Source organism: Janthinobacterium sp. EB271-G4-3-2, from assembly GCF_020858035.1.
GTDB classification, from domain to species: Bacteria; Pseudomonadota; Gammaproteobacteria; order Burkholderiales; family Burkholderiaceae_D; genus Janthinobacterium; species Janthinobacterium aestuarii.
On the sequence record NZ_JACYMG010000006.1, the window covers coordinates 189,719 to 247,389 of the forward strand.

General features: G+C 63.9%; 52 protein-coding genes and 1 tRNA gene (1 of these 53 cut by a window edge). 19 read left to right on the forward strand and 34 right to left on the reverse strand.

Annotation, left to right across the window (positions count from 1 at the left end; all coding sequences use genetic code 11):
- Position 1 precedes the first annotated feature (1 nt).
- Positions 2-78 (reverse strand) — tRNA-Arg (locus tag IGS55_RS14860).
- A gap of 425 nt (positions 79-503) precedes the next feature.
- On the opposite strand from IGS55_RS14860, the gene IGS55_RS14865 reads away from it, so the two are divergent.
- On the forward strand, positions 504-3,011 hold the full coding sequence (locus tag IGS55_RS14865; RefSeq protein ID WP_230516288.1) for a hybrid sensor histidine kinase/response regulator: 2,508 nt from the start codon (positions 504-506) through the stop codon (positions 3,009-3,011).
- Between the two features lie 305 nt (positions 3,012-3,316).
- Positions 3,317-4,306 carry a GGDEF domain-containing response regulator gene (locus IGS55_RS14870; RefSeq protein WP_230516289.1) on the forward strand — a complete coding sequence of 330 codons (990 nt, stop codon included), beginning with the start codon at positions 3,317-3,319 and terminating at the stop codon, positions 4,304-4,306.
- 73 nt (positions 4,307-4,379) lie between these two features.
- On the opposite strand, the gene IGS55_RS14875 is transcribed toward IGS55_RS14870, so the two are convergent.
- Positions 4,380-4,775, reverse strand: coding sequence for a hypothetical protein (locus IGS55_RS14875; protein ID WP_230516290.1), 396 nt, complete (start codon positions 4,773-4,775; stop codon positions 4,380-4,382).
- Between the two features lie 284 nt (positions 4,776-5,059).
- On the opposite strand from IGS55_RS14875, the gene IGS55_RS14880 reads away from it, so the two are divergent.
- Together IGS55_RS14880 and IGS55_RS14885 are read left to right on the forward strand one after the other, a co-directional pair.
- Positions 5,060-5,773 carry a sensor histidine kinase gene (locus IGS55_RS14880; protein ID WP_230516291.1) on the forward strand — a complete coding sequence of 238 codons (714 nt, stop codon included), beginning with the start codon at positions 5,060-5,062 and terminating at the stop codon, positions 5,771-5,773.
- A 77-nt stretch (positions 5,774-5,850) separates the two neighbouring features.
- Entirely contained in the window at positions 5,851-6,366 is a 516-nt protein-coding gene (locus IGS55_RS14885) for a DUF6265 family protein (protein WP_230516292.1), read from the forward strand.
- Positions 6,367-6,417: 51 nt separating this feature from the next.
- On the opposite strand, the gene IGS55_RS14890 is transcribed toward IGS55_RS14885, so the two are convergent.
- From IGS55_RS14890 to IGS55_RS14960, 14 genes are all read right to left on the reverse strand, one after another.
- The gene (locus IGS55_RS14890) at positions 6,418-6,912 is read right to left on the reverse strand and encodes a hypothetical protein (protein WP_230516293.1); all 495 of its coding nucleotides are present in this window, start codon (positions 6,910-6,912) and stop codon (positions 6,418-6,420) included.
- Positions 6,913-7,077: 165 nt separating this feature from the next.
- Positions 7,078-8,376, reverse strand: coding sequence for an NAD(P)/FAD-dependent oxidoreductase (locus IGS55_RS14895; protein ID WP_230516294.1), 1,299 nt, complete (start codon positions 8,374-8,376; stop codon positions 7,078-7,080).
- Positions 8,377-8,391: 15 nt separating this feature from the next.
- Positions 8,392-8,883, reverse strand: a complete 492-nt coding sequence (locus tag IGS55_RS14900; RefSeq protein WP_230516295.1) for a hypothetical protein — start codon at positions 8,881-8,883, stop codon at positions 8,392-8,394.
- 90 nt (positions 8,884-8,973) lie between these two features.
- On the reverse strand, positions 8,974-9,708 hold the full coding sequence (locus IGS55_RS14905) for a transporter (protein ID WP_230516296.1): 735 nt from the start codon (positions 9,706-9,708) through the stop codon (positions 8,974-8,976).
- Between the two features lie 107 nt (positions 9,709-9,815).
- Entirely contained in the window at positions 9,816-11,471 is a 1,656-nt protein-coding gene (locus IGS55_RS27975) for a methyl-accepting chemotaxis protein (protein WP_329958123.1), read from the reverse strand.
- 180 nt (positions 11,472-11,651) lie between these two features.
- Positions 11,652-13,034, reverse strand: coding sequence for a multicopper oxidase family protein (locus IGS55_RS14920; protein ID WP_139089755.1), 1,383 nt, complete (start codon positions 13,032-13,034; stop codon positions 11,652-11,654).
- Positions 13,035-13,036: 2 nt separating this feature from the next.
- Positions 13,037-14,410 carry a TolC family protein gene (locus IGS55_RS14925; RefSeq protein ID WP_230516297.1) on the reverse strand — a complete coding sequence of 458 codons (1,374 nt, stop codon included), beginning with the start codon at positions 14,408-14,410 and terminating at the stop codon, positions 13,037-13,039.
- Positions 14,397-14,747 carry a hypothetical protein gene (locus IGS55_RS14930; protein ID WP_230516298.1) on the reverse strand — a complete coding sequence of 117 codons (351 nt, stop codon included), beginning with the start codon at positions 14,745-14,747 and terminating at the stop codon, positions 14,397-14,399. Before IGS55_RS14930 ends, IGS55_RS14925 begins: the two co-directional genes overlap by 14 nt.
- 120 nt (positions 14,748-14,867) lie before the next feature.
- Positions 14,868-15,284 (reverse strand): hypothetical protein, encoded by a 417-nt coding sequence (locus IGS55_RS14935; RefSeq protein WP_230516299.1) that lies wholly within the window; start codon positions 15,282-15,284, stop codon positions 14,868-14,870.
- 41 nt (positions 15,285-15,325) lie between these two features.
- On the reverse strand, positions 15,326-15,862 hold the full coding sequence (locus IGS55_RS14940) for a hypothetical protein (RefSeq protein WP_230516300.1): 537 nt from the start codon (positions 15,860-15,862) through the stop codon (positions 15,326-15,328).
- 111 nt (positions 15,863-15,973) lie between these two features.
- Complete coding sequence (locus tag IGS55_RS14945) at positions 15,974-17,548, reverse strand: sensor domain-containing diguanylate cyclase (RefSeq protein ID WP_230516301.1); 1,575 nt, start codon at positions 17,546-17,548, stop codon at positions 15,974-15,976.
- A gap of 143 nt (positions 17,549-17,691) precedes the next feature.
- Positions 17,692-18,249 (reverse strand): NADPH-dependent FMN reductase, encoded by a 558-nt coding sequence (locus IGS55_RS14950; protein WP_230516302.1) that lies wholly within the window; start codon positions 18,247-18,249, stop codon positions 17,692-17,694.
- An 88-nt stretch (positions 18,250-18,337) separates the two neighbouring features.
- A complete protein-coding gene (alr, locus tag IGS55_RS14955) occupies positions 18,338-19,453 on the reverse strand; it encodes an alanine racemase (RefSeq protein ID WP_230516303.1) in 1,116 nt (371 codons plus the stop codon).
- Positions 19,454-19,466: 13 nt separating this feature from the next.
- Positions 19,467-20,756 (reverse strand): D-amino acid dehydrogenase, encoded by a 1,290-nt coding sequence (locus IGS55_RS14960; protein WP_230516304.1) that lies wholly within the window; start codon positions 20,754-20,756, stop codon positions 19,467-19,469.
- A 106-nt stretch (positions 20,757-20,862) separates the two neighbouring features.
- Here IGS55_RS14960 and IGS55_RS14965 point away from each other — a divergent pair, with 106 nt between their 5' ends.
- From IGS55_RS14965 to IGS55_RS14980, 4 genes are all read left to right on the forward strand, one after another.
- The gene (locus tag IGS55_RS14965) at positions 20,863-21,363 is read left to right on the forward strand and encodes an Lrp/AsnC ligand binding domain-containing protein (protein WP_034754979.1); all 501 of its coding nucleotides are present in this window, start codon (positions 20,863-20,865) and stop codon (positions 21,361-21,363) included.
- Between the two features lie 148 nt (positions 21,364-21,511).
- Entirely contained in the window at positions 21,512-21,859 is a 348-nt protein-coding gene (locus IGS55_RS14970) for a hypothetical protein (RefSeq protein WP_230516305.1), read from the forward strand.
- Positions 21,860-21,954: 95 nt separating this feature from the next.
- Entirely contained in the window at positions 21,955-22,521 is a 567-nt protein-coding gene (locus IGS55_RS14975; protein ID WP_230516306.1) for a carboxymuconolactone decarboxylase family protein, read from the forward strand.
- 89 nt (positions 22,522-22,610) lie between these two features.
- Positions 22,611-23,471: a hypothetical protein gene (locus tag IGS55_RS14980; protein ID WP_230516307.1), complete on the forward strand. Its 861-nt coding sequence runs from the start codon at positions 22,611-22,613 to the stop codon at positions 23,469-23,471.
- Here the strand turns inward: IGS55_RS14980 and IGS55_RS14985 are convergent.
- A complete protein-coding gene (locus IGS55_RS14985) occupies positions 23,454-24,416 on the reverse strand; it encodes a GlxA family transcriptional regulator (protein WP_442908168.1) in 963 nt (320 codons plus the stop codon). The genes IGS55_RS14980 and IGS55_RS14985 overlap by 18 nt on opposite strands.
- Positions 24,417-24,552: 136 nt before the next feature.
- On the opposite strand from IGS55_RS14985, the gene IGS55_RS14990 reads away from it, so the two are divergent.
- Positions 24,553-25,191, forward strand: a complete 639-nt coding sequence (locus tag IGS55_RS14990; protein ID WP_230516309.1) for a cysteine hydrolase family protein — start codon at positions 24,553-24,555, stop codon at positions 25,189-25,191.
- Between the two features lie 54 nt (positions 25,192-25,245).
- Positions 25,246-25,806 (forward strand): YdcF family protein, encoded by a 561-nt coding sequence (locus tag IGS55_RS14995; RefSeq protein WP_230516310.1) that lies wholly within the window; start codon positions 25,246-25,248, stop codon positions 25,804-25,806.
- Positions 25,807-25,825: 19 nt separating this feature from the next.
- On the opposite strand, the gene glpK is transcribed toward IGS55_RS14995, so the two are convergent.
- The 8 genes from glpK to glpD all read right to left on the reverse strand — a co-directional run bounded on the left by glpK (position 25,826) and on the right by glpD (position 35,007).
- Positions 25,826-27,319 (reverse strand): glycerol kinase GlpK, encoded by a 1,494-nt coding sequence (gene glpK / locus IGS55_RS15000; protein ID WP_230516311.1) that lies wholly within the window; start codon positions 27,317-27,319, stop codon positions 25,826-25,828.
- A gap of 78 nt (positions 27,320-27,397) precedes the next feature.
- Positions 27,398-29,125: an ABC transporter substrate-binding protein gene (locus tag IGS55_RS15005; protein ID WP_034779106.1), complete on the reverse strand. Its 1,728-nt coding sequence runs from the start codon at positions 29,123-29,125 to the stop codon at positions 27,398-27,400.
- A gap of 72 nt (positions 29,126-29,197) precedes the next feature.
- Positions 29,198-29,473: a DUF2160 domain-containing protein gene (locus IGS55_RS15010; RefSeq protein ID WP_034755012.1), complete on the reverse strand. Its 276-nt coding sequence runs from the start codon at positions 29,471-29,473 to the stop codon at positions 29,198-29,200.
- Positions 29,474-29,504: 31 nt separating this feature from the next.
- Entirely contained in the window at positions 29,505-30,311 is an 807-nt protein-coding gene (locus tag IGS55_RS15015) for a carbohydrate ABC transporter permease (RefSeq protein WP_070222208.1), read from the reverse strand.
- Positions 30,308-31,192: a carbohydrate ABC transporter permease gene (locus IGS55_RS15020; protein ID WP_034754965.1), complete on the reverse strand. Its 885-nt coding sequence runs from the start codon at positions 31,190-31,192 to the stop codon at positions 30,308-30,310. The genes IGS55_RS15015 and IGS55_RS15020 overlap by 4 nt, the downstream gene beginning before the upstream one ends.
- A complete protein-coding gene (locus tag IGS55_RS15025) occupies positions 31,192-32,292 on the reverse strand; it encodes an ABC transporter ATP-binding protein (protein WP_230516313.1) in 1,101 nt (366 codons plus the stop codon). Before IGS55_RS15025 ends, IGS55_RS15020 begins: the two co-directional genes overlap by 1 nt.
- A gap of 1 nt (position 32,293) precedes the next feature.
- Entirely contained in the window at positions 32,294-33,388 is a 1,095-nt protein-coding gene (locus IGS55_RS15030) for an ABC transporter ATP-binding protein (protein ID WP_230516314.1), read from the reverse strand.
- 74 nt (positions 33,389-33,462) lie between these two features.
- Entirely contained in the window at positions 33,463-35,007 is a 1,545-nt protein-coding gene (gene glpD / locus IGS55_RS15035; RefSeq protein ID WP_230516315.1) for a glycerol-3-phosphate dehydrogenase, read from the reverse strand.
- A gap of 193 nt (positions 35,008-35,200) precedes the next feature.
- Here glpD and IGS55_RS15040 point away from each other — a divergent pair, with 193 nt between their 5' ends.
- The 3 genes from IGS55_RS15040 (at position 35,201) to IGS55_RS15050 (ending at position 37,814) form a co-directional block, all read left to right on the forward strand.
- Entirely contained in the window at positions 35,201-35,959 is a 759-nt protein-coding gene (locus IGS55_RS15040; RefSeq protein ID WP_175444512.1) for a DeoR/GlpR family DNA-binding transcription regulator, read from the forward strand.
- Between the two features lie 355 nt (positions 35,960-36,314).
- On the forward strand, positions 36,315-36,818 hold the full coding sequence (locus tag IGS55_RS15045; RefSeq protein ID WP_230516316.1) for a MarR family winged helix-turn-helix transcriptional regulator: 504 nt from the start codon (positions 36,315-36,317) through the stop codon (positions 36,816-36,818).
- A gap of 78 nt (positions 36,819-36,896) precedes the next feature.
- Positions 36,897-37,814 (forward strand): pyridoxal-phosphate dependent enzyme, encoded by a 918-nt coding sequence (locus IGS55_RS15050; protein WP_230516317.1) that lies wholly within the window; start codon positions 36,897-36,899, stop codon positions 37,812-37,814.
- 3 nt (positions 37,815-37,817) lie between these two features.
- Here IGS55_RS15050 and IGS55_RS15055 read toward each other — a convergent pair whose 3' ends face one another.
- From IGS55_RS15055 to IGS55_RS15085, 7 genes are all read right to left on the reverse strand, one after another.
- Positions 37,818-39,815: a diguanylate cyclase domain-containing protein gene (locus IGS55_RS15055; protein WP_230516318.1), complete on the reverse strand. Its 1,998-nt coding sequence runs from the start codon at positions 39,813-39,815 to the stop codon at positions 37,818-37,820.
- Positions 39,812-40,333 carry an adenylyl-sulfate kinase gene (gene cysC, locus IGS55_RS15060; RefSeq protein ID WP_230516319.1) on the reverse strand — a complete coding sequence of 174 codons (522 nt, stop codon included), beginning with the start codon at positions 40,331-40,333 and terminating at the stop codon, positions 39,812-39,814. The genes IGS55_RS15055 and cysC overlap by 4 nt, the downstream gene beginning before the upstream one ends.
- Before the next feature lie 70 nt (positions 40,334-40,403).
- Positions 40,404-43,073, reverse strand: a complete 2,670-nt coding sequence (locus IGS55_RS15065; protein WP_230516320.1) for a nitrate reductase — start codon at positions 43,071-43,073, stop codon at positions 40,404-40,406.
- Between the two features lie 20 nt (positions 43,074-43,093).
- The gene (locus tag IGS55_RS15070; RefSeq protein ID WP_329958124.1) at positions 43,094-44,332 is read right to left on the reverse strand and encodes an NAD(P)/FAD-dependent oxidoreductase; all 1,239 of its coding nucleotides are present in this window, start codon (positions 44,330-44,332) and stop codon (positions 43,094-43,096) included.
- A complete protein-coding gene (nirD, locus tag IGS55_RS15075) occupies positions 44,329-44,682 on the reverse strand; it encodes a nitrite reductase small subunit NirD (RefSeq protein ID WP_034754999.1) in 354 nt (117 codons plus the stop codon). The genes IGS55_RS15070 and nirD overlap by 4 nt, the downstream gene beginning before the upstream one ends.
- Before the next feature lie 12 nt (positions 44,683-44,694).
- A complete protein-coding gene (gene nirB, locus IGS55_RS15080; RefSeq protein WP_230516321.1) occupies positions 44,695-47,247 on the reverse strand; it encodes a nitrite reductase large subunit NirB in 2,553 nt (850 codons plus the stop codon).
- 10 nt (positions 47,248-47,257) lie between these two features.
- Positions 47,258-48,565, reverse strand: a complete 1,308-nt coding sequence (locus IGS55_RS15085) for an MFS transporter (RefSeq protein WP_230516322.1) — start codon at positions 48,563-48,565, stop codon at positions 47,258-47,260.
- 393 nt (positions 48,566-48,958) lie between these two features.
- On the opposite strand from IGS55_RS15085, the gene IGS55_RS15090 reads away from it, so the two are divergent.
- Positions 48,959-50,578, forward strand: a complete 1,620-nt coding sequence (locus IGS55_RS15090) for a CehA/McbA family metallohydrolase (protein WP_230516323.1) — start codon at positions 48,959-48,961, stop codon at positions 50,576-50,578.
- Here IGS55_RS15090 and IGS55_RS15095 read toward each other — a convergent pair.
- Positions 50,562-51,494, reverse strand: coding sequence for a LysR family transcriptional regulator (locus tag IGS55_RS15095; RefSeq protein ID WP_230516324.1), 933 nt, complete (start codon positions 51,492-51,494; stop codon positions 50,562-50,564). The two genes, IGS55_RS15090 and IGS55_RS15095, sit on opposite strands and share 17 nt — an antisense overlap.
- A gap of 128 nt (positions 51,495-51,622) precedes the next feature.
- Here IGS55_RS15095 and IGS55_RS15100 point away from each other — a divergent pair, with 128 nt between their 5' ends.
- The 4 genes from IGS55_RS15100 to IGS55_RS15115 all read left to right on the forward strand — a co-directional run bounded on the left by IGS55_RS15100 (position 51,623) and on the right by IGS55_RS15115 (position 55,716).
- Positions 51,623-52,018, forward strand: a complete 396-nt coding sequence (locus IGS55_RS15100) for a RidA family protein (protein ID WP_230516413.1) — start codon at positions 51,623-51,625, stop codon at positions 52,016-52,018.
- 126 nt (positions 52,019-52,144) lie between these two features.
- Positions 52,145-52,780, forward strand: a complete 636-nt coding sequence (locus IGS55_RS15105) for a DUF4304 domain-containing protein (protein WP_230516325.1) — start codon at positions 52,145-52,147, stop codon at positions 52,778-52,780.
- Entirely contained in the window at positions 52,773-53,432 is a 660-nt protein-coding gene (locus IGS55_RS15110) for a hypothetical protein (RefSeq protein ID WP_230516326.1), read from the forward strand. Before IGS55_RS15105 ends, IGS55_RS15110 begins: the two co-directional genes overlap by 8 nt.
- A 178-nt stretch (positions 53,433-53,610) precedes the next feature.
- A complete protein-coding gene (locus tag IGS55_RS15115; RefSeq protein WP_230516327.1) occupies positions 53,611-55,716 on the forward strand; it encodes a prolyl oligopeptidase family serine peptidase in 2,106 nt (701 codons plus the stop codon).
- Between the two features lie 207 nt (positions 55,717-55,923).
- Here IGS55_RS15115 and IGS55_RS15120 read toward each other — a convergent pair whose 3' ends face one another.
- Positions 55,924-56,547: a glutathione S-transferase family protein gene (locus IGS55_RS15120; RefSeq protein WP_230516328.1), complete on the reverse strand. Its 624-nt coding sequence runs from the start codon at positions 56,545-56,547 to the stop codon at positions 55,924-55,926.
- A 252-nt stretch (positions 56,548-56,799) separates the two neighbouring features.
- Here IGS55_RS15120 and IGS55_RS15125 point away from each other — a divergent pair, with 252 nt between their 5' ends.
- Positions 56,800-57,671, forward strand: partial view of a M1 family metallopeptidase gene (locus tag IGS55_RS15125; RefSeq protein ID WP_230516329.1) — the 5' end (the start) only. 1,822 nt of this gene lie beyond the right edge of the window; only the first 872 of its 2,694 coding nucleotides appear in the window; its start codon is at positions 56,800-56,802; the stop codon falls past the right edge of the window.

Below are 57,671 nucleotides of genomic sequence, written 5' to 3' on the forward strand. Positions count from 1 at the left end.
CTGGTGCGGCTGGCAGGAATTGAACCCACGACCCCTTGGTTCGTAGCCAAGTACTCTATCCAGCTGAGCTACAGCCGCGCAGGCAAACATTATAGCGTATTCATTTCGCTTTGAAAAGTTCGATTTTTCAATCGCTTAGCTGATTTTGCAGAATACCGCCCCGCTCCATCGACTACCTTTTCACTGCCAAAAAGCGCACGCCTTTTTATCGGTGGACACTTCTGCTTTCACAGTGGCGCCCAGCGAATCGAGAAGTTGCTGTCTCGAAAGAAGCGGGATTATAGGGACTGCTTTCCAGCCTGTCCAGTGCTATCTGCAGGCGGCGCGCAAGCGTGCGGTGGCGGCGCGCCGCTTGGGGCTACAATACCAGCCAGACAGGGGCGTTTGTGCCTCCCCTAATGCATGACGGCGGGCATTGAGCATCATGACCTATTTAACTGAGCTTAGCGGCGGCCCGGCGGGGCAAGAGCCCGTGCGGCAGACTTACTGTTGCAGGATTTCCGATGGCCAAACATGACCGCGAGCAAGACCTGCTGCCCCCATCAGCGCCGCTGAGCCTCTCCGACGAGCGCCTGTCCAACTTACTGGAAAGTATTACCGACGGCTTTTGCCTGCTCGACCGCGACTGGACCATCCGCTATATCAATACGCGCGGCGCCGCCATGCTGGCGCCGCAGCACGCGCCTGGCGCCAGCCTGACGGGCAAGAACCTGTGGCAAGCCTGCCCCGACCTGCTGGGTACGGAACTGGAAACGCAGTACCGGCGCGCCATGGCGCAGCAGCACAGCTGCGGTTTCGAACTGCTGTATCCGCCGCTGGGGCGCTGGCTGGAAGTGCGCATCTTCCCTTCCAGCGACGGCCTGACCACGTATATCCAGGACATCAGCCAGCGCAAGGCGGCCGAGGAAAACTTGCGCCACAGCGAGGAAGACTTGCGCGCGCTGGCCAATTCCATCCCGCAACTGGCCTGGATCGCCAGCTTCGACGGCACCATTGCCTGGTACAACCAGCGCTGGCACGACTACACGGGCACCACTGCCGAGAAGATGGCGGGCGACGGCTGGAGCATCGCCTATGACGCGCAGCACCTGCCACCCATGCTGCAAGCGTGGAAGGCCGCCTTGCGCGATGGCACGCCCTTCGAAATGGAGTTCCCCATCCGTGGCGCAGACGGCCAGTACCGCTGGTTCCTGACGCGCGCCAATCCCGTGCGCGACCAGGGCGGCCAGTTGCTGCGCTGGTTTGGCACGAGCACCGACGTCGACCAGGTCAAGCGCGCGCAGGAAGCCTTGCGCGATGAAACGCGCGTGCTCGAGTTGCTCAACAATACGGGCGCGGCCCTGGCCAGCACCCTCGATTTGCCTGCCCTGCTGCAGGAAACCGTCGATGCGGCCACGCGCATCAGCGGCGCGCGCTTCGGCGCCTTTTATTATGACGATGCGGACGAGGTCCACGACAGCGCCGCTCCCCTGTCATCGGCACGCGCCGTCAACGGCATCAGCCTGCGCGAGGCCGACGCCATCGCCACGGAACTGCGCCAGGGACCGGCCATGCGCCAGAACGACTTGCTGGCCGCGCCCGACGCCAGCGCCGGCGCCGCGCCGCCGCTGCGCAGCTGCCTGAGCCTGCCCGTCAGTTCGCGCTCGGGCCTGTTGCTGGGGCGCTTGCTGCTCGGCCATCCGCAAGCGGGCATGTTCAGCGCGCGCAGCGAGCGCATCGTCTCGGCCATCGCGGCCCAGGCCGCCGTCGCGCTCGACAATACGCGCCTGTACGCGGCCGCCACGCGCGCCGCCGAAGAGCGCAAGGTGCTGCTCGACAGCGAACGCGAGGCGCGCGCCGACGCCGAACGCACGAACCAGCTGAAAGACGATTTTCTCACCACCCTGTCGCACGAACTGCGCACGCCGCTGTCGGCTATCCTGGGCTGGGCCCAGGTGCTGCGGCGCGGCACGCGCGACCAGGCCGACCTGCACCGGGGCCTGCAAAGCATCGAACGCAATGCGCGCGCGCAGGCGCAACTGATCGAAGACTTGCTCGACATGAGCCGCATCACCTCGGACAAGGTGCTGCTGGACCTGCAAACCATCGTGCCCGCCAGCATCATCGCCTCGGCCATCGAAACCCTGCGCCCGGCGGCCGACGCCAAGCACATCGCCATCCACAGCAACATCGCCAGCGATGCGGGCACCATCACGGGCGATCCCAGCCGTATCCAGCAAGTGATCTGGAACCTGCTGTCGAATGCCCTGAAGTTCACGCCGCAAGGGGGACGGGTCGAGATCGGCGTGCGCCGCGAGGCGAGCCGCCTGGCCATCACGGTGGCCGACAACGGCGTCGGCATCAAGAAAGACTTCCTGCCTCACGTGTTCGACCGCTTCCGCCAGGCCGACGCCTCCACCACGCGCCGGCATGGCGGCCTGGGGCTGGGGCTGGCGATCGTCAAGCACCTGGTGGAGCAGCATGGCGGCACGGTCACGGTCAGCAGCGCCGGCGACATGCAGGGCGCCAGCTTTACCGTGCGCCTGCCGCTGGGGACGCGGGCCGCGCCGGCGCGCCCGAAAGGCGGCGAGCTGTCCGCCAGCCACGACTTGCGCGGCGTTACGGTGCTGCTGGTCGATGACGAGGCCGATGCGCGCGAACTGACGGCGCGCATCCTGCGCGACAGCCACGCCGAAGTGCATGGCGCCGGCAGCGTGGCGCAAGCACTGCAACTGCTGGACCAGGTGCGCCCGCATGTGCTGGTCAGCGACATCGGCATGCCCGACGCCGACGGTTTCGACTTGCTGGCGCAAATCCGCGCGCATGCGCCCCCCCATGCGGCCAACCTGCCCGCCCTGGCGCTGACGGCGTTCGCGCAACCGCAGGACCGCCAGCGGGCGCTGGCCAGCGGCTTCCAGGCCTGGGTCTCGAAACCGCTCGACCCGGCAGAGCTGCTGGCGGCCGTGGCGCAGCTGGCCGCGTCGCGCGTCAGCACCGGCGCCCGTGAACAGGGACGCAATACACGGCCCTAAAAAGATGATGCAAAGAAATACATAGTGCAGTACAAAATGACTATTTTCATGGGTTAGCCTTCCTACTTTCAGACGCGGCACTGTCCTACAAGCAACTAAGCGAAAGTTTGCTACACTGAAATGCAGAAGCACACCTGCACGGCAGGCTGGAGACGGCGGCCTTGGCCGGCTAGAACGGCATAAGCGAACTCAAGCGCTGTTGTGCGCCCTATCTTGTTGCAAGGCGCTACTATCTTTCCACTGCCGTCAGCCCATCAGCTGCGGTAGAAGCCAGCGTTGCATAGACCGTATAACCGAGACCTTACATGCCCAGCCAAGATGAGATTTTGAAAGCCAAAATTTTGGTCGTCGATGATTCACCCGACAATGTTGACCTGATGCTGGAAATCCTGCGCGATGCAGGCTATACCAATGTCACGGCCACCATGCGTCCGGCCCAGGTTTGCCCCCTGCACCGGGAGCATTGCTACGACCTGATCTTGCTGGATCTGCAAATGCCGGAACTCAATGGTTTCCAAGTCATGAAAGGCTTGAAGGAAATCGAGCATGGCGGCTACCTGCCCGTGCTGGCCCTGACGGCACAACCGAGTTTCAAGATCGCCGCCCTGGAAGCGGGCGCGCGCGACTTCATCAGCAAGCCCTTCGACCTGATGGAAGTGCACAAGCGCATCCACAACATGCTGGAAGTGCGCCTGCTGTACAAGGAACTGGCGCAATACAGCAAGCAGCAGCAGGAACTGGCATTGCACGATCCGCTGACGGGCTTGCCGAACCGGCGCCTGCTGGAAGACCGCATCGAGCATACCTTGCAACAATCGGCCCGCAGCCGCGGCAAGTCGGCCATCCTGTACCTGGACCTGGACGGCTTCAAGACCATCAACGACAGTTACGGCCACGGCTATGGCGATGAAATCCTGAAAATGGTGGCGGCCCGCCTGGTGGGCGCCTCGCGCAAGGAAGACACGGTGGCGCGCATCGGCGGCGACGAATTCGTCATCGTGCTGGGCAACCTGGCCGGCAAGGGCGACGCGCGCGAACCGGCCGCCAAGCTGATCGAAGTCATTTCCGAGCCGTATTTCATCAACGACCTGACCCTGCGCTTGTCGACCAGCATCGGCATCGCCATCTACCCGGACGACGCCAGCACCGTCGACTCGTTGCTGGGCGCGGCCGACACGGCCCTGTACGAAGCCAAGCGCGCCGGCAAGAACCGCTTTTGCTGCATCCCGCACGAGGTGATCGCCGCGCAGACGCAGGTGAACATGCAAAAAAACAACATCCCGTCGATCGCCTGAGTTTCTTACCGCACAGCACGCAAAAAAACCGGCAAGCCTTCATGGCCAGCCGGTTTTTTTATGCGCAGGATGCTTATTTCTTGCCAGCGGCCACTTCTTGCTGGCCTGCGTGCTGGTGGTCCGTTTGCGCATTGACCGTTTCGGGCGGCACTTCGATGCGCGTGATGCCGGCATCGACGGAAATCGGATCGCTGGCGGGGAAGGTCATTTCCACGGCGTCGTCGAGCAGTTCTTCCTTGGCCCGCTCTTCCCCGCTCATGCCCTCTTCATCGGCCAGGATGGCCAGTGCGCTGGCCCATTTGACGAAATTGAGGTTGGCCAGTTCGCGCACGGTGTGCACGCCAAACGCTTGCTGCAAGGCCTTGGCATCTTTCGGGCTGACGCCGCGCAGGGCGCTGATGGGCGCATTGACGATGTCGCGGAAGCTTTTGTCGGCGTATTCCTGGTCGACGATGGTATCGATATTCATGGCATATCCTTTCGTTTCGGTAAGCGGGCTTGTGCTGCATGGAGAAAATGCATGACACCACTATGGCAGCGTGCGGCGCCCCGGTATGTGCGCAGCCGTACGTAACGGCAGGAACGGCACCTGCTGGCGCAAACGATAATATTGCCAATAATATAAAAATGATGGAAGGAGATCAAAATTGCCGAAAAGACAGAAATTTTCCATCCATGCGCCCCGCGATGAAATCCTCATGTATGATCCACAACTTGAATTTGGTCCTCACCTTTCACCATTCACGGGGCGCTATGTCCGCACAAACAGATCCGAACAAGGAAACGGCCCAGGCCGATGCGGAACGCGCCGCCGATCTCAGCGAGTTGCTCGGCCATGTCAACACCAGTTGGGACAATGAACGGCGCGCCCTGTCGCGCCAGCTGCACGACAGCCTCGGCTCGTCGCTGACGGCCCTGACCATGCACTTGTCGCTGCTGACGCAAAAGATGCCGCAGGAAGCGGCCCTGCTCGACCGTGCGGCGACCATGAAGCAATTGCTGCTCAATGTGATCGAGACCAACCGCCAAATGCAGATGAAGCTGTGGAACGACAAGCTCGAATTTCTCGGCGTGAATGTGGCGCTGGGCGAGTTGGCCGCGCAATTTGCCGAACAGCACAAAATCACCGTGCGCTGCAGCCTGCCCGAAGATGAACTGATTTGCCCGCGCAACGTGGGCGTGGCCCTGCTGCGCACCCTGGAAGAAGCGCTCGGCAACATCGCCGCGCATGCGCAGGCAAGCGAAGTGGACATCATCATCGACGACAATGACGAAGCGCTGATGATGACCGTCAAGGATGACGGCGTGGGCTTGCCAGCCAGCGAGCCCGTCGAAATGAGCAAGCACGGCCTGCGCTCCGTGCGCGAGCGCGTACATTACCTCGGTGGCAGCCTGAGCCTGGCGGCCAATCCGCAAGGCGGCACGGCCCTGACCGTCGTCTTGCCCCGTGTGGCTCCGAAAGAATAGTCTTTGCCAGGCCGCATCAAGCCAGAACACTGCCGCGGCACCCCGGACCGCAGAACGATTCGACGACAGGAGACCGCATGCAAGGACTGATCCCCACCCTGCTGGCAGCGCTGCTGGCCATGGGCACCGCCCAGGCCGCCGACAATACCGTGCCGCCGCCGGAAACCGTGGACAAGCTGGCCTGGCTGGCCGGCTGCTGGAACGTCGACGGCGCCGAGCCCGGTTCCGGAGAACAATGGAGCACGGCTGCCGGCGGCACCATCCTCGGCACCAGCCGCACCGTCAAGGGCGGCAAGACGACAGCGTTTGAATTCGTGCAGATCCGCCTCACCGAGCCGGGCCAGCTGGCCTACATCGTGCAGCCGTCGGGCCAGCCGCCCGTGATCTTCAACCTGCTGCGCCAGGACAAGCCGAATGAATTCATCTTCGCCAACCTGGACAATGACTTTCCTAGCCGCATCATCTACCGCCACGACAGCGAGCGCATCTTGCACGCCAGCATTACCGGCACCTTGAAGGGCAAGCTCACCACCATAGCCTTCCCCATGACGCGGGGCCGCTGCGAAGCGGCGCCAATTCCGCGCAGCAAATAACAACCGGCGTCAAGGCGGGAACCAGGGCCGCATCTTGCGGCCCTTTTTGCGTCAAGGCTGCAAGCGAACGCCCGCACCCGCAGGAGGAGGCATGGTGAAGGCGGCGGCCATGCCCAGCCAGCCAGCGAACCAGGCAATGAAGGCCGCCACGTGGCCATACTCCCAGCGTGCACGCAGGCGCGCATAGGCTGCGGCGAACTCCGCCTGACTCACGTCGGCGCTACTCCCCCACTCCCCATTGACGGGGGCGACAAGGAAAGCCCACAGCAGCAAGGAGGCAAGCAGTGCGGCTGCCGACGCGGCCAGCAGGCGGCCCTGGGGCAGGCGCCTGGAGCGAAAAGCCAGCACGGCCACGGTCACCATGGCGGCCATTTGCACGGCGCCCCCTACCGGGCCAAACAGGGCATACAGCGTGCTTGTCACCTGCGCATACAACGCTGGCGGATACGCCAGCTTGACGGGCAGTTCCAGCAGATGGGCGGCACCCGGCGCGAGCCCCAGGGCCGCCAGGGTCAGCGCGATGACTTGCAGTAAGCGTGATGGCATGCCTGCCTCCCCTCATCAAGCTGTCCGCTCATGGCGCGTGTGCTTGCCCTTGTTATGACAGCGGGACGGCGCTGCGGTTCCCGGCCAACGCCACTCGCGTAATGCGTACGCTGCCATAAAAAACGGGGCCTTGCGGCCCCGTTGGATTTCCTTACTTACCGCACATCAATGCAGCTTGACCTGCGGCGAGCTGCGCTTGATCAGGAAACGGCCCATGGCCATGACGGCCGTGCGCACGGTGCCCAGCACGGCATTGTGGTGCATCAGGTGCAGGCTCACATACATCATGCGCGCGACAAAGCCTTCGACGAACCAGCTCAGACCCTTCAGCGATCCCATCAGGGTGCCGACGGAGGTGGTGCGGCCAAACGACACGAGCGAACCGTAGTCCAGGTATTCGTACGGTTTCGTTTGCGGCGGCTTGCCCTTCGCTTGCAGCAGGAAGGTTTTCAGCAGGTAATCGGCTTGCTGGTGGGCAGCCTGGGCGCGCGGCGGCACCAGCTTGCCGTCCGGCCCCGTGCAGGCGGCGCAGTCACCCAGCGCGAAAATATTCGCATGGCCCTGCACGTTGAGCATGCCCGTCACTTCCAGCTGGCCGGAACGGTTGGTCGGCAAGCCCAAAGTGGCGAGGAATTCCGGCGCGCGAATGCCGGCGGCCCACACGCAGATGTCGGCCGCATAACTGGTGCCGCTGGCCACCGTCACCTTGTCGGCTTCGATCATGGTGACGCGCGTCTCGGTCACCACGGTGATGCCATGCTGGTGCAGCAGTTTCGAGGCGGCGATCGAGACGCGCTCGGGCAGCGGTGCCAAAATGCGCGGCGCCCCTTCGAGCAGGGTGATGCGCACATCCTTGATGGCGTTGAGATTCTGAAAACCATACGCGGCATACACGCCGCTCGCTTCGCGCAATTCGGCCGCCAGCTCCACACCCGTGGCGCCGCCGCCGATGATGACGATGTCGACACCGGGATGGCCCGCGTCGCCCTGGCGCTGCTCGGCCATGGCCAGCAGTTTCAGCAGGGTCAAGCGGAAACGTTCCGCGTCTTCCGTGGCATTCAGGGAAATCGTGTTTTCCTTGGCGCCGGGCACGCCGAAGTAATTCGAGGTGCTGCCCACGGCCAGCACCAGCTGGTCATAGCTGACCTGGCGCTGCGGCAAGAGCTGCTCGTCCTTGTCGGTGGCGATGGCGCCCACGGTGAGGCTGTTCGACGCGGCGTCGAGCGCGATCAAGGGACCATAGACATAGGTAAAACCATTGTCATGCGCCAGCATCTGGTACGACAGGCCCTCTTGATGAATGTCCAGGGTGCCGGCCGCCACTTCATGCAGCGACGGTTTCCAGATGTGGTACAGGCGGCTGTCGACCAGGGTGACCTGGCCGGGGCCGAGCTTACGGCTGAGTTTGCAGGCCAGCTCCAGGCCGCCCGCACCTCCCCCTACGATAACGATTTTACTATGCAAATATCCTCCTGCCTGTTAATCCTTGTGCCCGTTGCCGTTGCCGCGGCCATTGCCATGGCCCTTGCCCGGCTTGTCATCATGCTTGTCGCGCTTGCCTTCATGCTTGTCGCGCTTGTCATCATGCTGGTAGTCGTGACGGCCGCGGTCGCCGTAATCGGGACGGCCATGGTCGCCATGCTGCTGGCGGTAACGGGGCACATATTGGTTGTTGTACCAACTATCTTGGACGAAATATACCTCTTGGTTGCAGGCATTATACTTGCGGCAGTGCTTGGACCAGTGCTTGGCATGGCCAGGCGGCACGCGCAGGTAGATCGGACGGGCCGAATAGTATTGCGGGCGCTGCACGATGACGGGCTGGGCATAGATCAATTGCGGCGCGGGATAGTCGCCGATATCGAGGCGTCCGTAAAAGCCTGGCTGGCCGACGGTAACGGAGACGCCGACCTGGGCGACGGCGGCGGTAGCTGCCGACAGCAAGGCGGCAGCAAGAATCAGGGTTTTCATGGTGACACTCCTTTTAGTTATGCCGTCATTGTAGACCTTGTGTGACTAACTGTTTGTTCGCAAGGACACATAAGGAACTCCGTCGCAATCTCACCACAGTTTGCCCAAGGGCACGACCACACCGCTGAACAGCGACCAGTCCGGCGACGACGCCGTCAAGCCGCGCGCCATGCCGATGTCAATGGCCAGCCGCGGCGTGGGACTGTAGGTGGCGGCCAGCAGCAGCTGCGCCGTGGCCGGCGCGCCGCGCAGGCGCGTGCCCGACACTTCCGCCGTGGCGCCCCAGTGCTCGCTGACGGATGTGGAAAAGGAAGTCGCCCAGCCCGTTTGCACCCTGCCGGTATCCGGGTCGGACGCCCCCAGGCGCGTGGCGTTCAGGTTGGCATCCACGTGCACGGCGCCCAGGTCGCGGCTGAAAATACCGTTCAGCGACACGTCGCTCTTGCCGCTGCCGATGCTGTCCTTGGCTGTGGGCAACTTCCAGCCCAGCTCCAGGCCCAGCGCCGTGGCGCTGTCGAGCAAAAAGGCCCGCTTGAGCACGACCGTCGTGTCGCCCACGCCTGTTTCGCGCCGCCCCGTGTCGTCGCGCGCACGCACAATACCCTCGCCTTCGAGCAGCATGCCCCATTCGGGCGTGAACGCCAGTTTGAACGTGTACGGCAGGCTGGCGCGGCGCGTGTCGTCCGTTTTCGACAGCAGGCCGCCGGCCTCGAATTCCAGCTGGCCCGGCACGGGCAGCTGGGCCGGACTGGCGACAGAAGGCCGGTAAGGCAGGACGGGATCGCCCTGCTGCGCCTGCGCCAGCGGCGCCAGGGACAGCAGCAAGAATAAGCAAAGCAAGCGGGGAGACGGCATGAAAGATCCGGAAGTGGCAAACGCGCAATAGCGACAGCCTACCACCGCCGCGCCGATTGCGCCCGGGCCCGCCGTTGTCAGGCCAGGCGCCGCACGTCCTGCCTGACGGCCGGCGCTGACCGGCGCAGCGGCGTGACGTTGCTGGCCGCCGCCACGGCGATGCCTTCGGCCTGGGCATGCAGGCGGAAGACGCCCACCAGTTCCGTCAAGGTCTGCGCCTGGTCTTGCAGCGATTCGGCGGCCGCCGCCGCCTCTTCCACGAGGGCCGCGTTTTGCTGCGTCACCTGGTCCATCTGCAGCACAGCCTGGTTGACTTGCTCGATGCCGGCGCTCTGCTCGGCGCTGGCGGCCGTGATTTCCTGCATGATGTCGGCCACCTGGCGCACGCTGGCGACCACCTCATCCATCGTCTTGCCCGCATCATGCACGAGTCTGGAACCGATTTCCACCTGCTCGACGGAGTCGCCGATCAGGGTCTTGATTTCCTTGGCGGCACTGGCAGAGCGTTGCGCCAGGTTGCGCACTTCGGCCGCGACGACGGCGAAACCGCGCCCCTCCTCGCCCGCCCTGGCCGCTTCCACGGCCGCGTTCAAGGCCAGGATATTCGTCTGGAAGGCGATGCTGTCGATGACGCTGATGATGTCGACGATCTTGCGCGAAGACGCATTGATCGATTCCATCGTCTGCACCACCCGCCCCACCACGGCGCCGCCCTTGCCGGCCACGTCGGATGCGGCGCCGGCCAGCGCATTGGCCTGGCGCGCATTGTCCGCGTTCTGCCGCACGGCCGACGTCAGCTGCTCCATCGACGACGCCGTCTCTTCCAGCGAACTGGCCTGCTCTTCCGTACGGGACGACAAGTCGAGGTTGCCCTGGGCGATTTCGCCCGAGGCCGTGTTGATGGTGTCCGTGCCCGAGCGCACCTGGCTGACGATGCCCACGAGCTTGTCGCGCATGGTTTTCATGGCAAACAGCAGGCTGGCACTGTCGTGGCCGGCCGTGCGGATCTCGACGGTGAGGTCGCCCTCGGCGATGGCGCCGGCGATCTTGACGGCATACGCCGGTTCGCCGCCCAGTTGACGCGTCAGCCCGCGCGTGATCAGCGCCCCCAGCGCCAGCCCGGCCGCCACGCTGCCCAGCACGAGCGCGATCATGAAGCTGCGGCTGGCCTGGTACACGCCCGATGCCTGCTCGGAAGCGGCCTTGGCGCGCTCTTCCTTCTGCAGCGACAGTTTATCGAGCACGCCGTCGAGTTCGTCAGCATGGTGGCGCGTCTTGTTGAGCAGTTCGACCAGTTGTGCGCTGCGCTGCTCCAGCGGTTCGCCCGCCGCCAAGGTCAGCGCCTGCCGCATGGTGGCGACGTACTCGGCTTCGACGGCGGCGAAGCGGGCAAACAGCTCCTTGGCCGCCGGCGTGACGAACAGCGGCTGGGCCTTGGCAAGATAGGCCCTATTGGATTCGAGAAATTTTGTGATGTCGGCCTGACGCGTGGCGCGCTCCTCGGCGGTCGTGGCCAGCAAGAAATTACTGCGCGCGCGGCCCACCTTGATCAGGGCGATATTGGCTTCCTTGATGTATGACAGCCCCAGCAGCTCATTGTTGTACATCTGCCCCGCCATGGTATCGATCTTGCCCATGTTGAAAATGCCGATGCCGGCCACGATGGCCCCCATCAGCGCGACGCAAAAGAAGGCCGCGAGCAGGCGCGTCCCCACTTTCATTTGATTCAACATGTTTCCTCCTAGGCAAGACGGTAGCCAATAATTCAAGCGTATGACTTGAATATAAGGAAAAAACAGTCACTAAAATGCTCGGATTGTCACTAACCAACAATTCATTGATTTGCAGCAACATGCAAAACGGCTTGCCATGCTAGGCAAGCCGTTGCGATTGTCAGGGCCAGCTGACCATTATTAGTGGCCTGCGTGCCCACCCGGTTTGCGCACCGTCATCTCCACGCCGCTTTTTGTGACCGGCTTGCCCGCGCCCTGGCCGCGCACCGGTGCCGGCAAGGCGCCCGTCCATTCATGGGCGACGCTGCCGGCCGGGTGCTTGTACCAGCCCGGGTCGCGATAGTCGCCCGGCTTTTGATCCTTGCGTACCTTGACCGTGGTAAACATGCCGCCCATGCCGATGGCGCCGAACGGGCCGTCTCCCGCCATCATCGGCAGGGTATTGTCGGGAATCGGCATCTGCATTTCGCCCATGTCGGCCATGCCCCGTTCGCCCATCACCATGTAGCCGGGCACGAGCTGGTTGATTTTCGCGGCCACGCCCTGATGGTCGACGCCGATCATGGTCGGCACGTCATGCCCCATGGCATTCATCGTATGGTGCGACTTGTGGCAGTGGAAAGCCCAGTCACCGAGGTCCGTGGCGGTAAACTCCACGGCGCGCATCTGGCCCACGGCAATATCGGTCGTCACTTCGGGCCAGCGCGACTCGGGGCGCGTCCAGCCGCCATCCGTGCCCGTCACCTCGAATTCGTGGCCATGCATGTGGATCGGGTGGTTCGTCATGGTCAGATTGCCCACGCGCACGCGCACCTTGTCGCCCTGGCGCACGACCATCGGGTCGATGCCCGGGAAGACGCGGCTGTTGAAGGTGAACAAATTGAAATCCGTCATGGTCATGATCTTCGGCGTGTAGCTGCCCGGATCGATGTCGTAGTTGCTGAGCAAAAAGACGAAATCGCGGTCCACCTTCATGAAGTTCGGGTCTTTCGGATGCGTGACCCAGAAACCCATCATGCCCATGGCCATCTGCGTCATTTCATCGGCATGCGGGTGGTACATGAAGGTGCCGGGCCGCTTGGCAACGAATTCATAGACAAAGGTTTTACCGGGGGCGATGCCCGGCTGGGTCAGTCCCGTGACGCCATCCATGCCGTTCGGCAAGCGCTGGCCATGCCAGTGCACGCTCGTGTGTTCCGGCAATTTGTTGGTGACAAAGATGCGCACGCGGTCGCCCTCCACCACTTCGATGGTCGGCCCTGGCGACTGACCGTTGTAGCCCCACAGGTTCGCTTGCATGCCGGGTGCCAGTTCGCGCACGACGGGTTCGGCCACCAGATGGAATTCCTTGACGTTGTTGTTCATGCGCCAGGGCAAGGACCAGCCGTTGAGGGTGACGACGGGATTGTACGGACGCCCGTTCGGCGGCGGTGGCGGGGCCTTCGTGTCCGCGCCAGCCATGCTGACGGCTTCCGGCAACGATGCCGCGCCGACTCTGCTCACCGCCGCGGCACTGAGGGCGACGGCGCCCGCATTCATGAAAAAGTTTCTACGTGTAATCATCATTATTCCTTGTTGGCTGGGCCGCTGCCATTGATGGCTGACTGCAATTCGGTTTGCGCGATCCAGAAATCGCGCTGGGTTTCGATGGCGCTGTTGACGCTGGCGACCTGTTCGCGCGCGTCGGCCAGCAGCTCGAAGACGCTGGCCAGCATGCCGTTGTAGCGCAGCAATACTTCATGCGAGATCGTCTTGCGCAGCGGCACGACTTCATCGCGGTAGTGGCGCGCCAGGTCGTAGGCCGTGCGATAGCTCGAATACGCCTCGCGCACTTCCGAGCGGGCTTTGACAGCCGTGCCCGCCGTGCGCTGCAGCGACTGCTCGTACAGCGCTTGCGCCTTCGCATTGCGCGCCGAACCCCAGTCGAACAGCGGCAATTCCAGCGACACTTCATAGCCGTTCTCGCGCGGCGCCTCGCTGCTGCTCTTGTTGGTGTAGCCTACATCGAGCACATTGACGAAGCCCGTCACCTTGGACAAGCCCAGCGCATCGGCCGTCGCATGCGCGTCGAGTTTCGCTCTTTGCACATCAAGGCGCTGCTCCATCGCCTGCGCCTCGATATTGCCCGCATCCGCCGCCTGGGCCGGCAAGTCGGGCAAGCGCGACGGTAAAGTAAAGCCGGTCTGCTTGCCCCACAGGCCCAGCAAGCGCGTCAGGTGCTCGCGCGTGGCCGTGGCCTGGTGGCGGGCGCGGGCCAGGTCGCCGACGGCATCCGCATAAAATACTTGCTGGCGCGCCTGGTCGAGGCGGCTCCAGTTGCCCGCCTGCTGCAAGCGCGTGGCCAGTTCGGCGCCCGCCTCGGCCGACAGCAGCGCGCGCTGCATGAACGCTTCCGTCTGCACGGCGGCCACGGCGTTGAAGTAGGCGCGGCGCGTGTCGGACGCCAGTTGCACGGCGCTGCTGGCGGCCTGCAGCTTGGCTTGCTCGAAACGCCCCCGTTCGATGTTCACGCGCATCGGCATGGTCAGCAAGCCAGCCAGGTCGAAGCTGACGCCGCGGTCGATTTCATTACCGTGGCTGCCGTGCGAGCGGCCGAACGACAGGCCGGGATTGCGCAAGCGCCCCGCTTGCACGAAGTCCGATTCGGACGCGCCCAGCTCGGCCAGCGCCACTTTCATGCCGTGGTTGTTCATCAGGGCGATGCGCACGGCGCTGTCGGCGTCCAGGGGCTGGGCCAGCAATTGCGTCAGCTTGTCCTCGCCGCCCTTGTCCGCCAGCGCCGCCGGGGCGCCCGTGCGGGCGTCGGCCAGCGCGGAGACCGTCTGCATGCCGCCATCCTGGCTGAAGCTGGCGCAGCCGCTGAGCAGCAGGACGGCCGCCAGGGCCAGCGGCTTGAGGCCATACGAGTTCTTGAAACGCGTCATGTCAGTGTCCTTCATGCTGGTGCTGCTGATGTTGCGGGGCGGGCCTGGCATCCGGCTTGGGGCTGGGCTCAGCCATCGGCATCTTGTGCCCTTCCATCTTGTGGCCATCCATCTTGTGGCCATCCATTTTCATCATGCCCATGTGGCCGCCGGCCTTGCCGACTTTGTCGTTGACGGCGCGCCAGGTCTGGTCGGGCGTGGCATCTTCCTCGGTGGATGGACGGTAGCCGGCAAAGGCGGAGCGGTAGGTGGTGGCCGGCACGGACGCTTGCGCCTCTTGCGGGGCGGGCCGGGACTGCGCTGCGGCAGCCAGCGGCAGCACAGCCAGCGCGAGGCTGAACAGGTGTTTCATGGTATTCCTTGAATGACAGGGTATGGCGCGGCGGGCGCGCGACTGGAACGCTGGCGCGGCCGGTGCAAGGCTCAGGATGCTGGGACGTGCGACGGCGGCACCGCCAGGTTCAACGGGCGGTCAGGCGGAGCGCGTGCTTCTCGGGGGACGTTCGGGACCAGGCGGGATATGCCCGGCGAACAGGGAATCGGGCGCCAGCGCCGGAGGCGGCGCGCGCAGGGTCAAGGCGTGCAAGGCAGGCATGCCGGGCGGCGCCGTGGCGGCCACCGTACAAGCGCCATGGTTGCTGCAATCATGGCCATGGTGCGTGGCGCCGCCATCGTCCATGGCCATTTTCATCGGCTGGTCCTGCATCTGCATATCCGCCATGTCGTGGCACGGGGGCGCCTCGATTGCGGTAGCAGTGACCGTGACGGCGACCGCCAGCTCATCCACGCAGCAACTGCGCATGGCCGACGCAAAGCCCTGCAAGGGCAGCGTGACGGCTAGCAGCCAGAGCAGCGAGCGGGCGAGAAAGCGGAAAAAGGCACGGTTCATGGCACAACTATAAACCTTCCCACATGAGGAAGGTCAAGCCCCTATTTACGGACGTAGCCGTGCGTCAGCCAGATGACGTAGACGCCGTGGTAGCCCTGCCCTTCAAAGATGGCCTGGCCATCGGCAAAATGGACTTTCTGCACTTCATTAATGGTGAAATAGGCGCGGCCATCGGCCGCCTCCACGTCGCCCCAATACCGGGCACGCGGTGGACGGTAGCCGCTGGCGCGGCCGATGGCGGCCAGCAAGTCGCCGATCATGAAGTCGAGCAGCATCCCGGCCAGCAGCGGCCGGTGGCCCGCCAGCATGGCCGTGATATCGGGATAGCCCGCTTCCTTGAGCGCGGGCAAGTCGCTTTCTTCGTACTGCAGGTCGTCTTCGCGGCACGTCTGGATAAAACTGTTGAAGGGCTCGTCGAGCAGGCCCGCCAGCGCCGTTTCCGGCACGCTCAGGCGAAACGGGTGCAGCGGCAGCTCGCTGCGCTGGCCGTAGTTGAGTTCGCGGCAGCCGAGAAAGGCCAGCGGATGCGGCTGTCCATCGACTTCGCAGCGGATGCCAGGTTCTTGCTCAAACGTCATTCATCCCCCCTGCCATCCCCTTGTCCTCGTTGTATCTGATCAGGGCCACATGGTAAGCGCTGGCGGGCGAAGAGGACAGGCTCAGATGCAACAGAAAACAACGGATCAGTTTCAGGCAGGCTCCGTGATGCCCACGCAATTGCGCCCGTTTTCCTTGGCCACGTACAGGGCGGCGTCGGCGGCCAGCAGCACGGCGTCCGTATTGCCCGCCTCCTGTTCCGACGACACGACGCCCAGCGAGACCGTGATGGCGCCCGCGCCGGGAATCACGGCGGCGGCCACCCTGGCGCGCAAACGCTCGGCCACCTGCAGGGCCGCGTCGAGGTCGGCGTCGGGCAGCAGCATGATGAATTCATCGCCGCCAGTACGGCACAGCACGTCGGCATCGCGCGAACAGGCGCGCATCAGCTGTGCCAGGCGCAGGATGACGTCGTCGCCCACGGCATGGCCCCACTGGTCGTTGACTTGCTTGAAATGGTCGATATCGATGGCGATGACGGAAAACGGCCGCGCCTGCGCCTGCCAGACGTCGAGCGCCGCCGCCATGCCGCGCCGGTTCGACAGGCCCGTCAGCGGATCCGTCTGCACGTCGGTCTTCAACTTGCCGATCTTGTTCTGCAACAACGCCAAGCCCTTCAGCAGGGCTTTCTTGATTTGCGCCGCCTCCACATACCAGGCACGGATGCCGGCGATGTGCTCGGCCGTGCCGGGCGCGTCCATGCGCCGCGCGCCGTCGGCCAATTGCATCAGGGGGCGTGAAATCAGGCTGGCCAGCCACCAGATAAATGGCAGGCTCAGCAAGGCGATCGGCAGCGAATGCCATACCGTATTGGCCATCAGCTGGTTCAGCGGGGCCAGGGTCATGGCCGTGGGACGCTGCGCCACGATGCCCCAGCCCGTCGACGGCATGACGGCGTAGCCAGCCAGCATGTCCACGCCCAGGCTGTTGTTCATGCGCCGGTTGCCGCCGCCCTGCTGCGCGACGATGGCGTCGATGACTTGATTGCTGCCGGCCACGTCGCCCAGGCGCTCGGGGTCCGGGTGGTACAGCAGGCGCCGGTTCTGATCCACCACATACAGGTAGGAACCATCGCGGTAGTAATGCTGGCCCAGCATGGTGTACAGGATGTTTTTCTGTTTCAGGTAGATGCTGCCGCCCACATAGCCGAGGTAGCGGCCATCCTTGCCGACGATCGGATGCGAAACGAAGACCACCAGGTTGCCCGCCGAGGACATATACGGCTGCGTCACCAGCGGACGCCGTTCGCGCAGCGCCTGCGCGGCGCCGACGGAGTCGAGCGTGCGGTTTTTCAGGGCCAGGGTTTCAGGTGACACGCCCAGCACCTTGCCGTCCGCATTGACGATGAGCACGGAATTGAAACTGTTCGTTTGCAGGCGCAGGCGCTGCGCCTCATCCGTCAGCCAGGCGTCGTCGCCCATACGCGATGGCAAGCCGCCGGCGCTGTAGGCCAGTTGCTGGCGCGCCGACTGCAGGAAATCCTCGGCCGTGCTGGCCAGCTTGCTCGCATACGCGTGGTTCGCTTCCAGGGTCGTATCGATCAGCAACTGGCGCTGCACGCTGTAACTGGCATAAAACGTATTGGCCAGGGACACCAGGGCGCTGGCAAAGGCCACGAGCACGATCAAACGGCGCAGGTTCATGCGCAGAACAGGTTTAGTCCACATGGGGTCGGCAAGAAATTGGAAAGTATTGCGCTAAAGAAAGAGCGCATTATACCGAGACGCCCGTGCCAATATTGAAATATTGGCATCCGTGGTCAAAGAAAATGTACAAGCGGCAAAGCAGAACGCTGCCGCTTTGATTTGCATCAAGCGTGGATAGCGTGCTTGCGGACCCAGTCCACGTAGCGCTGCATCCAGCCCTGGAAGAAACCGAGGCTGGCCGGACCGATGCCGCCATCCTCGTCAAACAGGCCATCCTTGGCCTGGATAAACATCTCGGGCTGTCCCAGCAGCGGCACGTCCAGGTAGGACAGCACATTGCGCAAATGCTGCTGCGCCAGGGCCGTGCCCGTGGCACCGACGGACACGCCGAGCACTGCACCCGGCTTGCCGCCCCACACGCTCTGGCCATACGGACGCGAACCGTGGTCGAGCGCGTTTTTCAGCACGCCGGGAATCGAGCGGTTGTATTCGGGAGTGAGGAAGAGCAAGGCTTGCGATGCGGAAATGTCGGATTTGAGGCGCAGCACCTGCTCGGCCTGCGCGCCATCGTCATCCTGGTTGTACAACGGCAAGTCGCCGATTTCAATGTGCTTGAAGGAAAACTCGGGCGGCGCCAGCTTGACGATGGCGTCGGCCAGTTTGCGGTTGAAGGAATCCTTGCGCAGGCTGCCGACGATGATAGCAACGTTATATTGGCTCATATATATCCCCGATGATGGTTAAAAAGAAGCCCCGGAGTGGAGTTCACACCGGGGCTATCTTGCCACACAATCATGGGTTTCGCGCTGTTTAGCGTGCGCCAGCCAATCCCTGGTATTCGCGGTAGTAGCGCCCGCCCAGGTTGGTCAGCACCTCGTAGCCGATGGTATTGGCCATGGCCGCGACGGCGTCGACCGGGTGTTCGGCGCAGATCAGGTCGACCAGGCTGCCCGGCGCGACGCGCTCTTCGGCGATGGCGCTCACATCGAGCGTGATGGAATCCATCGAGATGGCGCCGATCTGCGGCACTTTCACGCCGTCGACGATGGCCAGGCCCTGGTTGCTCATGCTGCGCAGCCAGCCATCGGCGTAACCGACGGAAACAGTGGCCACCTGGCGCGGCTCGCTGGCCGTATAGCGGCGGCTGTAGCCCACATGATCGCCGGCGGCAATCGTGCGCGTCTGCAAGACCTTGCCTTGCAGCCGCACCACGGAGCGCAGGGGATTCGGTTCGCCGCCCTGCGGCCCGATACCGTACAGGGCAGCACCGGGGCGCACCAGGTCGAAGTGGTAATCGGGCGACAAAAAGATGCCCGAGGAATTGGCCAGGCTGGCGCGGTACTGCGGCAAACGGGCGCGGATGGCGATGAAACGGGCCAGCTGCTCGCCATTCATCGGGTTGGCGCGTTCGTCGGCGCAAGCCAGGTGGCTCATGAGGTAGCGCACCTTGATGCCGTCGAGAAAGTGCGGGTCCAGCAGCCAGGCATCGATTTCCTGCGGCGACAAACCCATGCGTGACATGCCCGTGTCGACCTGCACGATGGCGTCCAGGGCGGTGCCCAGCGCTGCTGCGTGCTGACGCCAGCCCGCCACCTGCGGTTCGCTGTTGAGCACTGGCGTCAGGCCGTGGGCCGTGAATTCGCCTTCCGTGCCGACGGGCGGGCCGTGCAGCACGAAGATGGCCGCGTCCGGCGCCACGTGCGGGCGCAGGCTGATGCCCTCCTCCAGGTGGGCGACGAAGAAATGGCGGCAACCCTCTTCATACAGGGCCGCGCCCACTTGCGCGGCGCCCAGGCCATACGCGTCGGACTTCACGACGGCTGAACAGGCGGCCGGGTGCGCCTTGTCGCGCAGCAAGCGGTAATTGGCGCGCACGGCATCGAGGTCCACCGTCAGGATGGCGCCGCTACGTTCCTTGGGAGGCATGCTGGCCCCCATCTCAGGCCGCCGCGTGCTGCAGTTTGCCATGGCCCTGCGCGCCGCTGTAGCGGCTGACGGACAGGTCGTCGGCCAGGATGGCCGGCTTTTTCGACGACATCAGGTCGGCCAGCAACTGCGCCGAACCGCAGGACATGGTCCAGCCCAGGGTGCCGTGGCCCGTGTTGAGGAACAGGTTGCGCAGCGGCGTGCGGCCGACGATAGGCGTGCCGTCCGGCGTCATCGGGCGCAAGCCCGTCCAGAACGTGGCCTCGGCCGTGTTGCCGCCGCCGGGGAACAGGTCGTTGACGACCATCTCCAGGGTTTCGCGGCGGCGCGGGTTCAGGTTCAGGTTGTAGCCGGCGATTTCCGCCATGCCGCCCACCCGGATGCGGTCGTCGAAACGGGTCACGGCGATCTTGTAGGTTTCATCGAGGATGGTCGACACGGGCGCCTTGGCCGCGTTGACGATAGGCACGGTGATCGAATAGCCTTTCAATGGATACACGGGAATGTCCAGCAGCGGCTGCATGAAGCCCGTCGAATAGGAACCGAGCGCCACCACATAGGAGTCGGCCTTGACGATTTCCGCGCCGCACTGCACGCCGGCGATTTCATCACCCTGCGTCAACAGCGCGTCGATGGAGACGCCGTAACGGAACTTCACGCCCAGCGCCACGGCCATCTCGGACAGGCGCGTGGTAAACAGCTGGCAATCGCCCGTTTCATCATTGGGCAGGCGCAGGCCGCCGAACAGTTTATCCTTGACCGCTTCGAGGGCCGGTTCGGCGCGCGACAGTTCGTTGCGCTGCAGTACTTCATACGGCACGCCCGCATCCTTGAGCACTTCGATATCCTTGGCGGCATCGTTGTATTGCTTTTCGGTGCGGAACAATTGCATCGTGCCTTGCTGGCGGCCTTCATACGTGATACCCGCCTCGGCGCGCAGCACCTTGAAGCAGTCGCGGCTGTATTCGGCCAGGCGCACCATGCGTTCCTTGTTCACGGCATATGCTTCCGGTGTGCAATTACGCAACATCTGCCACATCCATTTGAGCTGAGCGGCGCTGCCGTCGAGCGAGATGGCCAGGGGCGCGTGGCGCTGCATCATCCACTTCACGGCTTTCAGGGGAATACCGGGCGCAGCCCATGGCGAAGCGTAGCCGGGCGAGATTTGCCCCGCATTCGCGAAGCTGGTTTCCAGTGCCGGGCCCGGCTGGCGGTCGATGACGGTCACCTCATGTCCTGCCTTGGCCAGATAGTAAGCACTGGTGACGCCGATGACGCCGCTACCCAGAATCACGATACGCATAGTTTCCTCATTATATTTTTTTAGGCTGACGCCAGATTAACCGCTATCATATTGGGAAAGAGCCAGTATTTGTTCACGTATAAATCGAGATATTCAGCAATAAATCATGAGAATCCTTAAAGAATCGGCACGTGGCCTCGACAAGCTGGATCGCCACATCCTGCGCATCCTGCAACAGGATGGCCGCATCTCGATGAAAGACCTCGGTGAACAGGTGGGGCTGTCCATCACGCCCTGCATCGAGCGGGTCAAGCGCATGGAGCGCGATGGCGTCATCACGGGCTACCATGCCAAGGTGAACCCGGCCGCGCTGGGCGCCAAGCTGCTCGTCTTTGTAGAGATTACGCTCAATCAAAAATCCGCGTCCGCCTTCGAGCAATTCCGCCGCGAAGTGCTGCAAATTCCCGAGGTACAGGAATGCCACTTGGTGTCGGGCGACTTCGATTACCTGATCAAGGCGCGCATCCATGAAATGGCCGAGTACCGCAAGTTGCTGGGCGACATGCTGCTGCAGCTGCCCGGCGCCGCGCAATCGAAAAGCTATGTGGTGATGGAAGAAATCAAGGAAACGCTGGCGCTGTCGACCGACGTATTGCAGAGCCGGTAAAAGTACCGCCAGCCGGCACCAAAGGCATCGTTTTGTGCACCTTTGTATAATCTTGTAGCACATTGCCTGGTTCGCAAGCACACTCCTCTCCTGACATCACGCCCGTCCCCTCTGAGATTGGAAGCAGTGATGCACACTGGGAGTCCCTATGAACACATTGATCAAACTGGCAGTTTCCTGCCTCGCGGGCCTGGCCGTGGCCATGTGCACCGCCAGTGAATACAAGGTCAACCGCGCGCCGGACAATGGCGCCATCTATCAAAACATCAAGGTCGGCAAGACCACCCGCCTCGACCTCGACGCGGCCCTGGGCAACGCCACCGTCGTCAGCTTCGATCCCGGCTATGAAGTCTGGGTCTACAAGAACCAGCTGCAAGCGCCCAAGGTGACGCGGCTGATCCCCCAGCTCGGCGAAAAAGGCACGCGCGAAGTGGCCGTCATGTTCGACCAGGCCGGTATCGTCAGGAAATTCCGGATACACGAGCCGCGCAAGTAGGCGCACAGCGAACGGGCGCCGCCTGCCACGCTGGCTGGCTATACTGGCTGCTGGCTACCGCCGCCCACCGCTCACCTACCCAGCAAGGAGTTCCCATGCGCCTGCCCCTGATCGCTCCGCCAGACCTGACGCCCGAACAGCAGCCGCTGTACGACGATATGCGCAAAGGCATCACCAGCAATTTCAACGATTTCATCGCCGTGCGCGAAGACGGCGCCCTGATGGGACCATGGAATCCGTGGCTGCACGAACCGGCCATCGGCAAGGCCATCTGGGACCTGATCCTGGCCATGACGGCCAACGCCACGCTGCCCGATAACCTGCGCCAGATTGCCATCCTGGTGGTCGGCGCGCGCTACAACGCCGCCTATGAAATCTATGCCCACATCGCCGTCGCGGAGCGCGAAGGCATGTCGGCCGAGCGCCTGGCCACGCTGGTGGCCGACGTCAAGCCGGTCGACCTCGACCAGCATGAGAGCATCGCCTACGACCTGGCCTACGCGCTCAGCGGCGGCGGCACGCTGCCGGAGCCGCTGTACCGCCTGGCGCTGGCCACCTTTGGCCAGCACGGCACCAACGAGCTGATCTACCTGGTGGGCCTGTACGCGCTGGTCTCGACCACCTTGAACGGCTTCAACGTGCCGGTGCCGGAACGCGACTGAAGGGCCTTGCCCCTGCCCAGGTGCCGTGACAGGGAACGCTGGTGGATGCGCTCTTGCTCTACACTGGCGTTTTATCCTCTATAACTTCCATGCAACCACCTGCAAACCTCGCCCGCATCTCGATCGAACAAGACTGGCAACACACGACAGCGTATCCACCGCTCGGCTTCACCCCGTTTGCAGAAAGTGCACTGGGCAATGGCGACACGTTCGGCCTGTACTGGCCCATCGGCCGCGAAGCGGCGGAACCGATCATCGTCGAAACGTGGCACGACGAGTGGCGCATCCAGCCGCACTTTTCCAGCCTGACGGCGTTTCTGCAAGCCTACGCAGCAGCGGAAGACGAGTATGTCGGCACACCAGCACTGGCCGACGACCCCGCTTCGCCTCGCGCCGCTTTCCTGGAAGCCAAGGAACAGATCGCGCAGCGCAAGCCGGAGGCGGCCATCGCGCTGCTGGAAGCGGCGCTGGCCATCGTTCCCGAATATACGGACGCCCTGGTCTTGCTGCACGGCCAGTACGTGCGCGCGGGAAGAACCGGTGACGCCGTCAGGGTGGCGATCCAGGCCATCATATCGCCACCGTCATTCGGCGGTCCGCCCCTGAAAGCCTTGCAATGGCTGCGCACGCAACCGGTGCCGGAGGGGGAGCTTGACCCCATCTGGCGCGCCTGCGGGCAGTTGTCGTTCCACTTTGGCGGCAGCAAGGAAAATGGGGATTATCGCGTGCTGCTGGCCGCCATCGACGACTACCTGGCCCAGGGCGACTCGATACGCGCCTCGACCCTGATGCAGACCTACGCCGAACTGATGAGCGCGGAAACCGTCTCGTTCCAGGAACGCTACGCCTTCGATCCTGCCGCCTTCATCGCGCGGCAAATCGCCGTCAGCGCGATGCTGCCGCAGGGCAGCCGGGACCCGGCGTCGCTATGGTCAGGCAACCTGGCCTAGCTGCTGCCGGAATAGCTTGCGATACGCCGACGGCGACGTCTGCAAGTTCGCCCGGAAATGCTGGCGCAGCGACAGGGCCGTGCCGAAGCCGGACTCTTGCGCCACGACATCGATCGAGGCCGCGCTCTTTTCCAGCAAGCCTTGCGCATGCGCCAGGCGCTGGTTCAGCAGCCACTGCTTGAACGACGTGCCCATGGCCTGGCGGAAGTGGCGCGTGAAATTGCGCCGGCTCATGGCGGCCTGTTCGGCCAGCGCGTCGATGCTGTGCGCCTGGCCCAGGCTGGCCGTCACGCCCGCGAGCACGTCGGCAAAGCGCCCTTCGCTGCCGGACACGGGCAGCGGACGCTCGATGAATTGCGCCTGCCCGCCCTGGCGATGCGGCGCCACCAGCAGGCGGCGCGCCACCCGGTTCGCCACCTCGGCGCCCGCCAGCTGGCGCAGCAGATACAGGCAGCAATCGAGGCCGGCCGCCACGCCGGCCGACGTCAGCACGGCGCCATCGTCCACATACAGCACTTCCCGGTCCACCCTGACCTTGGGATAGCGGGCCGCCAGCCGGTCCGCCATGCCCCAGTGCGTGGCGGCGCTCTTGCCATCCAACAAGCCCGCCTGCGCCAGGGGAAACGCGCCCAGGCACAGGCCGACCATGCGCGCGCCGCGCCGGCTCGCCGTCTGCAGCGCCGCGACCAGGGGCGCGGCCGCATCGCGGCAATCGTCGTGCCAGGCCGGCATGATGACGATATCGGCCCCGTCCAGCCCTTCCAGGCCGAACTCGGGCGTGATGCCGAAGCCGGCCGCCGTGCGCAACGGTACGGGATCGGCGGCGCATACGCGCACGTGGAAAGGCGGCAGATCGGCCTCGTCGGTCTGGGCGCCAAACACGAGGCAAGGCACGGACAGGTGAAACGGCGTCATGCCGTCGAAGGCGATCACGGCCACGCTCAAGGGGGAAGAAGAAATGGTAGGCATGGCCCGATTTTATCGCAGATAGGCCTTTGGGCCACTTTTTGTTCATGCCGCGCGGCTTGAAAATGGCTGTATCGGGGAAGTCCTTCCTCTTTCAACCATTCAGGAGTCACGCATGTCCAACACTACCGCACCGCGCCGCGCCCTGCTCGTCATCGACGTGCAAAACGAATACTTCACGGGCGACATGCCCATCGAATATCCATCCGTCGACATTTCCCTGCCGAACATCGTCCAGGCCATGGCCGCCGCCCGCGCCGCCGGCGTGCCCGTGATCGTCGTCCAGCACGACGCGCCGGAAGCCTCGCCCATCTTCGCCAAGGGCAGCGACGGCTGGCAATTGCATCCGCAAGTGGCCGCCTTTGCCGCCGACCACCGCATCAACAAGACCATGGGCAGCGCCTTTGCGGGTACGGACTTGCGCGCCTGGCTGGATGCTCACGGTATCGACACCCTGAGCGTGATCGGCTACATGACGCACAACTGCGACGCCGCCACCATCTACCACGCCGCGCACGACGGCTTGCAGGTGGAATTCCTGCAGGACGCCACCGGCACCCTGCCGTACGCCAATGCGGGCGGCACGGCCAGCGCCGAGGAAATCCACCGCGTCTTCAGCGCCGTGTTCCATTCGAATTTCGCCGCCGTCGCCAGCACGCAGGATTGGCTCAAGGCCGTAAGCGAAGGCAAGCCGCTGGAAATCGACAATATTTATCTGTCGAACCAGCGCGCGCGCAAGGCGCAGGCGAACTGACGCCGGCGGGAATGGACGGGTATCATGCGTCCATTCCCAACTTGATGATGAACGATGCGAAAAATAACTGTGCTCGGTTCAAGCGCTGTTGGCTTGTTCCTGCTGGCCACGGCGGCCCTGGTCCTCGATGGACTCAACGACAAGCCGGCCCCCGCCGACGTGATCGTCGTGCCCGGCAATACGATCCTGCCTGACGGCACGCCCAGCCCCCGCCTGCGGGCGCGGCTCGACGTAGCGCTCAAGCAATTTCAGGAACACAGTGCGCCGCGCATCCTCGTCAGCGGGGCGACGGGCAAGGAAGGTTTTGACGAGGCCGCAGCTATGGCCCGCTACCTGCAATCGCGCGGCGTGCCGGCTGGCGTCATTATTGAAGATAATCAAGGCTGGACGACGGACGCCACGGCCCGCAACGCTGCGGCCCTGATGCGCCAACACGGCTGGCACACGGCCATGGTGGCCACGCAATACTTTCACGTGCCCCGCTTCCGGCTGGCGCTGGAGCGCAGCGGCATCACCGTCAGCGGCCACGTGCACGCGCCCTATTTCGAGCTGCGCGACCTGTATTCCGTGCCGCGCGAAACGGTGGGCTATGCCGTGTATTTCATGCGCCATTGATCCTGGCTTATTCCCTGACTCACTCGCTCCAGTCGCGCGAGCGTTCCACGGCCCGCTGCCACTTGTGCAGCCGGCTCAAGCGTTCATCGGCCGCCATGGCCGGCTCGAAACGGCGTCCCACCTGCCACTGGGCGGCGATTTCTTCCTGCGATTCCCAAAAGCCCACGGCCAGGCCCGCCAGGTAGGCGGCGCCCAGAGCTGTCGTTTCCGTCACCACGGGACGCACGACAGGTACATTCAATATGTCGGCCTGGAACTGCATCAGCATGTCGTTGCGGGCCGCGCCGCCATCGACGCGCAGTTCGGAAAGCGCGATGCCCGCATCGTCCTGCATGGCGGACAGGACGTCCACGTTCTGGTAGGCCACGCCTTCCAATGCCGCGCGCGCGATGTGCGCCTTGCCCGTGCCGCGCGTGATGCCGATCAGGGTGCCGCGCGCATACGGGTCCCAGTACGGCGCACCGAGGCCAGCGAACGCGGGCACGAAAACGAGGCCGCCCGAATCGGGCACGCTGGTGGCCAGCGCTTCCACTTCGGACGAGTCGCGGATGATGCCGATGCCGTCGCGCATCCATTGCACGGCCGCGCCGGCGATAAAGGCGCTGCCTTCGAGCAAGTAATCGGTCTTGTCGCTGCCCGCGCCCAGGCTCCAGCCCACCGTCGTCAGCAGCCGGTTTTTCGATGGCAAGGGGCGCTTGCCCACGTTCATCAGCATGAAGCAGCCCGTGCCGTAGGTATTCTTGGCCATGCCCGGCTTCAGGCAGGCCTGGCCGAACGTCGCCGCCTGCTGGTCGCCCGCGATGCCGGCGATCGGTACGGAGATGCCCAGCAGATCAACGTGCGTGTGTGCGGCCACGCCGCTCGAGGGCACGACGTCGGGTAGCAGCGAGGCGGGAATATCGAGCAGCGCCAGCAGATCCGTGTCCCATTGCAAAGTATGAATGTTGAACAGCATGGTGCGCGCCGCGTTGCTCGTGTCCGTCAAGTGGGCGCCGCTCATCTTGTAGATCAGCCAGCTGTCGACGGTGCCGAAGGCCAGCTCGCCCCGTTCGGCGCGCGCGCGGGCGCCGGGAACGTTGTCGAGCAGCCATTTGAGTTTGGTGGCGGAAAAATAGGCATCCAGCACGAGACCCGTCTTTTGCTGGATCACGTCCGCCTTGCCCTGCTCGACCAGCTGCTCGCAATAGGCCGCGTTTCTGCGGTCTTGCCAGACGATGGCGTTGGCGACGGGTTCGCCCGTGGCGCGGTCCCACAGCACCGTCGTTTCGCGCTGGTTGGTCACGCCGATGGCGGCCACGTCGGAAGCGGCCACGCCGCTGTCGCGCAGCACCTGCTGCAGCACGCCTTCTTGCGAGGCCCAGATTTCGTTCGCGTCATGCTCGACCCAGCCCGGCTGGGGGAAAATCTGGCGGAACTCGCGCTGCGCGCTGGCGTGCGGCCGGCCCGCATGGTCGAACAGGATGGCGCGCGAACTGGTGGTGCCCTGATCTAAAGCAAGTATATATTTGGTCATTGTCTGGTGGCGCGGAAAAACGGGTAAAAACAGGCACGGAGCGGATTCACTCCGTGCCCTCGGCACTGCGGCGGCAGTTTACCTTACCTTGCCTTCTTTCCAGGCTTGCAGCAGCTTGTCGTAGGCAATCGTTTCACCCTTCGGTTTTTCATTCGCCAGCTTTTTCCATGGGGCGTGCTGGTCCGACAGATACTGGTTCGGATCGACCTTCGGATTGAGCTTGGGCGCGCAGGCCTTCATGCCGGCCCGCTGCAGGCGCGCCATGACCTGGTCCATTTCCTCGGCCAGGTTATCCATGGCGGCTTGCGGCGTTTTTTCCGCCGTGATGGCCGTGGCCACGTTCTTCCACCACAGCTGCGCCAGCTTTGGATAGTCGGGCACGTTGTTGCCGGTCGGCGTCCACGCCACGCGGGCGGGGCTGCGGTAAAACTCGATCAAACCGCCGTATTCGTTCGCATGTTTCGTGAAGTAATCGTGGCGGATGTCGGAATCGCGGATGAAGGTCAGGCCGACGATGGATTTCTTCAGCGACACGGTTTTCGATGTGACGAATTGCGCGTACAGCCAGGCGGCGGCCTTGCGGTCATCGGGCGTGGACTTGAACAGGAACCAGGAACCGACGTCCTGGTAGCCGTTCTGCATGCCCTCTTTCCAGTACGGGCCGTGCGGCGACGGCGCCATGCGCCATTTCGGCGTGCCGTCCTTGTTCACCACCGGCAAGCCCGGTTTCGTCATGCCGGCCGTAAATGCCGTGTACCAGAAGATTTGCTGGGCGATTTCGCCCTGCGCCGGCACGGGGCCCGATTCCGAGAAATTCATGCCGTTCGCCTGCGGCGGCGCGTATTTCTTCATCCAGTCGATGTATTTCGTCAGCGCAAAGACGGCCGCCGGCGAATTGGTGGCGCCGCCGCGCGACATGGACGCGCCCACGGGCGTGCACTTGTCGGCCGCCACCTTGATGCCCCACTCGTCGACGGGCATGCCGTTCGGAATGCCCTTGTCGGCCGCGCCAGCCATCGACAGCCACGCATCGGTGAAGCGCCAGCCCAGCGAAGGATCTTTCTTGCCATAATCCATGTGGCCATAGACTTTTTTGCCGTCCAGTTCCTTCACGTCATTCGTGAAAAAATCGGCGATGTCTTCATACGCGGACCAGTTTTGCGGCACGCCCAGCTCGTAGCCATACTTGGCCTTGAACTTGGCTTGCAAATCCTTGCGCGCGAACCAGTCTGCACGGAACCAGTACAGGTTGGCGAATTGCTGGTCGGGCAACTGATAGACCTTGCCGTCCGGCGCCGTGGTAAAGCTGATGCCGATGAAATCCTTCAAGTCCAGGCCAGGATTGGTAAATTCCTTGCCCTTGGCGGCCATGTAGTCGGACAGCGGTTCGACGGCGCCATAGCGGTAGTGGGTGCCGATCAAGTCGGAATCGGAAATCCAGCCGTCATAGATGCTCTTGCCGGACTGCATCGACGTTTGCAGCTTTTCCACCACGTCGCCTTCCTGGATGATGTCGTGGCGCACCTTGATACCCGTGATTTCCTCGAAGGCCTTGGCCAGGGTCTTCGATTCGTAGACGTGGGTGTCGATGGTTTCCGAAACCACGGAAATCTCCTTGATGCCCTTGGCTTTCAGCTTGGCCGCCGCATCGATGAACCATTTCATTTCAGCAAGCTGTTGCTGCTTGCTCAGGCTGGACGGCTGGAATTCCTTGTCGATCCAGGTTTGCGCCTGCTTGGCGTCGGCCAGGGCCGCATTCGACACGAGCATGGCCGCAGCCGCGAAGACCGTGAACTTCAATTTCATCGTGAATCTCCTTTTATAGTTTTTACCGGCCGCCTGCTGGCGGTACGGCATCCATCAACACCGGCAAGCCGGTTATCCCCAACGCATAACAATCAACAACAACACAAAACTGATGGCAGCGCCTATCGCCTGCTGCATTTCCGTAAACCCCGCCCACGCCAGATTCACATAGGCCGCCGTGAGCAAGCCGATGAACAGGCGGTCGCCGCGCGTCGTCGGCATGGGCAAAAAACCCTTGCGTTCGATGCTGGGCGAGCGGATTTGCCACACCGTCATGCCAGCCAGCATCAAGCCGATGCAAATGAAGAAGATGGCCACTTCCGGCGTCCACGCCATCCAGCCGAACAGGCTGGCTGTGCTATCGGTATTATTTTCCATGTCACACCCTCCCCATCGCGAAACCCTTGGCAATGTAATGCCGCACGAACCAGATCACCAGCGCGCCAGGCACGATGGTCAGCACGCCCGCCGCCGCCAGCACGCCCCAGTCCATGCCGGCCGCCGAGACGGTGCGCGTCATGGTGGCGGCGATCGGCTTGGCGTTGACGGAAGTCAAAGTACGCGCCAGCAGCAATTCCACCCAGCTGAACATGAAGCAGAAGAACGCCGTCACGCCCACGCCCGACTTGATCATCGGCAAGAAGATGCGGATGAAGAAGCGCGGGAAGCTGTAGCCGTCGATATACGCCGTCTCGTCGATTTCCTTCGGCACGCCGGACATGAAACCTTCCAAGATCCACACGGCCAGCGGCACGTTGAACACCATGTGCGCCAGCGCCACGGCCAGGTGCGTATCCATCAGGCCCACCGTCGAATACAGCTGGAAGAACGGCACGAGGAAGACGGCGGGCGGCGTCATGCGGTTGGTCAGCAGCCAGAAAAACAAATGCTTGTCGCCAACAAAGTTGTAGCGCGAGAACGCATACGCGGCCGGCAAGGCGACCGTGACCGACATCACCATGTTCAAGGCCACGTAAATCATGGAATTGATGTAGCCGCTGTACCAGGACCGGTCGGTAAAAATCGTGTGGTAGTTGGCGAACGTCCATTGCTGGGGCCACAGGCTCAAGACCCCGACGATTTCCTCGTTGGTCTTGAGCGACATATTGAGCATCCAGTAGATGGGCAACAGCGAGCCCAGCAAAAAGACGATCAGGATGGTGCTGCTCATTTTCTTGTGCATCATTTCTGGTCTCCCGTGCCGACCCGCTGCATCCACGTGTACAGCACAAAGCAGAACAGCAGGATGATGAGGAAATAGATCAGTGAGAAGGCCGAGGCCGGGCCCAGGTCGAACTGGCCCACGGCCTTTTGCGTCAGGTACTGCGACAGGAACGTGGTGGCATTGCCCGGTCCGCCGCCCGTCAGCACGAACGGTTCCGTGTAGATCATGAAACTGTCCATGAAGCGCAGCAAGACGGCGATCATCAGCACATTGCGCAGTTTCGGCAGCTGAATGTAGCGGAACACGGCCAGGCGCGAGGCGCCGTCGATGCGCGCCGCCTGGTAATACGCGTCGGGAATGGCGCGCAAGCCCGCATAGCACAGCAGCACGACCAGCGGCGTCCAGTGCCAGATATCCATCACCATCACCGTCAGCCAGGCGTCGAGCGAATTGCCGTTGTAGTTGTAGTCAAAGCCCAGCTGGTTCAGGGTATAGCCCATCAGACCGATGTCGCCGCGGCCGAAGATTTGCCAGATGGTGCCCACCACGTTCCAGGGAATGAGCAAGGGCAGCGCGATCAGCACCAAGGCGAGGGACGCCTTCCAGCCATCGGCCGGCATGCACAGGGCAATCAGGATGCCCAGCGGAATCTGGATGGCCAGCACGGAGCCGGAAAACAGCAGCTGGCGCAGCAAGGCGCTGTGCAGGTCGCCGTCCAGCATGACCATGCGGAACCATTCCGTGCCCACGAAAACCTTTTGCGTGGGGCTCAAAATATCCTGCACGGAATAGTTCACCACCGTCATCAGGGGCAGGATGGCGGAAAAGGCCACGCACAGCAGCACGGGCAAGATCAGCAGCCAGGCGCGGCGGTTGTTATCGGTTTTACCGTTATGTATCATCAGGCCACCCGCTTATCGTTGACATAGTAAAGGGTGCGTTGCGGCGGAAAGCGCAGCCGCACGGCATTCCCGGCGACGGCATCAATGGCGCGCAGCTTGGCCGCCACCGTCGCGCCGCCCAGCTGGAATTCCGCCAGGTAATGCGTGCCCATGTTGCGCACGGCCGTCACCGTGGCGTCCAGGCAATGGTCGCTCCCCGCGCCGCCCTCACCTACCGCCAGGCATTCGACGAATTCCGGCCGCACGCCCAGCGTGATTTTCCCTGGCGCGCCAGACAGCGCCGCGCGGGCGGCAGCGGACACGGCCAGCGCCTGTCCCGCCACGCGCACGCCGCCATCGTCCAGGGTGCAATCGAGCAAGTTCATGCCCGGGTTGCCGATGAAATAGCCGACAAACGTGTGCTCGGGTTCCTCGAACAGCGCTTGCGCGCTGCCCGTCTGCACCACTTCGCCCTGCGTCATGACGACCACCTGGTCGGCAAAGGTCAGCGCCTCCACCTGGTCGTGCGTGACATAGATCAGGGACAATTTGAGTTCGTGGTGGATTTCCTTGAGCTTGCGGCGCAACAGCCATTTCAGATGCGGATCGATCACTGTCAGCGGTTCGTCGAACAGCACGGCCGCCACGTCGGGACGCACGAGCCCCCGTCCCAGCGAAATCTTTTGCTTGGCATCCACGGACAAGCCGCTGGCGCGCAATTTCAAGTCGCCCGTCAATTCCAGCATCTGCGCCACTTGCTGCACGCGCTTTTTCACCTCGATCTCTTTCCAGCCGCGATTACGCAGCGGAAACGCCAGGTTGTCGTGCACGGTCATGGTGTCGTAGATGACGGGAAACTGGAACACTTGCGCGATATTGCGCGCCTCGGTCGGCAGTTGCGTGACGTCCTTGCCGTCGAACAGCACCTTGCCATGCGATGGCTTTACCAGGCCGGAGATAATGTTGAGCAAGGTCGTCTTGCCGCAGCCGGACGGCCCCAGCAAGGCGTAGGCGCCGCCGTCATGCCACGCCATGCTCATGGGCCGCAGCGCATAGTCGGCCGGTGCGGTGGGATTCGGTTTATAGGCGTGGGCCAGGTCGACCAGTTCGATGCGCGCCATGTCACGCCCCTCCTTGCGCAGGAGCAAACAGCAGGCCGCCATCACTGGCAAAGATCAGCAAGGCATGCGGCTGGCAATACACGGTGCAGGCGCTGCCGATCTCCAGGTTGTGCACGCCGCCGAGTTGCGCCACCAGGGCCAGGTCGCCTCGGCGCGCATGCACATAGGTTTCCGAGCCGCTGATTTCCGCCAAATCCACCTGCGCCGCGATGGCCACGTCGCCATCGGACTGCGGCGACAGATGCAGGCTGTGCGCGCGCACGCCGAGGATCACCTCCGTGCTGCCACCGAGGCGGGCGCGCTGTGCGCCGCTCAAATGGATCGACAGGCCATCGGCCGCCTGGGCCACGCCGTTCGCATCCAAGCGGGCGGGGATCAGGTTGATCGGCGGGTCGCTGAAGGTGCGCGCCACGTCGATGGAATTGGGCGCGTTGAAGACGTCCAGCGTCGGCCCCTGCTGCAGCAGTCGTCCCTCGTGCAGCACGGCCACGTGGCCGCCCAGCTGCAGCGCTTCCAGCGGTTCCGTGGTCGCGTACACGACCGTCGTGCTGCCGCTGGAAAACAGTTCCGTCAATTCGCGGCGCAATTCCTCGCGCAATTTGTAGTCGAGGTTGACCAGGGGTTCGTCGAGCAGCAGCAGCGACGCATCCTTGATCAGCGCGCGCCCCAGCGCCGTGCGCTGCTGCTGGCCGCCCGACAACTCTCCCGGTGTGCGCTGCAGGTAAGGCGTGATGTGCAGGCGCTCGGCCAGCGCCAGCACTTTCGTGCGTATCTGCTCCTCGGGTACCTTGCGCAGGCGCAAGGGCGAAGCGATATTGTCGTAGACGGTGAAGGCCGGATAGTTGATGAATTGCTGGTACACCATGGCCAGGTTGCGTTTGCTGACGGGCACGCCCGTCACGTCGACGCCGTCGGCCGTCACGGTGCCCCCGCTGGGCTTGTCCAGGCCCGCCATCACGCGCATCAGGGTCGTCTTGCCGGCACGCGTGGTGCCCAGCAAGACGTTGATGGCGCCCGGCACCAATGCCAGCGACATCGGATATAAAAAGTCGTCAGCCCCCTGCTTCCTGCTGATCTTGTCCAGTACCAGTTGCACGCGCTTCTCCTCCAGTGATGGTTTCTTATTCTTCGCCGCACCCTCTGCGGGGCGCGGTCGCCAACGTTTTGTGCTTACGGCAAAGGGTGTTGCAACAGCCAGGCATCGAGCGTGCCCGCCGTCTCGCGCGGCAGGTGCAGGCCCAGCTTGGAACGCCGCCACAGGATGTCGGCCGCGCTGACGGCCCATTCATGGCGCCGCACATAATCAACTTCCGCCGCGTACAGGCCGGCGGCAATTTCCTCGCCCATGGCCGCCACGTCCGCCCGCCCTTCGAGCAGCACGTGGACGCGCGTGCCGTAGGCGCGTGCATAGCGCGCCACCAGCGCCGCCGGCAGCCACGCATATTCGCGCTGCAAGCCTTGCACGAATTGGCCGAACTCGCGCACGGCCCGGTTCTGCGGCACGGCGCCATACACGTCGCCGCCGGGCAGGCAAGCCTGCTCCGTCCAGGCCGGACGCGCGTTGCCCAGCAAGGGCGCCAGCATGTCCATCGCTTCCTCGGCCAGCTTGCGGAAGGTGGTGATCTTGCCGCCAAAAACACTGAGCAATGGCGCACCTTCCCGGTCCAGCTCGAAACGGTAATCGCGCGTGACGGCCTTGGCGTCGGCCGCCGCGTCTTCCACCAGCGGGCGCACGCCCGCATACGTCCAGACCACGTCGGCCGGCACGATTGGCTTGCTGAAATAGTAACTGGAAAGCTCGCACAAGTAACGAATTTCCTCGTCATCGATTTCCACCTTGCCAGTGTCGCCGTGATAGTCGAGGTCGGTGGTACCGATCAGGGTGAAATCGTGCTCATACGGAATGGCAAACACGATGCGCCCGTCCGGATGCTGGAAGATATACGCGTGATCATGATCGAACAGGCGCTTGACGACGATATGGCTGCCCTTGATCAGGCGCAAGTGCCGGCCCTGCCCGCCGGGCGTCGCCTGCCGCAGGAACTCGGCCGTCCACGGCCCGGCCGCATTGACGACGCTGCGCGCGCGCACCGTCGTCTGCGTGCCGCTGGCGTGCTGCAAGGTGGCCTGCCAAGCGTCGCCTTCGCGCGCCAGCATCATGCAGCGCGTGCGCGTCAGCACGTGCGCGCCGTTGTCCGCCGCGTCGATGGCATTGAGCACCACGAGGCGCGCATCGTCGACCCAGCCGTCGGAATACACGAAGCCGCGCTTGAACTGGGGTTGTAACGGTGTGCCGGCCACATGGCGCGTCAGGTCGATGCCGCTGGAGGCCGGCAGGATTTCCCGCTTCGCCAGCATATCGTAGAGGAACAGGCCGGCGCGTATCAGCCAGGCCGGACGCTGCCCCTTCGCGTGCGGCATGACGAAACGCAGCGGCCACATGATGTGCGGCGCCGAGCGCAGCAGCACTTCGCGCTCGATCAGCGCCTTGCGCACGAGGCCGAACTCATAGTATTCGAGGTAGCGCAGGCCGCCATGTATCAGCTTGGTGGAAGCCGACGAGGTGTGGGACGCCAGGTCATCCTTTTCGCACAGCACCACGGACAAGCCCCGCCCGGCCGCGTCGCGCGCGATGCCGGCGCCATTGATGCCGCCGCCGACCACCAGCACGTCGCATTTGATCGCTGTCTCCACACCCTGCTGTGCTGCGGCCATCGGGACTCCATGTATGTCAGGACACGCCGGCGAGGAAAGACTAGGCATCGCCGGCGACTGTCGTTAAGATCAATACAGATGTAATTCGAATGCAATATGGATAAGATACGCCAGTTTGCGAATCGATAGCAACATATTTTTATCACTATTTGTTCGTTTTTGTTCGTTTGTGTTTTTTTAAAGAGACAAGCCCATGATTTTGAATCCCCGCCAGCGCCGCCTGCTCGAAGTGGTGCGCCAGAAGGTCACCATGTCGGTCGAAGAGCTGGCCCAGCAGCTGGACGTGACGCCGCAAACCGTGCGCCGCGACGTCAAGCAGATGGAAGAAGCGCGCCTGCTGGCCCGCTACCACGGCGGAGTCGGCTTGCCCTCATCCGTGGAAAACATCGATTACAGCCAGCGGCAAGTGTTCAACAGCGACGCCAAGCGGCGCATCGCGGCCGCCGTCGCCGCGCAAGTGCCGCACGGCTGCTCGCTGCTGATCAATATCGGCACGACGACCGAGGAAGTGGCGCGCGCGCTGGGACGGCACACGGGCTTGCACGTGGTGACGAACAACCTGAACGTGGCCGCCATCCTGGCCGACAACGCGGCCTGCGAAGTCATCGTGGCCGGCGGCGTGGTGCGCGGGCGCGACCGCGGCATCGTGGGCGAAGCCACCATCGACTTCATCCGCCAGTTCAAGGTCGACATCGGCATCATCGGCATTTCCAGCATCGACGAGGACGGCAGCCTGCGCGACTTCGACGCGCGCGAAGTGAAGGTGGCGCAAGCGATCATCGAACAGTCGCGCGAAGTATGGCTGGTGGCCGACCAGCATAAATTCGGGCGCAAGGCGCTCGTGCGCCTGGCCGACCTGGCGCAAATCGACATCTTGTTTACGGATGCGCCACCGCCGCCCCGCTTTGCCGAAGTGCTGCGCGAAGCGGGCGTGAAGGTGGTGCTGGCCTGAGGGGTCACATTTCCGCAGTAAAACTGCGCGCTGTCGCGTGGGCAATACGTCTTGTGTGGGCCAGCATACAGAATGATATGAAATATTTATCAATTCGGCAAAAATGCTGTTACCATTGATGCAACATGAGTTATTTTTTTAATCTTCCTCTCTCGCAATACGATTATTTGCTTGATATTGCTTTTTATTTATCTAGAGTAAGAAAAAAGGAAAAAACTCTTTGCCGCTGAGTGATTTCCTGTGAAAACAGTGTTAAAAATACCTCAAGCACGATGATAGTTCCCAAACAAACCACTCGACAGCAAGCGTGAAGGCCTTAACCATGCCGGCAACGCCGCCCAGTGAAGGAAGAGAAATGAGCCATAATTTTGAATCGGCCGCCATGCCGCAAGCCGCCCGTCCCAACAGCGTTCCCGTCAGCGAACTGGAAGCCCACCTCGGTTACTGGCTGCGTTTCGTTTCCAACCATGTTTCCCACAGTTTCCAGAAAAAAGCCGAAGCCAATGGCGTGACGGTGTCCGAATGGGTGGTGCTGCGCGAAATGTTCCGCCTCGGCTGCACCTCGCCCACGGTGCTGGCGCAAGTGTCCGGCATGAGCAAGGGCGCCGTATCGAAACTGATCGACCGCCTGGAAAGCAAGGGCATGGTCAGCAAGTCCATCCTGCTGGCCGACCGCCGCCAGCATTCGATCGAGCTGACCACGGAAGGCGAGGCGCTGGTGCCCGTGCTGGCCGAGATGGCCGACCAGAACGACGAGGAATTCTTCGGCAAGCTGCCGCGCCAGCTGCGCGACGACCTGCTCGAAGCGATGAAGGAAGTGGCGCGCACGCACCAGCTCAAGAGCGCCCCGCTGAACTAAGTCAATACCGGCAAGGGTGACGCGGCGGCGCGCGCGCTTCGGCTATGATGCTGGCCTGACTGTTTACCAGGAACACGCATGGCCCTGCACATCGAAACTCCCTTGCTCAACTCGCGCGCCCTGAGCCTGCTCAGCGAACGCGCCATCTGGCTCAAGCTCGAAGCCTTGCAGCCGCCCGGCTCCTTCAAGATCCGCGGCATCGGCCTCGCCTGCGAAGAATACGCGCGGCGCGGCGCCAGCCGTTTCATCTCCTCTTCCGGCGGCAATGCCGGCATCGCCGTCGCCTATGCGGGACGCCAGCTGGGCATTCCCGTCATCGTCGTCGTGCCGGAAACGACGAGCGAACGGGCCAGGGCACTGATCGCCCAGGAAGGCGCCGAAGTCATCGTGCACGGCGCCGCCTGGCAGGAAGCAAACGCGCTGGCGCAATCCATGCTCACGCCGCAAGACGCCTTTTTGCACCCGTTCGACGACCCTCTGCTGTGGCAGGGCCATGCCGGCATGATCGATGAAGTGGCCGGCGCCGGCCTGAAACCGGACGCCGTGGTGCTGTCGGTGGGCGGCGGCGGCCTGCTGGCCGGCGTGGCCGAAGGCTTGCAGCGCAACGGCTGGGATGACGTGGCCATCGTGGCCGTGGAAACGCAAGGCGCCGCCTCGCTGGCGGCCGCCGTGGCCGCGCGCGAACACGTGGCCCTGCCCGCCGTGACGAGCATCGCCACGTCGCTGGCCGCGCGCCAGGTGTGCGCGCAGGCATACTCGATCAGCCAGACGCGCCCGCTGCACAGCGTCGTGGTATCGGACCGGGACGCCGTCGACGCCTGCCAGCGGTTTATCAGCGACCAGCGCCTGGTGGTGGAGCCGGCCTGCGGCGCGGCGCTGGCGGCCGTCTACGGCAAAGTACCGGAACTGGCGCCCTACCGCAATGTGCTCGTCATCGTCTGCGGCGGCGTGACGGCCACCACGCAGCAGCTCGACCACTGGAGCGCCGCCCTGTAGCAGCTACGGCACCGCCTCGAGCAGCGCCACGCCATCGCGGCCCTGCCCCTTGGCCGCGTACAGGGCCTGGTCGGCCAGGTCCAGCAGCTGCGCCGGCGTCAGCGCGCCTTCGCGGAAGATGGCGATGCCGATGCTGGTCGTCACCGGCAGCGGGCCGCCGGCCAGCTCGAAGGGCTGGCGGATGGCGTCGACGATCTTGGCGCCGACCTGGCGCACTTCGGCCGCGCCGTTCACGCCTTCGAGAATGATCACGAACTCATCGCCGGCCAGGCGCGCCACCAGGTCGCTGGCGCGCACGCTGCGCACCAGGCGCGAAGCGAATTCCTTCAGTACCTCGTCGCCCGCCTTGTGTCCCAGGCTGTCGTTGATGGCCTTGAAACGGTCGATATCGAGATAGGCGAGCGCCATCGGCGCGCGCGCGGCGCGCGTGCGCTGCATGCTTTGCGCCAGCTGCTCGTCGAAGCGGCGCCGGTTGGCGATGCCCGTCAGGGTGTCGGTGGCGGCAGCGAACTGCAGCGCCGTATGCATCGCCTTGGTCTTGGTGATTTCGTGAATCAGGCCATACACGCCTTCCACCGCGCCGCTCTCGCCCACATCGGGCACGTAGCTGGTATGGAAGGTGCGCTCCCCCGCCTCGTTGTCGACCGTGAATTCATAGTCGACCTCCTCGCCCGCGAAGGCGCGCAGCAGGTGCTGCTCGCGCAGCTGGTAGGCTTCCTCGCCCAGCACCTCGCGCATGGAATGCATCAGGCTCTCCCTGGCCGAGACGCCGAACCATTTTTCAAACGTCGCATTGATGAACTGGTAGCGGTGTTCGCGGTCGATATACACGATCACCACGGGCACATGGTCCGTCAGCAGTTTCAAGCGCCGCTCGCTGTCGCGCGTTTGCGCCTCGGCGATTTCGCGCTCGGCCACCAGCGAGTAAAAATCGCGGCTCAAGTCGCCGATCTCGTCGCGCCGCTCGATTTGCAGCGCCTCGATGCCCAGGCGCTGGCGGCGGATCTGGTGCACCTGGCGGCGCAAGCGCTCCAAAGGCCGCAACAGGCGCAGCACGATGCGCCAGCCGGCCAGGCCAGCCAGCGCCGCCAGCAGCACGGCGGCCAGCAGGATCTTGCTGCGGATGGCGTGCAGCGGCGCAAAGGCCTCGCTCATCGGATACACGGACGCCAGTATCCAGCCCGTCGAGGCGATGCGGTGGTAGGCGAACAGGGCATCGATGCCCTGCGTGGTGGTACCCGTCATCCAGCCTTCGTAGCCCTGCATGGCGCTCCGCGTGGGCACGCTGACGGGGCCGTGGGCTTCGATATGCTGCATGATGCGCGACTTGTCGGGATGCTCGACGATGACGCCTTCGCTGGTCATGATGTACAGGTAGCCGCCAGGGCCCGGCTTGAGGGCGCCGAGACGGCCGAGGAAATCGGGCTGGCGCAGGTTGACGCTGGCCGCCAGCACATAGCGCACGCCGCCGTGCGCGTCGAACACGGGCTGCGTCACCACCACGATGGGCATGCCGGAAATGCTGCCGTTGAGCGGCGATGAAATCACGGAACGCCGGGTCGCCAGCGTCTGTTCAAAGTAAGAGCGGCCTTTCACATTCAGCCCCGCCTGCGGCTTGAAGGGACTCACGCTGGCCAGGACGATGCCGTCGGCACCGACCACGCCGGCCGAATAAAACTCCTTGCTCAGCACCGTTTGCGCAGCCAGGAAACGCTGCAGGCTGGCGCCGTCGTGCACGCCGCCGGCCGCCAGGCTGTCCGCGATCGCGCGCAGCACATTGCGCTTCGCGTCGAGTTCCTCGTCGATGAAGACGGCGGCGCTGGCCAGCGATACGTACTGCTGGCGCCCCATCACGTCGCGCATGCCGCGCTCGGCCACGGCCAGGGTGGCCAGTGCCAGCGAGGCGACCGCGCCCAGCACGAGCAGGAAGACGACCACGCTCATGCGCGCCTTCAGGCTGGCGGGCAGGCGCCGGCGCAGTCGTTTGCGCCAGCTTGTCACTGGCGCTGCCGCAAGTACCGGCAAATGTGTTCGACCGACTCGTCCAGCGCCAGCGCCTGCGTGTCCAGCGTCAGCGCGGGTGCCAGCGGCGCTTCATAGGGCGCGGAAACGCCCGTGAATTGCGCCAGCTGCCCCGCGCGCGCCTTGGCATACAGGCCCTTGACGTCGCGCGCCTCGCACACGGCAACGGGCGTGCTGACATAAACCTCGACGAACCGCGCCGCGCCGATGATCTGCCCGGCCATAGCCCGGTCGGCGCGGTACGGGGAAATGAAGGCGGCGATGACGATCAGGCCCGCGTCATTCATCAGGCGTGCCACTTCGGCCGTGCGGCGGATATTTTCATGCCGGTCTTGCGGCGTAAAACCCAGGTCCCGGTTCAAGCCATGGCGCAACTGGTCGCCGTCGAGCAATGTCACGGCGTGTCCCTGCGCCTGCAGCGCTTGCGCCAGCGCCAGCGCAACAGTAGTCTTGCCGGCGCCGCTCAGGCCCGTCAGCCAGACCGTCTGATGTTGCATTGCTATCATTATCCTGCCCCTATGTTGTAGAGCGGCAATATAACAAAGCCTCACGTGAAAGGACAGTGTATCAGGCCGCGCCGCGCATTTCGGCCAGCAACTGTCGTATCTCTGGTACGCAGGAGCCGCAATTGCCGCCCGCCTTGACGCAGGCCGTCACCTGCGCCGTCGTCTCCAGTTTTTGCCCGGCGATGGCCGCGCAAATGGTGTTGCGCCCCACGCCAAAGCACGAGCACACGATGGGACCGGCGTCCACGCCCTTGCCGATGGGCTGGCCCAGCAGCACGCCGGCGCGATCAAGCGCATCCATTTGCGCGTGCGCAAACAGGCCCGCCAGCCAGCTGCGCGACGGCAGGTCGGGACGGGGTGAAACATACACGCATTGCGCGATACGCCCGTCGTCCAGGTGCACGGCGCGGTACACGCCGGCGCTGGCATCCGCGTAATCGAGCCAGTCGGCATTGTCGTCCGTGACACCGAGCAGCGCGCGCGCCCAGGCGCCCAAGTCGTCGATGCGCTGGCGGCCGGCCATCTCGTAGCGCAGGAACTGCTCGCCCTGGATGCGCGTCCAGTGCGCCACGCCGTCCAGGTTCAAGGGCGTGCGGCTCAAAACGAACGCATGCCAGTGCACGCGGAACTGCTCGATGCGCACGGGCGTGTGCTTGAATTCGGGCTCGCCCGAGACGGGGTCGACGACGGGGTTGACGACGGCGCCCACGCGCGCGTCCGACGCATTCGCGTCGCTCCAGTGGATCGGCACGAAGACCTGGCCGCGCGCGATGCCGCCGCCATGCACGACCCTCGCCACCATCGCGCCCCAGGCGCTGGAAATGCGCGCCAGCTCGCCTTCGCGCACGCTGTACAGCAACGCATCCTGCGGGTGGATGTCGATGAACGCTTCGGCGATATGGCCCGACAGCCTGGCCGCCTTGCCCGTGCGCGTCATCGTATGCCACTGGTCGCGCACCCGGCCCGTATTCAGGATGAGCGGATAGTCCTCGTCTGGCACGTTGCGCGGCGCGCATGGCGCCGTCGGCACGAAGCGCGCGCGCCCGTCCGCATGCGCGAAGCGGCCGTCGCCGAACAGGCGCGCCTGGCCTTGCGGCCACTGCTGCGGCGCCAGCGCGTCGTAGCGCGCCGCATCCAGGCCCGCCAGGTGGCCCAGGTTGAACAAACGCTTTGTGGCCCCGTCGTTGCGGAAGGCGGACAGGCGCGCGTGCTCGTCGAAGATGGCTTGCGGCGCCGTGAAATCGAAGCCGGCATAGCCCATGCGGCGCGCCACGTCGCACAGCACGTCCCAGTCGGCGCGCGCTTCGCCGGGCGCCGGCAGAAAGGCGCGCTGGCGCGAGATGCGGCGCTCGGAATTGGTCACCGTGCCATCCTTTTCACCCCAGCCCAGGGCGGGCAGCAGCACGTCGGCATGGGCGTTCGTGTCCGAGCCGGCGCTGATGTCCGACACCACCACCAACTCGCATTTGGCCAGCGCGCGGCGCACCTGGTCGGCGTCCGGCATGCTGACCAGCGGATTGGTGGCGATGATCCACACGGCTTTCACTTTGCCCGCCTCGATCGCGTGGAACAGCTCCACCGCCTTCAGGCCAGGCTTGTCGGCGATGCGCGGAGAGTCCCAGAAGGTTTGCACGGCTGCGCGGTGCGCCGGCTTGTCGAGATCCAGATGCGCCGCCAGCATATTGGCCAGGCCGCCCACTTCGCGCCCGCCCATGGCGTTCGGCTGGCCCGTGAGGGAAAACGGTCCCATGCCGGGCTGGCCGATGCGCCCCGTCGCCAGGTGGCAGTTGATGATGCTGTTGACCTTGTCCGTGCCGCTCGACGACTGGTTCACGCCCTGCGAAAAGGCCGTGACGACCTTGCGCGTGGCGGCAAACGCCTGGTAGAACGCCAGCAAGGCTTGCGGGTCGACCTTGCAGATTTTCGCCACACGCAAAGGATCGGAACAGTCGACATGGGCGGCTGCCAGCGCTTCATCGAGGCCGCTGCTGTGCCGCGTCACGAAATCGCCGGCGATCGCGCCTTCACGCGCCAAGTAGCACAGCAAGCCGTTGAACAGCCACACGTCCGTGCCCGGTTTCACGGGCAGGTGCAGGTCGGCCAGCTCGCAGGTGGCCGTGCGGCGCGGATCGATCACCACCAGTTTCATCTCCGGCCGGGTTTCGCGAATGCGGGCGATGCGCTGGAACAGGATCGGGTGGCACCAGGCCGTGTTCGAACCCACCAGCACCACCATGTCGGCCAGTTCCAGGTCTTCATAGCAGCCCGGCACGATATCCTCGCCGAACGCGCGCTTGTGGCCGGCCACGGCCGACGACATGCACAGGCGCGAATTGGTGTCGATATTCGCGCTGCCCACATAGCCCTTCATGAATTTATTGGCGATGTAATAGTCTTCCGTCAGCAGCTGGCCCGAGACGTACAGAGCGACGGCGTCGGGGCCGTGTTTGTCGATAATGGCGCGCAGGCCGCCGGCCACTTGGTCCAGCGCGGCATCCCAGGAAGCGCGCCGCAGCATGCCGTCGATGCGCACCTGCGGCTGCAGCAGGCGCTGATCAAGATCCAGGGTGTCGCCGAGGGCCGAGCCTTTCACGCACAGCTTGCCCTCGTTGGCAGGGTGCGCAATGTCGCCGGCGATGCGGATGGCGCCGTCGGGCAGGCGTGTCGCTTCCACGCCGCAGCCGACGCCGCAATACGGGCAAGTGGTTTTCACGGGCGTGCAAGTGGTCATGGGGGTCCTGTTGGTCGCTGTCAGGCGGCCTGGGCGCACAGCGCCTGGCCAAACAATAAATGGGCGCGCAGCTTGCTGATGTCGCGGCGCTGCTGGATCAGGTCGAAATACCAGGGGCCGTCCTGCACGTCGCCATACAGCACGGCGCCGGCCAGGCGGCTGCCCTGCACCACCAGGCGCTTGTAGACGCCGCGGCGCGGATCGCGCAGCACCAGGTCTTCGCTGCCCTCGCCGCCGATGATGTCGCCGGCCGAATACAGGTCGATGCCCGTCACTTTCAATTTGGTGGCGCTGGCCTGCTGCACGTAGCGGCGGTGCCCTGCGCCGGCCAGGTGGGCGCCGCATACGCGCGCCTGTTCCCAGATGGGCGCGACGAGGCCGAAGGTGGCGCGCCGGTGCTGCACGCATTCGCCCACGGCGTACACGCGCGGGTCGTAGCTTTGCAGGCAGTCGTCGACGACGATGGCCCGTTCGCAGTGCAGGCCGGCCGCTTGCGCCAGCGCGATGTTGGGGCGCACGCCGGCCGTCATCACCACCAGGTCGGCGGGAATGCTGCTGCCGTCCGCAAACTGCACGCCTTCCACGCGGGTCCTGCCCATGATGGCGGAGGTTTGCGCCTGCATCAAAAACCGCAGGCCGCGCGCTTCCAGCGCCGATTTCAACAGCATCGACGCGGGTGCGTCCAGCTGCTGGTTCATCAGGGCGCCGCTCATGTGCACGACGGTGACGTCCATGCCCTGGCGCTGCAAGCCGTTGGCCGCTTCCAGTCCCAGCAAGCCGCCGCCGATGACCACCGCGTGGCGGTGCGTGCGCGCCGCCTGCAGCATGGTGTCGACGTCGCTGATATCGCGAAAACCGATCACGCCCGGCAGATCATGCCCGGGCACCGGCACGATGAACGGCGTGGATCCGGTGGCCAGCAGCAGGCGGTCATAGGCAACCGTGATGCCGGACAGCGATTGCACGGTGCGCGCCTGGCGGTCGATGCGCATGACGGGGTCGCCCGCGTGCAAGGTGATGCCGTTGTGCGTATACCAGTCGCGCGTGTGCAGCATGATGTCGTCGACCGACTTTTCGCCGGCCAGCACGGGCGACAGCAAAATGCGGTTGTAATTGCCGTGCGGTTCGGCGCCGAACACGGTGATGTCGTACAGGTCCGGCGCGAGTTTCAATAGTTCCTCGACCGTGCGCATGCCGGCCATGCCGTTGCCGACGACGACCAGCGAGGGACGCGCAGTGGCCTTGACTGGCGGATTCACAGGGCCACCCACACCATGTCGGCAAACACGCGCGCCGGCCATGCGGCGACCGAATGCTCGGGCGCTTCGATGCACTCGCCGCTGGCCAGGTCGAAGTGCTGTTTGTAGATCGGCGAGGCCACGACGACGCGCTCGCCGATGCTGCCCACCAGGCCCCGCGACAGCACGGAAGCGCCCGCATTCGGGTCGATATTGTCGATGGCGTACACGCGCGGCGCAGCATCGCCGACGCGGAACACGGCCACGTGGCGGCCACCGAGCAACGCGCACACGCCCGTGTCGGGCACGATGTCGGCCAAGGGACAGATGGCCACCCAGTTGTCGGCGGTGGCGCCGGAAAGTTCATTCATCGCATTCATGGCTCACGCCTCCACGGCAAGGATGGGGATCACGGTGCTGCGGCGTTCCAGTTCGGTGGCGGGCCGGATCTGGCCCCGCTCTTCGACGAACACCACGTTTTCATCGTTCTTCTCGCTGTTGACGAAATGGCGGAAGCGCTGGCGCACGGCGGGGTTGGACACGGCTTCCTTCCACTCGCAGGCATAGGTGTCGACCACGTGCCGCATGTCCGCTTCCAGTTCGTGGGCGATGCCCAGGCGGTCGGCCACGACGACGGCTTTCAGGTAATCGAGGCCCCCTTCCAGGTTGTCGCGCCAGACGCTGGTGCGCTGCAGGCGGTCGGCCGTGCGCACGTAAAACATCAGGAAGCGGTCGACATAGCGCACCAGGGTGGCTTCATCGAGATCCGACGCCAGCAGTTCCGCATGGCGCGGCTTCATGCCGCCATTGCCGCACACGTACAGGTTCCAGCCCTTTTCCGTGGCGATCAGGCCGATGTCCTTGCCCTGCGCCTCGGCGCATTCGCGCGTGCAGCCGGAGACGCCGAACTTGATCTTGTGCGGCGTGCGCAAGCCCTTGTAGCGGTTTTCCAGCTGGATCGCAAAGCCCACGCTGTCGGCCACCCCATAGCGGCACCAGGTGGAGCCGACGCACGATTTCACCGTGCGCAAGGATTTGCCGTAGGCGTGGCCCGACTCGAAGCCGGCCGCGATCAATTCTTCCCAGATGGCCGGCAATTGATCGACACGCGCGCCGAACAGGTCGACCCGCTGGCCGCCCGTGATCTTGGTATAGAGACCGTATTTTTTCGCCACCATGCCCACGGCGATCAAGCCATCGGCCGTCACTTCGCCGCCCGGCATGCGTGGCACGACGGAATACGTGCCATCCTTCTGGATATTGCCGAGGAAGTAATCGTTACTGTCCTGCAGGCTGGCGTGCACGGGAGAGAGCACGAAATCGTTCCAGCACGAAGCGAGGATATTCGCCGCCACGGGCTTGCACACGTCGCAACCGAGGCCCTTTCCATGCGCGGCCAGCAGCGCGCCGAAGCTGCGGATTTTGCCCACGCGGACCAGGTGGTGCAATTCCTGGCGCGAGTACGCAAAGTGCTCGCACACGTGGTTGTTGACGGCCAGGCCCTGCTTCTGCATTTCCGCCTTCATGATCTGCGTGACCAAAGGCACGCAGCCGCCGCACGCGGTGCCCGCCTTGGTGCAGCTTTTCAGGGCACCGATGGTGGTGGCGCCATCGGCGACGGCCGCGCACAGCGCGCCTTTCGACACGTCGTTGCACGAGCAGATTTGCGCCGACTCGGGCAAGGCGTCCACGCCCAGGCCCACCTTTTGCTGGCCATCGGCCTGCGGCAGTATCAGGAATTCGGGGGATGCCGGCAGCTCGATTTTATTGAGCATCATCTGCAGCAAGGTGCCGTATTCGCTGGCGTCGCCCACCATCACGCCGCCAAGCAGATATTTGCCGCAATCGGAAACGACGATTTTCTTGTAGATCTGCTTGCGTTCATCCATGAACTGGTAGGAGCGGCTGCCCGGCGCATTGCCATGCGGATCGCCCAGGCTGGCCACGTCCACGCCCATCAGTTTGAGCTTGGTGCTCATGTCGGCGCCCTTGAACGACGCTTCGCCCTCTTCCTGCAACAGGTGGCGCGCCGCGATGCGGGCCATCTCGTAGCCTGGCGCCACCAGGCCGAAGACCAGGCCGCCCCACAGCGCGCATTCGCCGATCGCATAGATGTCCGGGTCGGACGTGACGCAGCTGTCGTCGATGGCGATGCCGCCGCGCGGGCCCACATCCAGGCCGCAGGCGCGCGCCAGTTCGTCGCGCGGACGGATGCCGGCCGAGAAGACGATCATGTCCGCTTCCAGATGGCTGCCATCGGCGAACTGCATGCGGTGCGTGGCTTCTTCGCCGTCGACGATGGCCAGCGTATTTTTTTGCGTGTGCACGGTCACGCCCAGCTCTTCGATCTTGCGGCGCAGGACGCGCGCGCCGCCCTCGTCGACCTGCACGGCCATCAGGCGCGGCGCGAATTCCACCACGTGGGTGTCGAGTTTCAGGTCGCGCAAAGCCTTCGCGCATTCGAGGCCCAGCAGCCCGCCGCCGATCACCACGCCCGTCTTTGACTTTCCGCCCCAGGCCAGCATGGCTTCCAGGTCTTCGATGGTGCGGTAGACGAAGCAGCCATCGCGCTCCTTGCCCGGCAGCGGCGGCACGAACGGCGTCGAGCCGGTGGCGAACACCAGCTTGTCGTAGGCCAGCACGTCACCGGTGCTGGCCGTGACGGTTTTCGCCACGCGGTCGATGGACACGGCGCGCGCATTGAGTTTCAGGACGACGTTGCCCTTGTCGAAAAAGCCGGGCGCCACCAGGGACAGGTCGTCGGCCGATTTGCCGCTGAAAAATTCGGACAGGTGCACCCTGTCGTAGGCGGGGCGCGGCTCTTCGCACAAGACCGTCACGGACAGGTGCGGCGCGTTTTCCAATGCCAGGCGTTCGAGGAATTTATGCCCGACCATGCCATGGCCAAGGACGACGATGTTCAAAGGGTGAGTCATTACTGTCTCCTCAGGCCGCGGCCATGTTCGGTTCGGCCGCTGCACGGGTAAAACGCACGGCGATGGCGCACAGGGCCGAGATCACCACCAGCGCGCTCAGGATGATCAGGGTCTGGCGGATATCGCCCGTGCCCTTCATCAGGAAACCGGCCGCCACGGCGCCCACGTTGCCGCCCGCGCCGATGATGCCGGCCACGCCGCCCAGCGCCTTGCTGTCGATGAAAGGCACCAGCGCGTAGGTGGCGCCGCACGCCATATGGGTGAACAGGCCGAAGACCAGCATGGCGATGACGGCGTAGGTGACGCTGTCGACCTTGGCAAACCACAGCAGGCCAACGCCTTCGCCTATCATCAGCATGAACAGCAGGGTCACGCGGCTGTTCAGGTTGCCGCGCAGGGCCAGTTTGTCGGACAGCCAGCCACCGAGAGCGCGGGCAAACAGGGCCAGCAGGCCGAAGCTGCCGGCGGCCAGGCCGGCCGATTTCAAGGACAGGCCGAAATGGTCGACGTAGTACACGGCGGCGATGTTGTGGATGAAGATTTCGATGCCGAAGCAGGCGCCGTAGGTGACAAACAGCAGCCACACGCGATAATTGCTGCTGGCGGCCTTGAAGCTGTCCCAGCCACCGCTTTTGCCACCACCTTTGCCGCCTTCGATGGCGGTGCCGGCGGCGCGCAAGTCCGAGTAATTGCCTTCAGGGCAATCCTGCGTATAGCGCCAGTAGAGAACGGCCATCACCAGCATCAGCACGCCCGGCACCAGCAGGGCCACGCGCCAGCCCAGCGATTCGGACACGCCCAGCATCAGCACGGCGCCCAGCAGCAGTGGCATCAGCGCCTGCGCCGCGCCGCCGCCCGCATTGCCCCAGCCGGCGGCGGCCGCATTCGCCGTCCCCACGACGCGAGGGGCGAACATCACGGAGGTGTGATATTGCGTGATGACAAAGCTGGCGCCGACGGCGCCGATGCCCAGACGGAAGAACAGAAAGCTTTCATAGCTTTGCGACGCGGCCACGCCCAGCACGGGAATGGCGCCCAGCAGCAGCAAGCCCGTGTAGGTCTTGCGCGGGCCGTAGCGGTCGCACAACGGCCCCACGATCAGGCGCACAAGGATGGTGATGGCGACGGCCGCGATATTGATGTTGGCCACTTGCGCCAAGGAAAGGCCGAACTCGCCCTTGATGACAGGCATCAGGGGAGCGCAAGCGAACCAGGCGAAGAAACACACGAAGAATGCCATCCACGTCAGGTGGAATGCGCGCATGGGCGGCGTGGCGAGGGAGAAGAGCGCGATGCTCGTTGCTTTTTGGCTGGCCATGATAGGTTCCCGAAATATCCCGTTGATAAAACAAAACGGCGCCCGCCCCGCCGATGCAAAATCAGCCTGGGCGGACGCCGTTGTCCATGTGGTCCGTCGTTGGACCGTTGTTCGTTTATTCAGGGGATCGCCGTTGATCCGTACCTTCTGTTTAGCAAGCGCCGTGCCAGCTTGTCTGACGGGCAAGTGGCCTCATTCGCACTGGCTTTGCGCCAGATCATGACCAATCACGGTGCAAGCACGCCACTTGCTGGTGCATGCGGGAACCAGCGATGGCATTTCTTGTCTAAACCACATCTGAAGCAGTAGCGGGAGGCGACGATGGTCAAGACACTGCAACGACGACGCCTAAGGCCACCTTGGTCGCCATGGATGGCATGTGCGTGCGCGGGTTTGTTGCTGATAACATGGAGTAACACTGCCGCCGCGCAAGAGCCGAAGGAACACAGCGAGCTTGATGCCACCGTTGTCGCGCCCTTTCACGCCGCGCGCGGTGAGCGGGTCACGCAGGCGCGTACATTTGTCGTGCGGCTCACCTATCCCGACGAGGGGCGCAGCCATGCCGTGCGCTGGACCTTGACACTATCGGGCCCCGGCCCGCAAGGCGCCGTGCTGCGGCGCTGGTCGGGCACGGAACAGGTTGGGGCCAACGGCAAGAGCGTGAACCTGCCCTGGGATGGCCGCGCCGACGCCGATGCGCGCGAACGGCGCGTGCTGGCACAGGACGGCTTGTATCAGTTACGCCTGCTTGCGGTGGCGGACGCGGGCACGCCGCATGAAGCGCAGGTGGAACAGCAGTGGCCCATCCAGGTGCAGCGCGGTGCAAGCACGGCGCCCAGGGTGCGCGCCTTCCAGGCCGGCCTGCAACAACTGCCCGGCCTGGAAGGCCAGCCCGGCTACCGCATCGTCTACGCCAACCTGCACAGCCAGACGCGCCACAGCGACGGCGGCGCGGCGCTCGACGCCTGCCATGGCGCGCAAGACCCGCAAACGGCACCCTACGGCCCCATCGATGCCTACAAGTATGCGCAAGAACACGGGCTCGACGTCCTGCTGACATCCGAGCACAACCATATGTACGACGGTTCGGACGGCACGAATAGCGCTGCCACCCCTGCCGAAGCGATCGCGCTGTACCAGACGGGGCTGGCTGAAGCGGCCGCTTACACTGCCGCCCATCCCGGTTTCCTGGCCCTGTACGGCATGGAATGGGGCGTCATCAACAAGGGTGGCCACCTGAATATCATCAATAGCGGGCAGTTGCTGGGCTGGGAAAAAAATGCCCATGGCGAACTGCTGGCCAATATCGAGACGCCGAAGGGCGATTACGCGGGCCTATACAAGCTGATGCGCGAACGGGGCTGGATCGGCCAGTTCAATCACCCGGCCCAAACTGGCCAGTTTCTCGTCAATGAGCAGCCGCTCGGCTACACGCCGGACGGCGACGCGGCCATGGTGCTGTGCGAAGTCATGAATACGTCCGCGTTTTCCACAAACGACGCGGAAACGGAAACCCGGCGCAGCAATTACGAGGTGGCCTGCAACCGGGCTCTGGCGGCCGGCTACCACGTGGCCTTCAGCAGCAACCAGGATAACCACTGCGCCAACTGGGGCGCGTCGTATGGCAACCGCACGGCCGTCCTGGTGGCCGGCACGCCCGTTTCACGCGACAGCTTCCTCGACGCGCTGCGCGCGCGCCGCGTCTACGCCACCATGGACAAGCATGCGCAACTGCTGTTCACGGCCAATGGCAAGCTGATGGGAGAGCGCTTCGACAACCACGGTCCCTTGCGCCTGGCCATCAGCTTCAGCAACAGCGCCGGGCGCCAAGCGGCCGCCATCGCCATCTTCCACGGCGTGCCGGGCGGCAACGGTTCCGTCACACAAGTATCGGACCAGGCCGAGGTCACCATCACGCCCGCGCCAGGCCCCCATTTCTATTACGCGCGGCTGACGCAGGATGACGGCAACATCGTCTGGTCGGCGCCCGTGTGGGTCAATCAGCTACCGTGACGGCGACAACGCGGGCGGAATGCCGGGCCATCAATTCGGCCACCCAGTCGATAAAGACGCGCAGTTTTTTGCTGACATGGCGGTTCGGTGGATAGGCGAGGTAGAGCGGCATGGGATCGGCTGTCCATGCTTCGAACAGCGGCAGCAGCTCGCCTCTGGCCACATGCGGCCGCGCCATATAATCGGGCAGCCACAGCACGCCCAGCCCCGCCACCCCGGCTGCCAGGTAGGCGTTGCCATCGTCGATCGACAGCACATATTGGCCATGGATCTTCACGCTCCTGCCCTCTTGGTGCATCACGTACGGAAAGCCGTTGCCGCCGCGTCCCCAGCGAAAGCGCACGATGCGGTGCGCGCTGTCCTGCAAGTCCAGCGGATGCAAGGGCGTGCCCACCCGTTGCAGGTAGGCCGGTGCCGCATATACGCCCAGTGGCAAGTCGGCGAGCTTGCGCGCCATCAGCGACTGGTCGCTGATGGCACCGCCGCGTATTACGCAATCGACATTGTCGGCGATCACGTCGACCATGCGGTCGCTGGCGCCCATGTCGAGCACAATATCGGGATACAGCGCATGAAACGTGGGCAGCGCCGGCACCAGCAGCAAAGCGGCGAGCGGACTGGGCACGTCCACCCGCAACTGGCCACGCGGCAAGGCGGCGGCATGCGGCAAGCTCGTTTCGATTTCTTCCAGGGTATCGAGCACCTGCACGATGCGCTCGTAATAGGCCGCGCCATCGGCCGTCACATTGACCTTGCGCGTGGTGCGGTTCAGCAATTTCAGGCGCAGACGCGCCTCGAGCTGCTGCACCAGTTGCGTCACCGTGGTGCGGCTCATGTGCAAGGTCGCGGCCGCGCGCGTAAAACTGCCCGTCTCGACCACCCGCACGAACGCCTTCATCGCATCAAACCTGTCCATCCACGCCTCCGCCATTCGATTATTTGGATTATACAAATAGTCCAGTCCGATCTGGCCGCTTTATCCGCAGGTTGGCAGCAGATAAAGTGTTCTCCAGGCAGCAACTTCGCTGCATCAAAAAAGGAAAGCTGATGAAACGCGACGTCGTATTCCCTGCGGGCCGCCAAGCCCTGTATGAACAGAACCGCTATTCTCCCGCCGTGCGCGCCAACGGCCTGCTGTTCGTGTCGGGACAGGTCGGCAGCCGCGAAGACGGCACACCCGAACCCGGGCTCGACGCCCAGGTCCGGCGCGCGTTCGACAACCTGAACGCCATCTTGCAAGCCGCCGGCTGCACCTTCGACGACGTGCAGGACGTGACCATTTTTATCGTCGACCCGCAGGCTAACTTCCAGCGCATCTGGGATATCGTGCAGGCGGTGTATTGGGGCCCGGCACCGCACCCGACGGTCACGGCCGTGGGTGTGACGTGGCTGTATGGTTTCCAGTTCGAGATCAAGGTGGTGGCGAAGCTGCCGGGCTAGGACTCTGCGTCCGAATGCGTGCAGGGAAAATGGCAGCAGGTTTTCTCTCGCACGATTGCCCGCAGCAAGGTGCGCTGGCACTGATCTATGGCAACATTGCGCAACCGACCCATGCCAGGAAACGGAATGAAACCAAAAGCGCTGATCATCGCCAATATTGAAGCGTACTTGCTGGAGCCGCTGGGCGCAGCGGGCTTCAAGTTCTCGCCTAGCCAGCTGACCTTCAAGCGCACGCAGAACGAATTCGTCCAGGCCATCCATTTCCAGGCCAACCGCCACAACGAAGAGGATGTCTGCGTGGCATTCTGGAGCCACTATCGAGTCTCGTCCAAATTCTATACAACATGGCACACGGCGCGCTACGGCTGTGAACCTGTCAACAATATCGTTGGCGGCGTGGCGGACTGGAATATCAAAAACTGGCAATTCCCTGTCATCGATGACAAGGAGGACAAAGAACACCAGCTCGTCGATCCGTCCCATCGGGCAACGGTCATGGCCCGCCTGCATGACAATCTGCTGGAGTTGGCCGTCCCCTGGCTTGAGCACCTTTCCAATTGGGAAAATGCGGCCCTGGCCCTGGCCGAAGCGCAAGAATCGCATGCCAGGGCCTGCGATTTTTATCTGATGGCGGGCAAGCAGGAAAAAGCCCTGTGGGCCTTGGACGAAGGCATTGCCTATTGGCAGAAAAATCCCGCAGCCTCTTTTTCGGAGGAAAAAGAAGAGATCGCATTGCGGATGGAGAAATACGCCTATGCTTGAAATCACGTGCCCCTACGATGGCGACTGCGGACGCCACTTCGACAGCAGCGCAATGGATGCCTCGGATGGCGCGTTCTTGAAAACGGCCATCGGCAAAAGTATGACCTTCATGTTCCTGCACTGCCCCGCATGTGCAAGGATGTTCCAGTTCAATCCGGTCGCCTGGACAGCGCAGGCGTGCGATGCCGTCGCGCCCAAGGCCGTCCGGGTAGCGAAGAAAAGCGGCAAGCAGCTGGAAAAATTGCTGACAAGGAAAAAAGTGGCCTTGCCCCAGGCCTATCTCGCTCGCCTCCGCAGCGCAAAGCCACGTCCCGACGTGGCGATTTTCACAGATGAAGCCCCCTTCACGCTGTACAGCCTGGACGCGCTGTGCAAAGAGGTCGAGGTGGATGGAACAAGCTATCTGGCAGTCAGGCAACTGGCTGGCTTTGCGCAGGCGCTGGCACAAGCGGCGGGAACGGGGTCGAAGCAGGCTGCACCGTTCAGTCCTGCCGAGCTGGCGGGGTGCCTGGCCATCGGCGAGGAAAACACGCGCATCCTGTTCATCGACAGCCGCGACAACGATGCCCTATGGATTTATCACTGCGACGGCGGCGATGTCGAACAGACGCGGCTCACCGTGACCTCCCTGATGGGGCCTGGCGTATCCTGAAGGGGGCAGTACGCCGCAGATTCTGCGGCCAGCTTCCATTCCAGCAAACAATATTGGAAAAGTAATTATTTTTTAAGTAGCCGTCCATAGACACTGGTTCCTCGCAGCAATCCATGGCACCATGGCTGCGCCGTTTTGCCTGCAACGCGGCCTCCATCGGACCAACCAGGAACCTTACATGTCGTCATATCGCACTCTCGCCGGCAGCATGCTGCTCGGCCTGGCCGCAGCGGGCATCGCCCATGCACAAGCCCCCGCCCCTGCCGCCGCCAACACCGATCCTCATTTGTGGCTGGAAGAAGTCCTCGGCGACAAGCCGCTGGCCTGGGTCAAGCAGCACAATGCCGTCAGCACCAAGGAACTGGAAGCCCAGCCCGGCTTCCCCGCCCTGCAGGCGCGCCTGAAAACCATCCTCAACTCGAAGGAACGCATTCCCTACGTCAGCAAGGAAGGCGGGTTTTACTATAATTTCTGGCGCGACGCCCAGCACGTGCGCGGCATCTGGCGCCGCACGACCCTGGCGCAATACCAGCTGGCCGAACCCGTATGGGAAACCGTGATCGACCTCGACCAGCTGGCGGCCGGCGAGAGTGAAAACTGGGTCTGGGGCGGCGCCTCCTGCCTGTATCCGAAGGGCGAACGCTGCCTCATTTCCCTGTCGCGCGGCGGCGGCGACGCCAAGGTGGTGCGCGAATACGACGTGGCCAAGCGCGCCTTTGTCGACGGCGGCTTCACCTTGCCCGAAGCGAAAGGCAGCGCCAGCTGGATCGACCAGGATACCCTGTTCGTGTCCACCGATTTCGGCCCCGGCTCGATGACCAGCTCCGGCTACCCGCGCATCGTCAAGCAGTGGCAGCGCGGCACGCCGCTGGCGCAGGCGCAAACGCTGTATGAAGCCAAGCCCGACGACCTGAGCGCCGGAGCCTACAAGGATTTCACACCAGGCTACGAACATCAGTTCATCGAGCGGCAAATCGATTTCTACAGCGGCGAGATGTTCCTGCGCGACGGCGCCGAGTTGAAGAAAGTGCCGAAGCCGGACGACGCTACGGCCTTCACCGTGCGCGACCAGCTGGTCATCACCTTGCGCTCGGACTGGAAAGTCAACGGCAAGACCTACCTGCAAGGCTCCTTGCTGGCCACCGATTTCAAGGCCTTCATGCAAGGCAAGCAGGAACTGGAAGTGCTGTACGCGCCCACGGCCACGTCGTCGCTGGACAATGTGACGGCGACCAAGTCAGCCATCCTCGTCACCACGCTGGACAAGGTCAAGAACCGCCTGACGGAACTGCGCCACGTGAACGGCAAGTGGCAGCGCCGCGCCGTCGATGCGCCGAAGCTGGGCACCCTGGCCGTCAGCGCGCTCGACTCCGTCGACTCGGACCAGTACTTCCTGACGGTGACCGACTTTCTCAACCCGACCACCCTGTACCTGGCCACGGCGCAAAGCGACCAGCGCACGAAGATCAAGTCGCTGCCCGCCTACTACGACGCCACGCCGTACAAGGTCGAGCAGTTCGAATCGACGTCGAAGGATGGCACCAAAGTGCCGTATTTCGCCATCATGGGCAAGAAGACGAAGTTCGACGGCAGCAACCCCACCGTGCTGTATGGCTATGGCGGCTTTGAAGTGTCGCTCAAACCAAGCTACAGCGGCACCACCGGCGTGGCGTGGCTGGAAAAGGGCGGCGTGTACGTGCTGGCGAACATCCGCGGCGGCGGCGAATTCGGTCCCCGCTGGCACCAGGCGGCGCTGAAGGAAAACCGCCAGCGTGCGTATGACGACTTCATCTCGGTGGCGCAGGACCTGATCAAGCGCAAGGTCACCAGCCCGCGCCACCTGGGCATCATGGGCGGCAGCAATGGTGGCCTGCTGACGGGCGCCGTGCTGGTGCAGCGTCCCGACCTGTTCAACGCCGTCGTCAGCCAGGTGCCGCTGCTCGACATGCGCCGCTATAACAAGATGCTGGCGGGCGCCTCGTGGATGGGAGAATATGGCGACCCGGACGTGCCGGAACAATGGGCGTACATCAGCAAGTACTCGCCGTACCAGAACGTCTTCAAGGACAAGAAATATCCGCGCGTGCTGTTTACCACCTCGACGCGCGACGACCGGGTCCACCCTGGCCATGCGCGCAAGATGGTGGCGAAGATGGAAGAGCAAGGCCACGACGTGCTGTACTGGGAAAACACGGAAGGCGGCCATGCCGGCGCCGCCAACAACGACCAGCAGGCGCTGATGTGGGCACTGACCTACACCTTCCTGCGGGAGCAGCTGAAGTAATGTGGTGGTGTCGGATTACCCGCTCACGCGCTAATCCGACCTACCAGCCTGTCGGTCGGCGTAGGTCGGCTTAGCCCAACGGGCGTAAGCCGACAACATTGTTGCCTTGGCCCAGATGCAGTGTCGGATTACGCGTCCCACCAATCCGACCTGCCTGGAGAAAGCGGCTGCCGCAGACCGGAGGTCGACGCGGCCTGCAGGCACGGCTTACTTCGCCTGCGCGCTGGGCCGTTCCGCGATGCGGTCGCGGTAGGCCTGCAGATTGGCCAAGCCTTCCGCGCCGGGCCGGTACTTCATCAGGCCGCGCACAAATTCCAGCGCGCAGAAGGCCGTGATGTCGGCAATCGTAAACCGGTCGCCGGCGATGTAGGGCTGGTGAGCCAGCACCTGGTCCAGCCATTGCGCCGTCTCGCGCAGCTTGCCCGCCTGCGCCGTGGCGAAATCGGGAAACTGCGGGTTTTCCAGCGCCACCAGGGCCGGATGGCCGTGGCGCACCCAGTTGGCGGCTGCGCTGAACAAATGCAGTTCCACGCGGCGGTCGGCCATTTCAATGAACGCGCGCTCCTCGTAACCTTCTCCCATCAGGTTCGGCTGCGGCTGCAAGCCCTCCAGGTAAGTGCAGATGGCGCGCGTCTCGGTCAGCACGCGCCCATCGTCCAGTTCCAGCACGGGCACGCGGCCCAGCGGGTTTTTCGCCAGGAAGGCAGGGTCGCGGTGATGGCCCGCCATCAGGTCGAGCGCCACTTCCTCGATGCCGCTGATGCCCTTCTCGGCGATGAACATGGTGACGCGGCGCGGATTGGGCGTGCGGGGGCTGATAATCAGTTTCATGTGCTTGGGTCTCGTCTTGTTATGTTGGTGGGCGCGGCTGCGGGACTGGCCTGCGGCGGTACAGTCATGCACCCATCATACCAGCGCACCGCCATGGTGCGGCGCCCCTGGCGCGTTGACTTTGCCCCCGTTTCACCTTAGATTGCTGTACGGGAACGCTGGCTTTCAATTCCAGCGATGTCCCGCCACCGCCATCAACGCCCGCAGCCTACCCGGCTGGCGGGCGTTTTACTCATGAACGAAGGGCATACCATGCATCGCACACCGACTCCGCGTTTCCGCCGCAGCCAACTGGCCGCCGCCGTCCTGGCGCTGGCTTCCATGACCGCGGCCCATGCGGGCCACGCCGCCACGGCACCGAAATACGCCTCGGCCAGCCACGCCACCACGACCACCACGCAGCTGCCGCGCGGCGTCACGCCTTTGCACTATGCGCTGTCGATCACGCCGGACGCCGCCGCCTCCACCTTCAAGGGCGCAGCCGCCATCAAGGTCGCCGTCGACGCGCCGACAAGCAGCATCACCTTCAATGCCCTGAACCTGGCGTTTGCCGCCGCCACCATCGAAGGCGCGGGCGGCAGCAAGCAGGTGACGCGCAAGATCGATTTCGATGCGGACAAGCAGACGGCCACCGTGCATTTTGCCCAGCCGCTGGCCAAGGGCGAGTACCTGTTGCGCATCGACTACAGCGGCAAGATCGGCACGCAGGCCACGGGCCTGTTCTCGCTCGACTACGACACGCCGCAGGGCCGCCAGCGCGCGCTGTACACGCAGTTCGAAAATTCCGACGCGCGCAGCATGCTGCCGTCGTGGGACGAACCGGACTACAAGGCCACCTTCGCGCTGGACGTGATCGTGCCGAGCAGCCAGATGGCCGTCGGGAACATGCCGATCGCCAGCAGCGAGGACCTGGGCAATGGCACCAAGCACGTGCGCTTCGCCACCACGCCGCGCATGTCGACGTATTTGCTGTTCTTCGGCCTGGGCGACTTCGAGCGGGCCACGGCCATGAGCGACGGCACGGAGATAGGCGTCATCACGAAGAAGGGCGCGCTGGCGCAAAGCCGCTTCGCGCTCGACGAGTCGGCCGCCCTGCTGCGCGAATACAACGATTATTTCGGCGT

Excerpts from the sequence above, each read along its gene's own strand:
- IGS55_RS15085 (WP_230516322.1), bottom strand. The coding sequence starts at position 48,565 with ATGGCCAGCCAAAAAGCAACGAGCATCGCGCTCTTCTCCCTCGCCACG.
- glpD (WP_230516315.1), bottom strand. The coding sequence starts at position 35,007 with ATGGCCGCAGCACAGCAGGGTGTGGAGACAGCGATCAAATGCGACGTG.
- IGS55_RS14975 (WP_230516306.1), top strand. The coding sequence starts at position 21,955 with ATGCGCCTGCCCCTGATCGCTCCGCCAGACCTGACGCCCGAACAGCAG.
- IGS55_RS27975 (WP_329958123.1), bottom strand. The coding sequence starts at position 11,471 with ATGTTGAATCAAATGAAAGTGGGGACGCGCCTGCTCGCGGCCTTCTTT.
- IGS55_RS14900 (WP_230516295.1), bottom strand. The coding sequence starts at position 8,883 with ATGAAAACCCTGATTCTTGCTGCCGCCTTGCTGTCGGCAGCTACCGCC.
- IGS55_RS15105 (WP_230516325.1), top strand. The coding sequence starts at position 52,145 with ATGAAACCAAAAGCGCTGATCATCGCCAATATTGAAGCGTACTTGCTG.
- IGS55_RS15015 (WP_070222208.1), bottom strand. The coding sequence starts at position 30,311 with ATGATGCACAAGAAAATGAGCAGCACCATCCTGATCGTCTTTTTGCTG.
- IGS55_RS15120 (WP_230516328.1), bottom strand. The coding sequence starts at position 56,547 with ATGAAACTGATTATCAGCCCCCGCACGCCCAATCCGCGCCGCGTCACC.
- IGS55_RS14995 (WP_230516310.1), top strand. The coding sequence starts at position 25,246 with ATGCGAAAAATAACTGTGCTCGGTTCAAGCGCTGTTGGCTTGTTCCTG.
- IGS55_RS15065 (WP_230516320.1), bottom strand. The coding sequence starts at position 43,073 with ATGACCACTTGCACGCCCGTGAAAACCACTTGCCCGTATTGCGGCGTC.
- IGS55_RS14890 (WP_230516293.1), bottom strand. The coding sequence starts at position 6,912 with ATGCCATCACGCTTACTGCAAGTCATCGCGCTGACCCTGGCGGCCCTG.
- IGS55_RS14935 (WP_230516299.1), bottom strand. The coding sequence starts at position 15,284 with ATGAACCGTGCCTTTTTCCGCTTTCTCGCCCGCTCGCTGCTCTGGCTG.
- IGS55_RS15040 (WP_175444512.1), top strand. The coding sequence starts at position 35,201 with ATGATTTTGAATCCCCGCCAGCGCCGCCTGCTCGAAGTGGTGCGCCAG.
- IGS55_RS14940 (WP_230516300.1), bottom strand. The coding sequence starts at position 15,862 with ATGACGTTTGAGCAAGAACCTGGCATCCGCTGCGAAGTCGATGGACAG.
- IGS55_RS15020 (WP_034754965.1), bottom strand. The coding sequence starts at position 31,192 with ATGATACATAACGGTAAAACCGATAACAACCGCCGCGCCTGGCTGCTG.
- IGS55_RS14960 (WP_230516304.1), bottom strand. The coding sequence starts at position 20,756 with ATGCGTATCGTGATTCTGGGTAGCGGCGTCATCGGCGTCACCAGTGCT.
- IGS55_RS14965 (WP_034754979.1), top strand. The coding sequence starts at position 20,863 with ATGAGAATCCTTAAAGAATCGGCACGTGGCCTCGACAAGCTGGATCGC.
- nirB (WP_230516321.1), bottom strand. The coding sequence starts at position 47,247 with ATGACTCACCCTTTGAACATCGTCGTCCTTGGCCATGGCATGGTCGGG.
- IGS55_RS15045 (WP_230516316.1), top strand. The coding sequence starts at position 36,315 with ATGAGCCATAATTTTGAATCGGCCGCCATGCCGCAAGCCGCCCGTCCC.
- IGS55_RS14970 (WP_230516305.1), top strand. The coding sequence starts at position 21,512 with ATGAACACATTGATCAAACTGGCAGTTTCCTGCCTCGCGGGCCTGGCC.
- nirD (WP_034754999.1), bottom strand. The coding sequence starts at position 44,682 with ATGAATGAACTTTCCGGCGCCACCGCCGACAACTGGGTGGCCATCTGT.
- IGS55_RS15005 (WP_034779106.1), bottom strand. The coding sequence starts at position 29,125 with ATGAAATTGAAGTTCACGGTCTTCGCGGCTGCGGCCATGCTCGTGTCG.
- IGS55_RS14950 (WP_230516302.1), bottom strand. The coding sequence starts at position 18,249 with ATGAGCCAATATAACGTTGCTATCATCGTCGGCAGCCTGCGCAAGGAT.
- cysC (WP_230516319.1), bottom strand. The coding sequence starts at position 40,333 with ATGCAACATCAGACGGTCTGGCTGACGGGCCTGAGCGGCGCCGGCAAG.
- IGS55_RS15050 (WP_230516317.1), top strand. The coding sequence starts at position 36,897 with ATGGCCCTGCACATCGAAACTCCCTTGCTCAACTCGCGCGCCCTGAGC.
- IGS55_RS14945 (WP_230516301.1), bottom strand. The coding sequence starts at position 17,548 with ATGTGGACTAAACCTGTTCTGCGCATGAACCTGCGCCGTTTGATCGTG.
- IGS55_RS14925 (WP_230516297.1), bottom strand. The coding sequence starts at position 14,410 with ATGAAGGACACTGACATGACGCGTTTCAAGAACTCGTATGGCCTCAAG.
- IGS55_RS14885 (WP_230516292.1), top strand. The coding sequence starts at position 5,851 with ATGCAAGGACTGATCCCCACCCTGCTGGCAGCGCTGCTGGCCATGGGC.
- IGS55_RS15025 (WP_230516313.1), bottom strand. The coding sequence starts at position 32,292 with ATGGCGCGCATCGAACTGGTCGACCTGGCCCACGCCTATAAACCGAAT.
- alr (WP_230516303.1), bottom strand. The coding sequence starts at position 19,453 with ATGCCTCCCAAGGAACGTAGCGGCGCCATCCTGACGGTGGACCTCGAT.
- IGS55_RS15095 (WP_230516324.1), bottom strand. The coding sequence starts at position 51,494 with ATGGACAGGTTTGATGCGATGAAGGCGTTCGTGCGGGTGGTCGAGACG.
- IGS55_RS14875 (WP_230516290.1), bottom strand. The coding sequence starts at position 4,775 with ATGAATATCGATACCATCGTCGACCAGGAATACGCCGACAAAAGCTTC.
- IGS55_RS15110 (WP_230516326.1), top strand. The coding sequence starts at position 52,773 with ATGCTTGAAATCACGTGCCCCTACGATGGCGACTGCGGACGCCACTTC.
- IGS55_RS14930 (WP_230516298.1), bottom strand. The coding sequence starts at position 14,747 with ATGAAACACCTGTTCAGCCTCGCGCTGGCTGTGCTGCCGCTGGCTGCC.
- IGS55_RS14920 (WP_139089755.1), bottom strand. The coding sequence starts at position 13,034 with ATGATTACACGTAGAAACTTTTTCATGAATGCGGGCGCCGTCGCCCTC.
- IGS55_RS14870 (WP_230516289.1), top strand. The coding sequence starts at position 3,317 with ATGCCCAGCCAAGATGAGATTTTGAAAGCCAAAATTTTGGTCGTCGAT.
- IGS55_RS14865 (WP_230516288.1), top strand. The coding sequence starts at position 504 with ATGGCCAAACATGACCGCGAGCAAGACCTGCTGCCCCCATCAGCGCCG.
- IGS55_RS14990 (WP_230516309.1), top strand. The coding sequence starts at position 24,553 with ATGTCCAACACTACCGCACCGCGCCGCGCCCTGCTCGTCATCGACGTG.
- IGS55_RS14880 (WP_230516291.1), top strand. The coding sequence starts at position 5,060 with ATGTCCGCACAAACAGATCCGAACAAGGAAACGGCCCAGGCCGATGCG.
- IGS55_RS14980 (WP_230516307.1), top strand. The coding sequence starts at position 22,611 with ATGCAACCACCTGCAAACCTCGCCCGCATCTCGATCGAACAAGACTGG.
- glpK (WP_230516311.1), bottom strand. The coding sequence starts at position 27,319 with ATGACCAAATATATACTTGCTTTAGATCAGGGCACCACCAGTTCGCGC.
- IGS55_RS15115 (WP_230516327.1), top strand. The coding sequence starts at position 53,611 with ATGTCGTCATATCGCACTCTCGCCGGCAGCATGCTGCTCGGCCTGGCC.